General features: G+C 42.7%; 42 protein-coding genes, 5 tRNA genes and 2 pseudogenes. 13 read left to right on the top strand and 36 right to left on the bottom strand.

Annotation, left to right across the window (positions count from 1 at the left end; genetic code table 11):
• Nucleotides 1-41: 41 nt before the first annotated feature.
• From tuf to A3CS_RS0101085, 5 genes are all read right to left on the bottom strand, one after another.
• Nucleotides 42-1,226 carry an elongation factor Tu gene (gene tuf / locus A3CS_RS0101105; RefSeq protein ID WP_014167500.1) on the bottom strand — a complete coding sequence of 395 codons (1,185 nt, stop codon included), beginning with the start codon at nt 1,224-1,226 and terminating at the stop codon, nt 42-44.
• A gap of 93 nt (nt 1,227-1,319) precedes the next feature.
• Nucleotides 1,320-1,395 (bottom strand) — tRNA-Thr (locus A3CS_RS0101100).
• A gap of 3 nt (nt 1,396-1,398) precedes the next feature.
• Nucleotides 1,399-1,473: transfer RNA gene (locus A3CS_RS0101095), tRNA-Gly, on the bottom strand.
• A gap of 40 nt (nt 1,474-1,513) precedes the next feature.
• A tRNA-Tyr gene (locus A3CS_RS0101090) sits at nt 1,514-1,598 on the bottom strand.
• A 30-nt stretch (nt 1,599-1,628) separates the two neighbouring features.
• Nucleotides 1,629-1,704 (bottom strand) — tRNA-Thr (locus A3CS_RS0101085).
• 255 nt (nt 1,705-1,959) lie between these two features.
• Between A3CS_RS0101085 and coaA the strand changes: the two genes are divergently transcribed.
• Entirely contained in the window at nt 1,960-2,874 is a 915-nt protein-coding gene (gene coaA, locus A3CS_RS0101080) for a type I pantothenate kinase (protein ID WP_005546885.1), read from the top strand.
• Nucleotides 2,875-2,928: 54 nt separating this feature from the next.
• Here coaA and gyrB read toward each other — a convergent pair whose 3' ends face one another.
• From gyrB to cyaY, 3 genes are all read right to left on the bottom strand, one after another.
• The gene (gyrB, locus tag A3CS_RS0101075; RefSeq protein WP_005546883.1) at nt 2,929-5,349 is read right to left on the bottom strand and encodes a DNA topoisomerase (ATP-hydrolyzing) subunit B; all 2,421 of its coding nucleotides are present in this window, start codon (nt 5,347-5,349) and stop codon (nt 2,929-2,931) included.
• A 96-nt stretch (nt 5,350-5,445) separates the two neighbouring features.
• The gene (gene recQ, locus A3CS_RS0101070) at nt 5,446-7,335 is read right to left on the bottom strand and encodes a DNA helicase RecQ (protein ID WP_005566895.1); all 1,890 of its coding nucleotides are present in this window, start codon (nt 7,333-7,335) and stop codon (nt 5,446-5,448) included.
• Nucleotides 7,332-7,646: an iron donor protein CyaY gene (gene cyaY, locus A3CS_RS0101065; protein WP_005540693.1), complete on the bottom strand. Its 315-nt coding sequence runs from the start codon at nt 7,644-7,646 to the stop codon at nt 7,332-7,334. The genes recQ and cyaY overlap by 4 nt, the downstream gene beginning before the upstream one ends.
• A gap of 122 nt (nt 7,647-7,768) precedes the next feature.
• Between cyaY and lptM the strand changes: the two genes are divergently transcribed.
• Both lptM and lysA read left to right on the top strand, forming a co-directional pair.
• Entirely contained in the window at nt 7,769-7,888 is a 120-nt protein-coding gene (gene lptM, locus A3CS_RS1000000112155) for an LPS translocon maturation chaperone LptM (RefSeq protein ID WP_005540691.1), read from the top strand.
• 17 nt (nt 7,889-7,905) lie between these two features.
• Entirely contained in the window at nt 7,906-9,156 is a 1,251-nt protein-coding gene (gene lysA / locus A3CS_RS0101055; RefSeq protein WP_005546877.1) for a diaminopimelate decarboxylase, read from the top strand.
• A 52-nt stretch (nt 9,157-9,208) separates the two neighbouring features.
• Here lysA and A3CS_RS0101050 read toward each other — a convergent pair whose 3' ends face one another.
• Nucleotides 9,209-9,814, bottom strand: a complete 606-nt coding sequence (locus A3CS_RS0101050) for a YagU family protein (RefSeq protein ID WP_005546875.1) — start codon at nt 9,812-9,814, stop codon at nt 9,209-9,211.
• A 198-nt stretch (nt 9,815-10,012) separates the two neighbouring features.
• Here A3CS_RS0101050 and A3CS_RS0101045 point away from each other — a divergent pair, with 198 nt between their 5' ends.
• Together A3CS_RS0101045 and lptD are read left to right on the top strand one after the other, a co-directional pair.
• Nucleotides 10,013-10,573, top strand: a complete 561-nt coding sequence (locus A3CS_RS0101045) for a DNA-3-methyladenine glycosylase I (protein ID WP_005546873.1) — start codon at nt 10,013-10,015, stop codon at nt 10,571-10,573.
• 65 nt (nt 10,574-10,638) lie between these two features.
• Nucleotides 10,639-12,981, top strand: coding sequence for an LPS assembly protein LptD (lptD, locus tag A3CS_RS0101040; RefSeq protein WP_012820903.1), 2,343 nt, complete (start codon nt 10,639-10,641; stop codon nt 12,979-12,981).
• A gap of 88 nt (nt 12,982-13,069) precedes the next feature.
• Here lptD and gpt read toward each other — a convergent pair whose 3' ends face one another.
• Nucleotides 13,070-13,534, bottom strand: a complete 465-nt coding sequence (gpt, locus tag A3CS_RS0101035; protein WP_005546869.1) for a xanthine phosphoribosyltransferase — start codon at nt 13,532-13,534, stop codon at nt 13,070-13,072.
• A 114-nt stretch (nt 13,535-13,648) separates the two neighbouring features.
• Between gpt and A3CS_RS0101030 the strand changes: the two genes are divergently transcribed.
• Entirely contained in the window at nt 13,649-15,109 is a 1,461-nt protein-coding gene (locus A3CS_RS0101030) for an aminoacyl-histidine dipeptidase (protein ID WP_005546866.1), read from the top strand.
• A gap of 79 nt (nt 15,110-15,188) precedes the next feature.
• Here the strand turns inward: A3CS_RS0101030 and A3CS_RS0101025 are convergent, their stop codons facing one another.
• From A3CS_RS0101025 to proS, 9 genes and pseudogenes are all read right to left on the bottom strand, one after another.
• Nucleotides 15,189-15,944 carry an SDR family NAD(P)-dependent oxidoreductase gene (locus tag A3CS_RS0101025; RefSeq protein ID WP_005546863.1) on the bottom strand — a complete coding sequence of 252 codons (756 nt, stop codon included), beginning with the start codon at nt 15,942-15,944 and terminating at the stop codon, nt 15,189-15,191.
• A gap of 93 nt (nt 15,945-16,037) precedes the next feature.
• Nucleotides 16,038-16,550, bottom strand: a complete 513-nt coding sequence (gene mobB, locus A3CS_RS0101020) for a molybdopterin-guanine dinucleotide biosynthesis protein MobB (RefSeq protein WP_005546861.1) — start codon at nt 16,548-16,550, stop codon at nt 16,038-16,040.
• An 80-nt stretch (nt 16,551-16,630) separates the two neighbouring features.
• Nucleotides 16,631-17,068, bottom strand: a complete 438-nt coding sequence (locus tag A3CS_RS0101015; protein ID WP_005546859.1) for a SoxR reducing system RseC family protein — start codon at nt 17,066-17,068, stop codon at nt 16,631-16,633.
• 9 nt (nt 17,069-17,077) lie between these two features.
• A complete protein-coding gene (rseB, locus tag A3CS_RS0101010; protein WP_005546857.1) occupies nt 17,078-18,034 on the bottom strand; it encodes a sigma-E factor regulatory protein RseB in 957 nt (318 codons plus the stop codon).
• Between the two features lie 82 nt (nt 18,035-18,116).
• Nucleotides 18,117-18,701 (bottom strand): sigma-E factor negative regulatory protein, encoded by a 585-nt coding sequence (locus A3CS_RS0101005; protein WP_005546855.1) that lies wholly within the window; start codon nt 18,699-18,701, stop codon nt 18,117-18,119.
• Between the two features lie 38 nt (nt 18,702-18,739).
• On the bottom strand, nt 18,740-19,315 hold the full coding sequence (gene rpoE / locus A3CS_RS0101000) for an RNA polymerase sigma factor RpoE (RefSeq protein WP_005543553.1): 576 nt from the start codon (nt 19,313-19,315) through the stop codon (nt 18,740-18,742).
• A gap of 132 nt (nt 19,316-19,447) precedes the next feature.
• On the bottom strand, nt 19,448-19,702 hold the full coding sequence (locus A3CS_RS0100995) for an FAD assembly factor SdhE (protein ID WP_005546853.1): 255 nt from the start codon (nt 19,700-19,702) through the stop codon (nt 19,448-19,450).
• A gap of 54 nt (nt 19,703-19,756) precedes the next feature.
• A pseudogene (locus tag A3CS_RS0100990) lies at nt 19,757-19,936 on the bottom strand (DMT family transporter); the annotation flags it as partial.
• A gap of 78 nt (nt 19,937-20,014) precedes the next feature.
• Nucleotides 20,015-21,730, bottom strand: coding sequence for a proline--tRNA ligase (gene proS / locus A3CS_RS0100985; protein WP_005546849.1), 1,716 nt, complete (start codon nt 21,728-21,730; stop codon nt 20,015-20,017).
• A gap of 143 nt (nt 21,731-21,873) precedes the next feature.
• Between proS and selA the strand changes: the two genes are divergently transcribed.
• Genes selA through A3CS_RS0100970 form a run of 3 tightly spaced genes read left to right on the top strand, consistent with a single transcriptional unit; the run spans nt 21,874 to nt 26,063 of the window.
• On the top strand, nt 21,874-23,259 hold the full coding sequence (gene selA, locus A3CS_RS0100980; RefSeq protein WP_019518147.1) for an L-seryl-tRNA(Sec) selenium transferase: 1,386 nt from the start codon (nt 21,874-21,876) through the stop codon (nt 23,257-23,259).
• Nucleotides 23,256-25,115 (top strand): selenocysteine-specific translation elongation factor, encoded by a 1,860-nt coding sequence (selB, locus tag A3CS_RS0100975; RefSeq protein WP_005573866.1) that lies wholly within the window; start codon nt 23,256-23,258, stop codon nt 25,113-25,115. The genes selA and selB overlap by 4 nt, the downstream gene beginning before the upstream one ends.
• A gap of 45 nt (nt 25,116-25,160) precedes the next feature.
• Complete coding sequence (locus A3CS_RS0100970) at nt 25,161-26,063, top strand: DUF3298 and DUF4163 domain-containing protein (RefSeq protein ID WP_005546843.1); 903 nt, start codon at nt 25,161-25,163, stop codon at nt 26,061-26,063.
• Between the two features lie 38 nt (nt 26,064-26,101).
• Here the strand turns inward: A3CS_RS0100970 and A3CS_RS01000000110755 are convergent, their stop codons facing one another.
• Nucleotides 26,102-26,413: a hypothetical protein gene (locus tag A3CS_RS01000000110755; protein ID WP_005546842.1), complete on the bottom strand. Its 312-nt coding sequence runs from the start codon at nt 26,411-26,413 to the stop codon at nt 26,102-26,104.
• A 140-nt stretch (nt 26,414-26,553) separates the two neighbouring features.
• Nucleotides 26,554-26,835, bottom strand: a pseudogene (locus tag A3CS_RS0100960) (pseudouridine synthase family protein); the annotation flags it as partial.
• Between the two features lie 408 nt (nt 26,836-27,243).
• On the opposite strand from A3CS_RS0100960, the gene A3CS_RS0100955 reads away from it, so the two are divergent.
• The 3 genes from A3CS_RS0100955 (at nt 27,244) to A3CS_RS0100945 (ending at nt 29,966) form a co-directional block, all read left to right on the top strand.
• On the top strand, nt 27,244-28,746 hold the full coding sequence (locus tag A3CS_RS0100955) for a sodium-dependent transporter (RefSeq protein WP_005573853.1): 1,503 nt from the start codon (nt 27,244-27,246) through the stop codon (nt 28,744-28,746).
• Between the two features lies 1 nt (nt 28,747).
• Nucleotides 28,748-28,840, top strand: coding sequence for a methionine/alanine import family NSS transporter small subunit (locus A3CS_RS1000000111255; protein WP_005577959.1), 93 nt, complete (start codon nt 28,748-28,750; stop codon nt 28,838-28,840).
• Nucleotides 28,841-29,729: 889 nt separating this feature from the next.
• The gene (locus tag A3CS_RS0100945) at nt 29,730-29,966 is read left to right on the top strand and encodes a hypothetical protein (RefSeq protein ID WP_005566655.1); all 237 of its coding nucleotides are present in this window, start codon (nt 29,730-29,732) and stop codon (nt 29,964-29,966) included.
• Nucleotides 29,967-30,595: 629 nt separating this feature from the next.
• Here A3CS_RS0100945 and A3CS_RS0100935 read toward each other — a convergent pair.
• The 15 genes from A3CS_RS0100935 to A3CS_RS0100870 form a co-directional block, all read right to left on the bottom strand.
• Nucleotides 30,596-30,673 (bottom strand) — tRNA-Ile (locus A3CS_RS0100935).
• Between the two features lie 271 nt (nt 30,674-30,944).
• Nucleotides 30,945-32,582: a pilus assembly protein TadG-related protein gene (locus A3CS_RS0100930; protein ID WP_005588033.1), complete on the bottom strand. Its 1,638-nt coding sequence runs from the start codon at nt 32,580-32,582 to the stop codon at nt 30,945-30,947.
• A 15-nt stretch (nt 32,583-32,597) separates the two neighbouring features.
• Nucleotides 32,598-33,176 carry a tight adherence pilus pseudopilin TadF gene (gene tadF, locus A3CS_RS0100925; protein WP_005546830.1) on the bottom strand — a complete coding sequence of 193 codons (579 nt, stop codon included), beginning with the start codon at nt 33,174-33,176 and terminating at the stop codon, nt 32,598-32,600.
• A gap of 68 nt (nt 33,177-33,244) precedes the next feature.
• Entirely contained in the window at nt 33,245-33,820 is a 576-nt protein-coding gene (locus tag A3CS_RS0100920) for a TadE/TadG family type IV pilus assembly protein (protein WP_005573848.1), read from the bottom strand.
• 14 nt (nt 33,821-33,834) lie between these two features.
• The gene (locus A3CS_RS0100915; RefSeq protein WP_005546827.1) at nt 33,835-34,596 is read right to left on the bottom strand and encodes a tetratricopeptide repeat protein; all 762 of its coding nucleotides are present in this window, start codon (nt 34,594-34,596) and stop codon (nt 33,835-33,837) included.
• Nucleotides 34,586-35,452 carry a type II secretion system F family protein gene (locus tag A3CS_RS0100910; RefSeq protein WP_005546825.1) on the bottom strand — a complete coding sequence of 289 codons (867 nt, stop codon included), beginning with the start codon at nt 35,450-35,452 and terminating at the stop codon, nt 34,586-34,588. The genes A3CS_RS0100915 and A3CS_RS0100910 overlap by 11 nt, the downstream gene beginning before the upstream one ends.
• The gene (locus A3CS_RS0100905) at nt 35,449-36,336 is read right to left on the bottom strand and encodes a type II secretion system F family protein (protein ID WP_005546823.1); all 888 of its coding nucleotides are present in this window, start codon (nt 36,334-36,336) and stop codon (nt 35,449-35,451) included. The genes A3CS_RS0100910 and A3CS_RS0100905 overlap by 4 nt, the downstream gene beginning before the upstream one ends.
• Complete coding sequence (locus tag A3CS_RS0100900; RefSeq protein ID WP_005546820.1) at nt 36,336-37,616, bottom strand: CpaF family protein; 1,281 nt, start codon at nt 37,614-37,616, stop codon at nt 36,336-36,338. Before A3CS_RS0100900 ends, A3CS_RS0100905 begins: the two co-directional genes overlap by 1 nt.
• A gap of 13 nt (nt 37,617-37,629) precedes the next feature.
• Nucleotides 37,630-38,754 carry a flp operon protein D gene (locus A3CS_RS0100895; RefSeq protein ID WP_005538996.1) on the bottom strand — a complete coding sequence of 375 codons (1,125 nt, stop codon included), beginning with the start codon at nt 38,752-38,754 and terminating at the stop codon, nt 37,630-37,632.
• A gap of 15 nt (nt 38,755-38,769) precedes the next feature.
• Nucleotides 38,770-39,273 carry an RcpB gene (locus A3CS_RS0100890; protein ID WP_019518145.1) on the bottom strand — a complete coding sequence of 168 codons (504 nt, stop codon included), beginning with the start codon at nt 39,271-39,273 and terminating at the stop codon, nt 38,770-38,772.
• Nucleotides 39,270-40,652, bottom strand: a complete 1,383-nt coding sequence (locus A3CS_RS0100885) for a type II and III secretion system protein family protein (RefSeq protein WP_005538988.1) — start codon at nt 40,650-40,652, stop codon at nt 39,270-39,272. Before A3CS_RS0100885 ends, A3CS_RS0100890 begins: the two co-directional genes overlap by 4 nt.
• Before the next feature lies 1 nt (nt 40,653).
• On the bottom strand, nt 40,654-41,478 hold the full coding sequence (locus A3CS_RS0100880) for a hypothetical protein (RefSeq protein WP_005538986.1): 825 nt from the start codon (nt 41,476-41,478) through the stop codon (nt 40,654-40,656).
• A 50-nt stretch (nt 41,479-41,528) separates the two neighbouring features.
• Nucleotides 41,529-41,957 (bottom strand): A24 family peptidase, encoded by a 429-nt coding sequence (locus tag A3CS_RS0100875; protein ID WP_005538981.1) that lies wholly within the window; start codon nt 41,955-41,957, stop codon nt 41,529-41,531.
• 15 nt (nt 41,958-41,972) lie between these two features.
• Complete coding sequence (locus A3CS_RS1000000111245; RefSeq protein ID WP_080630338.1) at nt 41,973-42,203, bottom strand: Flp family type IVb pilin; 231 nt, start codon at nt 42,201-42,203, stop codon at nt 41,973-41,975.
• Nucleotides 42,204-42,297: 94 nt separating this feature from the next.
• Entirely contained in the window at nt 42,298-42,528 is a 231-nt protein-coding gene (locus A3CS_RS0100870) for a Flp family type IVb pilin (RefSeq protein ID WP_005588026.1), read from the bottom strand.
• 566 nt (nt 42,529-43,094) lie between these two features.
• On the opposite strand from A3CS_RS0100870, the gene ybeY reads away from it, so the two are divergent.
• Nucleotides 43,095-43,559, top strand: coding sequence for an rRNA maturation RNase YbeY (gene ybeY / locus A3CS_RS0100865; protein WP_005538960.1), 465 nt, complete (start codon nt 43,095-43,097; stop codon nt 43,557-43,559).
• Nucleotides 43,560-43,628: the final 69 nt, after the last annotated feature.

The raw sequence follows: 43,628 nt of genomic DNA, 5'->3' as shown, positions 1-43,628 counted from the left end.
TCGATACGCCTTTTCAGTTTTACTTTGGTTTGTCTTATCAATTATTTGATAATTTTAGCTACCACGCCGGCACCCACTGTACGGCCACCTTCACGGATAGCGAAACGTAAACCTTGGTCCATCGCAATTGGGTGAATTAAGGATACGGTCATTTTGATGTTATCGCCAGGCATAACCATTTCCACGCCTTCAGGTAACTCGATAGTACCGGTTACGTCAGTTGTACGGAAATAGAATTGTGGACGGTAACCTTTGAAGAATGGAGTATGACGACCACCTTCTTCTTTGGACAATACGTACACTTCAGATTCGAAGTCAGTGTGCGGGGTGATTGACCCCGGTTTCGCCAATACCTGACCACGTTCGATTTCTTCACGTTTAGTACCACGCAATAATGCACCGATGTTTTCACCCGCACGACCTTCGTCAAGTAATTTACGGAACATTTCAACACCGGTTACGGTGGTTTTTGCAGTCGGTTTGATACCCACGATTTCAACTTCATCACCGGTACGGATGATACCGCGCTCAACACGACCCGTTACTACGGTACCACGACCGGAGATAGAGAACACATCTTCAATTGGAAGAAGGAACGGTTGGTCGATAGCACGCTCAGGTTCCGGGATGTAAGTATCTAAATGGTTTGCTAATTCAAGGATTTTTTCTTCCCATGCGGCATCGCCTTCAAGCGCTTTTAATGCAGAACCGCGTACGATTGGGGTGTCATCGCCCGGGAAGTCATATTGAGAAAGAAGTTCACGAACTTCCATTTCAACTAATTCTAATAACTCTTCGTCATCTACCATGTCGCATTTGTTTAAGAATACGATGATGTAAGGAACACCTACTTGGCGACCTAATAAGATGTGCTCACGAGTTTGTGGCATAGGACCGTCGGTTGCTGCTACTACTAAGATAGCACCGTCCATTTGCGCCGCACCGGTAATCATGTTTTTCACATAGTCGGCGTGTCCCGGGCAGTCAACGTGTGCATAGTGACGGGTTGGGGTGTCATATTCAACGTGTGAAGTGTTGATGGTGATACCACGCGCTTTTTCTTCAGGTGCATTATCGATTTGGTCAAATGCACGTGCTGCACCGCCGTAGTGTTTTGCCAATACGGTAGTGATAGCTGCTGTTAAAGTGGTTTTACCATGGTCAACGTGGCCGATTGTACCCACGTTAACGTGCGGTTTTGTACGTTCAAATTTTTCTTTAGACATTGAGAGTCCCTCTAAACAAACACGGTTATCGATGGTTCAACTTACCAGATTAACCAAAGTATTAAAATTTGTAATGGAGAGATTATTAAGAAGTGGTGCTGATAGGCAGATTCGAACTGCCGACCTCACCCTTACCAAGGGTGCGCTCTACCAACTGAGCTATATCAGCGCTTGGAGCGGGCAGCGGGAATCGAACCCGCGTCATTAGCTTGGAAGGCTAAGGTAATAGCCATTATACGATGCCCGCCGTTCTTAATTCATCTGTCCCATCGGTTACTCTTAGATAATGGTGGAGGGAGAAGGATTCGAACCTTCGAAGGCTGAGCCGGCAGATTTACAGTCTGCTCCCTTTGGCCGCTCGGGAATCCCTCCACTCTAAGTTTGAACTTGTATTGCGAGAAATGGTGCCGACTATCGGAATCGAACTGATGACCTACTGATTACAAGTCAGTTGCTCTACCTACTGAGCTAAGTCGGCGTCGAAAACAAGTGACGCGTATTATAGGGATTTTTTCATGCCTGACAAGTTTTTTTTTAGTAAATAAAGTTTTTTTCAATTATTCGTTTAATTATCAAACAAAAACAATTTATCTTCGTCTAATTTACCTGATTATGCTAAATTTTTACTGCTCAATCTCTTATTTATAAGGTATATTTTGCAACCTATATTTGGCTAAAAAGAGTAATTCAACACGTGGAATTTCCGGTTTCTCATTCTATTTCGGAGCAGCTTATGCCGTTTTTGTCGTTTAATCGACAACGTTGGGCGGAATTGCGCAAATCCGTACCGTTAAAATTAACCGAGCAAGATCTCAAACCGTTGCTTGGTATTAACGAAGCACTTTCCCTTGATGAAGTCCGTACTATCTATTTACCGTTAACCCGTTTGATTAACTACTATATAGATGAAAACATTCGTCGTCAGGACGTGTTGCACCGTTTTCTTGGCGGTCAAAGCCCGAAAGTGCCTTACATTATTAGTATTGCAGGTAGCGTGGCGGTAGGAAAAAGTACTTCGGCGCGGATTTTGCAATCCTTATTAAGCCATTGGCCGCAGGAGCGAAAAGTTGATTTGATCACGACCGATGGTTTCCTGCATCCTTTATCCTATTTGCAACAACATAATTTGCTGCATAAAAAAGGTTTTCCGATTTCTTATAACACGCCGAAACTGATTCATTTTTTAGCCGACATAAAATCCGGCAAACCCAATGTCAGCGCGCCTATTTATTCACATTTAACCTATGACATTGTTCCCGATCAATTTAATGTTATCGATCAGCCCGACATTCTGATTCTGGAAGGATTGAATGTGTTACAACCGAACAAAAATCAGGCCAATGAGCTGTTCGTTTCGGATTTTGTGGATTTTTCCATTTATGTGGATGCGGAAGAAACATTACTGAAAGAATGGTATATCCGTCGTTTCCTGAAATTCCGCCAAAGTGCGTTTTCCAATCCGAGTTCTTATTTCAAACATTATGCCAACCTGTCCGAACAGGAAGCCACCGAAACGGCAGGAAAAATCTGGGATGAAATTAACGGATTGAATCTGAAAGAAAATATTTTACCGACTCGTGAGCGTGCGAACCTTATTTTGAAAAAAGGGGCGAACCATGAAGTGGAATTGGTGAAGCTAAGAAAATAACGAAAAAAACACCGCACTTTAAACCGAAAGTGCGGTGTTTTTTTAAAGTGGATTTTAAATATCCAGATTTGCTCTTAACGCATTGCTTTCGATGAAATCGCGACGCGGCTCCACTTCGTCACCCATTAAGGTGGTGAAAAGTTGATCTGCCGCCACGGCATCTTTAATCGATACTTTCAACATACGGCGGATATTCGGATCCATGGTGGTTTCCCAAAGTTGCTCAGGATTCATCTCGCCCAAGCCTTTATAACGTTGGATCATTAAGCCGCGACGGGATTCTCTCATCAGCCACTCAATTGCCTGTTCAAAAGAGCCCACCGCCACTTTGCGCTCACCACGCATCACATAGGCGCTGCCTTCCAACAAGTCAACTAATTTTTCGCCGAGGGCGATTAGGCGGGTATATTCGCTACCGGTGGCGAATTGGAAATTGAGGAAATAATCCGTATCAATACCGTGCGTTCTCACCGTTAATACCACTTCGTACAAATTCCGTTCGGCGTTAAATTGCAGACGATAGCTATAATGTCTGCCGTCGGTTTCTTTCATATTTAAGGTGGCAACCAGAGAATCGGCCCAGGAATTGACCGCACTTTCCTGCTGCATCAGTGCAGTGGTCAACGCCGGTTGATAAATCAATTCTTTTAACACGCTTTCCGGATAATAGCGGGTTAAGCGGGCAATCATTTTTTGTACGGCAAGATATTCGGACGCCAAGTTTTGCAACGCCACGCCTTGCATACCCGGTGCACTTTCATTCACATAAAGCGCGGCATTTTCCAACGCAATCGCCAGTTCAAATTCCGCCATCGCTTCGTCATCTTTAATGTATTGTTCCTGCTTACCTTTTTTCACTTTATAGAGCGGCGGCTGGGCAATATAAACGTAACCGCGCTCAATCAGTTCCGGCATTTGGCGATAGAAGAACGTTAACAATAAAGTACGAATGTGGGAACCGTCCACGTCCGCATCGGTCATGATGATGATGCTGTGATAGCGCAATTTGTCGGGATTATATTCGTCACGGCCGATACCGCAGCCCAATGCGGTAATTAATGTGCCCACTTCCGCAGAAGACAACATTTTGTCGAAACGGGCTTTTTCCACGTTCAGGATTTTCCCTTTTAACGGCAAAATCGCTTGGTTTTTACGGTTACGCCCTTGTTTTGCGGAACCGCCCGCAGAGTCCCCCTCCACGATGTAAAGCTCGGATAACGCCGGATCGCGTTCCTGACAATCCGCCAATTTGCCCGGCAAGCCGCCTAAATCCAACGCGCCTTTACGACGGGTCATTTCGCGGGCTTTGCGGGCGGCTTCACGGGCACGCGCGGCATCAATAATTTTGGTCACGATGATTTTTACATCGTTCGGGTTTTCTAACAAATAGGTTTGTAAATATTCGTTCATCAGGGATTCCACCGCACTTTTCACTTCGGAGGAAACCAGTTTGTCTTTTGTTTGAGAAGAGAATTTCGGATCCGGTACTTTCACGGAAATCACCGCCACCAAGCCTTCACGGGCATCATCACCGGAAGTCGCCACTTTGGATTTCTTGGTGTAGCCTTCGTTTTCCATGTAGTTGTTCAAGGTGCGGGTCATTGCGCCACGGAAACCGGCTAAGTGCGTACCGCCGTCCCGTTGCGGAATGTTGTTGGTGAAACAATAAATGTTTTCCGCGTAACCGTCGTTCCATTGCAACGCAATTTCTACACCAATGCCATCTTTTTCAGCGGAAAAATAGAAAGGTTTCGGATGAATCGGGGTTTTACCGCGGTTGATATATTCAACGAACGCCTGAATGCCACCTTTGTAATGGAAGTGGTCTTGTTTGTCGGTACGTTCGTCAATTAAACGAATGGACACGCCAGAGTTTAAGAAAGACAACTCTCTTAAACGCTTGGCTAAAATATCGTATTCAAATTCAATATTAGTGAAGATAGTCGGGCTTGGCCAGAAACGCACGGTGGTACCGGTTTGCGTGGTTTCGCCGATGACGGCTAACGGCGCTTGCGGATCGCCGAGGCTGTAAAATTGCTCGTGCACCTTGCCTTGACGGCGAATGGTGAGCTGTAACTTGTCGGACAGCGCGTTTACCACGGATACCCCCACGCCGTGCAAACCGCCGGATACTTTATAGGAGTTATCGTCAAATTTACCGCCGGCGTGTAACACGGTCATGATCACTTCGGCAGCGGAAACGCCTTCTTCCGGATGAATATCCACCGGAATACCGCGCCCATCGTCTTGCACGGAAACGGAATTGTCGGAATGAATAGTGACTACGATGTCGTCGCAATACCCTGCCAAGGCTTCGTCAATGGCGTTATCCACCACTTCAAAAACCATATGGTGTAAACCCGTTCCATCGTCTGTGTCACCGATATACATTCCGGGACGTTTACGCACCGCATCAAGCCCTTTCAGCACTTTAATACTGTTTGCACCATAAGTTTCAGGAGTATTTGTTGACATAATTCTTCTCTGTGTAATTCGTAAAAAATCGGGCGGGATTATAGCAAAATTTTGTGCAATTAGCTAAAAATAAGTGCGCCGAAGCGGTGGCGGGGATTATTCGCCGGCGCGGGCACTTTTATGTTCGCGGATCAAGGTGAGAAATGCCTGCCCGAAACGCTCCAGTTTAATGGCGCCAACGCCGTTGATTTGCAGCATTTCAATGTTACTGACAGGTTGATATTGCGCCATTTCTTGTAGCGTTGCGTCGTTAAACACAATATACGGCGGAATATTTTCCTTATCGGCAATTTGTTTACGCAGAAAGCGCAAGCGGGCAAACAGATCTTTGTCGTAAGAACCCACCGCACTTTTGGGCGTCATGGCGGTAGTGACAATGGAAGACAGGCGAGGAGTTGCCAATTCCAGCGGTTCTTCTCCGCGTAGAATCGGTTTGGCGTTTTCCGTTAATTGTAAGGTGTTGCCGTATTCGCCGATGATTTGGCGTACCAACCCCAAGTGAACCAACTGGCGCAATACCGACTGCCAATATTCCGTGCCATGTTCTTTGCCAATGCCGTACACGCTTAATTGATCATGGTGTTGGTCACGAATTTTCTGATTGTTCATGCCACGCAATACGGCGATGACATAATGCGCGCCATAACATTGACCGGTGCGATAAATCGCCGACATGATTTTTTGCGCATCCAACAAGCCGTTATATTTTTTCGGCGGATCGAGACAAATATCGCAATTTTGACAGGGCGTTTGGCGATGTTCGCCGAAATAATTCAATAAAACCAAACGACGGCAGGTTTGGCTTTCGGCAAATTCACCGATGGCTTGCAATTTGTGCTGTTCAATCTGCCGTTGCGGCGTTTCCGGCTTTTCCATCAGCATTTTGTTGAGCCACACATAATCTGCCGGGTCGTAAAACAATACCGCTTCCGCCGGCAAATCATCGCGCCCCGCACGACCGGTTTCCTGATAGTAGGATTCGATGCTGCGCGGCAGGTCAAAATGTGCCACAAAGCGCACGTTGGATTTATTAATGCCCATGCCGAACGCAATGGTCGCCACCACCACTTGAATGTTGTCACGCTGAAAATCCCGTTGTACTTTTTCGCGCAAGCCGTTTTCCATGCCGGCATGATACGCCGCCGCCCGCACGCCTTTGTTGTACAGGGTTTCCGCGATACGTTCCACTTTATTGCGGCTGTTGCAATACACAATGCCGCTCTTGCCCTTTTGCGCCAGCACGAAACGGCAAAGCTGTTCCATGGGTTTGAATTTTTCCACCAAGGTGTAACGAATGTTCGGGCGATCGAAGCTGCCCACATAAAAGTGCGGTCGATTTAGCCGGAGATTTTGCAGGATGTCTTGTTGTGTAGTCTGATCCGCTGTAGCAGTGAGCGCCATGATCGGCACGTTCGGAAAGCTGCCTTTTAAGCCGCCGAGTTGGGTATATTCGGGACGGAAATCGTGTCCCCATTGGGAAATGCAGTGCGCTTCATCAATGGCGATAAAACTCACTTGGCATAAAGAAATAAATTGGAAAAAGCTGCTGGTCATGACTTTTTCCGGCGATAAATACAATAATTTTAATTGCCCGGAAATTGCCCGATTCTGCACCTGTTGCTGTTCTTCGAAGGTTTGTGTGGAATTTAAATAATCCGCTTCCACGCCGTTGGCGCGCAGCTGATCCACTTGGTCTTTCATCAGGGAAATCAACGGTGAAACCACCAGCGTCGTGCCGTCAAAACAAAGGGCGGGAATTTGATAACACAACGATTTGCCCGTGCCCGTCGCCATAATCACCAAACAATCCTGCCCGTTAAGTACCGCATTGATGATTTCCTGCTGCCCTTTGCGGAAGGATTGATAGCCGAAAACCGAATGCAAAACGTGCAATGCGGAAGCATGAAGTGCGGTGGAATTTACCGACGATTCATCGGCAAAATCTACCGCACTTTTTGTTGGTTTGGACGGGTTAAGGTCGCTCATTGATTAAATTGAACCTGTTCGCCGTGTTTAGCAAGGGCTTCGGTGAGCGCCTGCCAGAAATCCAAACCGTCGTTACTGACCCAACGTCCGTCTTCTTTATAGGCAAAATGAAAGCCGCCGTTGTGGCTCGCCAGCCATAATTCCAATAACGATTCCTGTTTGTTGATCACGATTTGGCTGCGATCGCCAAGGGTGATGGTGAACACGGAACCCTGACGTTCGCAATCCACATCGCAATCCTGCGCTTCCAGTTGTTCTTCAATTTCATCCCAAACTTGCTCGATTTTCTGATGAAACTCGATGATATTCATAAAAACCACTCCCCTAAATGTTGGTAAAGAGGGAATTATAAAGATTTTCTGCGCGTTGTGATAGCACAAAGCCCGATTTAATGGTAAAAAGAGCAGTCAAATTTGAGAACAAGGAGCAACCGATGAAAAAACTCATTTCCTTATTTTTACTCGTCACCTTATGTGTCTTAAGCAGTGGCTGTGGCGTGAAAGGTCCGTTGTATTTTCCTGCGCAAGATTCAGCCGATCAGGCGACCAAATAATTTTTACAGGCGATGTTATGGACTTTTTCCAATATCAATATGATCGACTTATGGTGGAAAATCTGCCGGTCAAACAACTTGCCGAGGAGTTCGGCACGCCCTTATATGTTTATTCCAAAGCCGCTCTTGAGCACCACTGGTATGCTTTTGAGAACGCCTTTGGAAACCATCCGCACTTAGTGTGTTTCGCCGTGAAATCCAATCCGAATATTGCTATTTTGAACATCATGGCAAGACTGGGTTCCGGCTTTGACATTGTGTCCCAAGGGGAATTGGAACGGGTGCTTGCCGCCGGCGGTGAGGCGCATAAAGTGGTGTTTTCCGGCGTGGCGAAATCCCGCCGGGAAATCGCCCGCGCGCTGGAAGTGGGCATTCGTTGCTTTAACATAGAATCGGAAGCAGAATTGTTACGCATTAATCAAGTCGCCGGCGACATAGGCAAAATCGCACCCATATCTTTACGCGTCAATCCTGATGTGGACGCCCACACCCACCCTTACATTTCCACCGGTTTAAAAGAAAATAAGTTCGGTGTGAGTGTGGAACAGGCACGTGAGGTGTATAAATTAGCCACAACGCTGCCGAATATTGAAATTGTCGGTATGGATTGTCACATCGGTTCGCAACTCACGGAATTACAACCATTTTTAGATGCCGCCGATCGGTTAATCATGCTCATGGAACAGTTAAAACAGGACAGCATTCAGTTGAAACATTTGGATTTGGGCGGCGGTTTAGGCGTCACTTACACCGACGAAACGCCACCACACCCGACGGAATACGCCAAAGCCCTGTGGGAAAAATTAAGTGCGTTCAACGAGTTGGAAATTATCGTTGAGCCTGGTCGCGCCATCACCGCCAATGCGGGGATTTTGGTGACCAAAGTGGAATATTTAAAATCCAACGAAAGCCGTAATTTCGCCATTGTAGATGCGGGCATGAACGACATGATTCGCCCGGCGTTATATCAGGCTTATATGAACATTCTGGAAATCGACCGCACTTTAGCGCGCGAAGAGAAAATTTATGACGTGGTGGGGCCGATTTGCGAAACCTCGGATTTCCTCGGCAAACAACGTAAACTTGCCATTGCGGAAGGGGATTATTTAGCCCAACGCTCTGCGGGAGCTTATGGCGCCAGTATGTCTTCCAACTACAATTCCCGCCCGAGAACGGCGGAGGTTATGGTGGACGGCGACAACGCCTATTTAATCCGCCGCCGTGAAGCGTTAAATGAATTGTGGCGACTGGAAAGTTTGTTGCCATAGTCAAACTGATATAAAAAATCCCACAAATACATTTGCAGGATTTTTGTTTCGATTAACGATATGGCTGATTTAACGGCACTTCCGGATCCGGCTCGTGCGTAATGCGGTTACGTAAATCACGACGAATTAACTCAATGCTCCAGAACCAAAAAACATGGCCGACAAATTCGGAAACATGTTCATACCAAGGTAACTCAGATATTTGTGGTGTTAAATTAAGTAATGGAAAAGCGATATAGTGAACACCAATATTACAAATAATACTGAACAGAATACCTTGCCATAATTTAATTTTCGGGAAACGTTCTGCGACGATACAATAGAACAGTGCGAATACAACCGAGAAAGTAATGTGGGTCACGCCAATCCAGTTAAATCCGTAATCGGCGAAAGTAAACACCGCTTCCGTCGGATTAATACCGATATAATCACGTAAGAAAACATGCGGCGGGTTTAAAAATGCACGGGAACAAACCTCAAGGGCTTGGCTGGGATCTTTACAGGCAGCGGTGAATAAATCCAACGGACTACGTGGTGGGAATGGGTGCTCGGCGCCCCATTTTACGAATGAAGAAACCACACCGGCGATAATCGCCACGAACGCCGCGACACTATAACGACGACGGGACGGATCAGTTTGAACAAATAATCCAGACATAATATATCCCTCTAAATTTAATTAAACGCTATTCACTTTTATCTTTAGATGAAATAAAAGTGCGGCTAATATTCTCAGTATTTTTTTATTTTAGTCAAGTTTTATTCATTTTAATTAACTATTAGCCGAAGAAATATTTTTATAATAAAGTCATTATTTTTCTGTCAAACCAAAAAATATTCATATAAAGGAAGTCCTATGAAAAAACGTTGCACATGGGCGGAAAACTCACAAATTTATCAGGATTACCACGACAACGAATGGGGTAAACCACAATTTGATGATCGCAAATTATTTGAAAAACTGTGTCTGGAAGGGCAGCAAGCGGGCCTGTCGTGGATTACGGTATTAAAAAAACGGGAAGCTTATCGGCAGGCGTTTTTCCATTTTGATCCGCACAAAGTCGCAGCAATGACTGATGCCGATATCGATCACTGTATGCAAAATACAGGCTTAATTCGCCATCGCGCTAAATTACAGGCAATCGTCACCAATGCGCGGGCGTTTCTTGCCATGCAAAAGTGCGGTGAAAATTTCAGTCATTTTATTTGGTCTTTCGTGAATCATCAGCCGCAAATTCATGACGTGCCCGAGTTAAGCCATGTGCCGGCGCAAACGGCAACCTCAATCGCGTTATCCAAAGCCCTGAAAAAACGCGGCTTCGTGTTTGTCGGTCCGACAACCTGTTATGCGTTTATGCAATCCATGGGGTTGGTGGATGATCACTGGAATGCGTGCGCGTACAAAACGCCACATTAAACAATGCGATCCCCTACGTTTTACAGTATAATCCCATTAAATTTGGCTCAAATAATGGTTGTCCGATGAAGAAAAATTATTACACGTTAATTTCACTGTCAATTTTGACCGCACTTTATACTGCCGACAGCGCAGCAGACTTGAATCAGCAATGTTTATTAGGCGTACCGCATTTTACCGGAGAAGTGGTGACCGGCGATCCGAATGATCAGCCGGTGTACATTGAAGCGGATAAAGTAGAAATCAATCAGCCGAGCAGCGCCCTTTATCAAGGCAATGTGGACATCAAACAAGGTAACCGCCATTTGAAATCCGCGGCGGTGGAAATGCAACAATCGGGCGAAGGCGGCAATGTGCAGCGTTATGCCTTTGCGCGCGGCGGATTTGATTATCGCGACAACCAAATCAACTTACTCGGCAGCGATGCCAAAATCCATCTCAACAGCAAAGATACCGACATTCAACACGCCGATTATCAATTTGTTGATCGCCAAGGGCGCGGTTCGGCGAAAAGCGTGGAATTGCGCGAAGATTACCGCTTAATGAAAAACGCCACTTTTACCTCCTGTTTGCCGAATGATAATGCCTGGTCTATTTACGCCAGCGAAATGCGCCAACATGTGAAAGAAGAATATGCGGAAATGTGGCACGCCCGTTTTCGCGTGCATGGTGTACCGGTGTTCTACACACCGTATTTCCAACTGCCTATCGGCGATCGCCGTCGTTCCGGTTTGTTGGTACCTACCGCCGGACATTCCAGCCGCGACGGTTATTTCTATGCACAACCGGTGTATTGGAACATCGCGCCGAATTACGACGCTACCATTGCGCCGAAATATATGTCAAAACGGGGTTGGCAGTTCAACGGCGAATTTCGTTATTTAACACCACTCGGTGAAGGGAAAATTGCCGGTGAATATTTAGGCAATGATCGATTAACGGATTACACGGCAGAAAATCGCAAACGCCATTTATTGCACTGGTTACACAGTTCCAGCTTTTTGGAAAATTGGCGCTTGAATGTGGATTATACACGGGTCAGCGACAAGCGTTATTTCACCGATTTTGATTCCGAATACGGCAGCAGTACGGATGGTTATGCCGATCAAAAAGCGCGTATTGCCTACTATCAACCGAATTACAACCTTGCCATTTCGGCAAAACAATTCCAGATTTTCGATGAAGTGGCCATTGGTCCATATCGTACTTTGCCGCAAATTGATTTCAATTATTACAAAAATAATTTATGGAATAACCTGGATTTCAAACTTTTTTCGCAAGCGGCACGCTTTGATAACGACAGCATTCAGATGCCAAAAGCCTGGCGTTTCCATTTGGAACCCGGCTTAAACAAAACCTTATCCAATCGTTATGGCAGCATTAACTTTGAAACCAAACTTTACGCAACCCATTATCAGCAAAAGAACGGAAGGATTGTTTCTGAAGATGAAAAGGTGGAACGCAGCGTAACCCGTGTATTACCGCAGTTTAAAGTAGAATTGCAAACGGTATTGGCATCCAATAAAATCTTGTTCAACGGTTATACCCAAACCCTCGAACCGCGCGTTCAATATTTATATCGCCCTTATAAGAATCAAGGCAATATCGGACCTAAAAATCCGCAATATCTTGGTTTCGGTTACGATTCTACTTTATTGCAACAGGATTATTTCTCCTTATTCCGTGACGGTCGTTACAGCGGTTTGGACCGAATAGCCTCTGCCAATCAGGTAACATTGGGAGGGACTACACGTTTCTTTGATGTGGAAAAAGAAGAACGCTTCAATTTTTCCATCGGGCAAACCTTTTATTTAAAGCCGTCCCGCATTGATGATAACCCGAATAATAAAACCTCCGGCGCATCTTCGTCATGGGCATTGGAATCCAACTGGAAAATAAGCGACCAATGGCGTTGGCGCGCAAGTTATCAATATGATCCGCAGTTAAAACAGGTTTCATTGGCAAATACCGGATTAGAATGGAATCCGCAAAAAGAGAATTTAATTCAGTTAACTTACCGTTACGCAAGCCAAAGATATATCGATCAAAACCTGGATGTCGGCGCTAATCGTTATAATCAGGATATTAAACAATTGGGCGTGCAGGCAGCGTGGGAAATCACCGACAATTGGGCGGTGGTCGGGCGTTATTATCAGGATTTGGCGCTGAAGAAACCGGTGGAACAATACCTTGGCGTACAATACAACTCCTGCTGTTGGAGCATCGGTGTAGGCGCCAGACGTTATGTCACCAGCCGCCAAAATCAAAAATATGATGAAATTTTCTATGATAACAGTATTGGCGTCACCTTCCAGTTGCGGGGATTTGGTAACGATCACAAAAATGGTATCGAAGAGTTATTAAAACGCGGAAAATTGCCGTATTTACAAGCCTTCAGTCTTTACTAGAAAGGGAAAAAATAAAAAAACCGTGAGTTATTCTGCTCATGGTTTTTATTAGGTGCAAAAAAAGTGCGGTAGATTTTCTGATTGTTTTTTATTTTCTGGCAAGCGGAGGAACGAAACAAATGCCCATATCCCAAGGTTGTTCAATCCAGGTATTTTGCGGAATATCTACCACATAATTATCTACCAATTCCGCGCCGGCCGGTTTCGCGAAAACCGTCACAAGGCGGGCGTTCGGGTACATTTCACGAATAGCGCGCGCGGTGTTGCCGGTATCCACCAAATCGTCAATGATGATAAATCCTTCACCACCGTTCGCCAGTTGTGCGGCGTGTAACACCTGCAATTCGCCTTGTGTGTCGTGGTTATAACTGGCGATACAAATAGTTTCCACATGACGAATGCTTAATTCGCGGGCAAGTACCGCCGCCGGAAATAAACCGCCACGGCTCACGGCAACAATGCCTTTCCACTGTGAAGCCGGAAGCAAACGTTCGGATAATTTGCGTGCGTGCATATGGAACATATCCCACGTCACAACATATTTTTCACTCATAAACACACCTTGTCTGAAACTTTGCGGGCGCTGCCCGGGAAATAAAAATGGCGTTAGGATAACCCGAAATGGCATTTTATGCTATTATTTTCCTTAATTTTTTAAGGAGGAAATATGTCAGAAATACAAAAATTAACCCCGAATTTACTCTGGAAATGGTTCGATCAAATTTGTGCCATTCCCCATCCGTCTTATCAAGAAAATGCCCTGGCGGAATTCATCGTTAATTGGGCAAAAGGCAAAGCTTTTTACGCCGAACGCGATGAAGCGGGCAACGTGTTAATTCGCAAACCGGCAACAAAAGGCATGGAAAATCGCCGAAAAGTCGCCCTTCAGGCGCATTTGGATATGGTGCCGCAAGCCAACGAAGGCAGCTTGCATAATTTTGCCACCGATCCGATTCAACCTTATATCGACGGCGAATGGGTGCGTGCCACCAACACCACATTAGGCGCCGATAACGGCATCGGTATGGCGGCGACCTTAGCGGTGCTGGACAGCGACGACTTACCGCATCCTGATCTCGAAGTGTTACTCACTATGACAGAAGAACGCGGCATGGAAGGCGCCATTGGGTTACGCCCAAACTGGTTGCAAAGCGACATCATGATCAACACCGACACGGAAGAAAACGCGGAAATTTATGTGGGCTGTGCCGGCGGTGAAAACGCCAACATTTCGTTGCCCGTTGAATATGAAAACAACCGTTTCGCGCATAGTACGCAAATCGTGTTAAAAGGCTTACGCGGCGGGCATTCCGGCTGTGATATCCACACCGGACGCGCCAATGCCATCAAATTGCTGGCTCGCTTCCTGGCAAAACTCGCTCAAAATCAACCGCACTTTGATTTCGCGTTAAGCGATATTCGCGGTGGTTCCATCCGCAACGCCATTCCGCGCGAAGCTTTTGCCACCTTAAACTTCAACGGTGATGTTGACAGGCTGAAAAGTGCGGTGGAAAATTTCGGCGTTTTATTGAAGACCGAATTGGCATTAATTGAACCGAATCTTTCTTTCGAATTGCAACCGATTGATAAACCGACAAAGATTTTCACACCATTAACCACAGAACACATTATCCATTTATTAAATGTATTGCCGAATGGCGTAATTCGCAACAGCGATGTGTTGGAAAATATTGTGGAAACTTCGCTTAGCGTCAGCGTGTTAGAAACCGAAGAAAATTGGATTAAAGCCACCATTTTAGTGCGCTCGCTGATTGACAGCGGCAAAGAATATGTTGCCGAAATGTTGAAATCCTTGGCACAATTGAGCGATGCAAAAGCCGAATTCTCCGGCTCTTATCCTGGCTGGGAACCGCAAGCGCATTCACCGATTGTGGACTTAACCTACAAAATTTATGCGCAAGTGCTGGGCTACGAACCGGCTATTAAAGTGATTCACGCCGGCTTGGAATGTGGTTTGCTGAAGAAAATTTACCCAAATATGGACATGGTTTCCATCGGCCCGACCATCAAAAATGCCCACTCCCCGGACGAAAAAGTCCACATCCCGGCAGTGCAAATTTTCTGGTCGTTAATCACCAAATTATTAGCCGAAATTCCGGTTAAATAAATTGATGTTAAGTAAAATAAAAAACCACTCAATTGAGTGGTTTTTTACTATGTTGCTCCAAAAGTGCGGTCATTTCCCATCATTTATAATTAAACAGCGTTCTTGCCAGGAAATCGGCGGTTTTGGGGAATAACACATAAAATTTACGGGCAAAGGCAAGGGTGCGGGGTAAATTGATTTCACGTACATTTTTTCCCAACGCCATGACGATTTTTTGTGCTACCAAATCCACCGGAATTAAAAAGGGCTTGATAGATTTTAGATAAGTCCCCTCGGGATCCGCCTGTTTGAAGAACTTAGTGGCGATCGGACCGGGGTTGACGGTGGTGACGAATACACCTTTATCCGCCAGTTCCAAACGGATGGCGTCGGAGTAGCCGATCATGGCAAATTTACTGGCGGAGTACAGACTGGATTTGGCAGATGCCAAAAATCCCGACATAGAAACGATATTGACGATATGCCCACGCCCAAGCGCTTTCATGTTGTGTCCGACAAGTTGGCAAAAGGTCATGCCGGCAAACACGTTCACTTCAAACATCTTACGCGCCTCTTCCGTCGTCAGGCAATCAAAATCATCATACACCGCATAGCCTGCGTTATTGATCAACACATCTATCGCGCCATAACGCTGCTCAACCTCATGCAAGCAGGCAGCGACAGCGTGCTCATCGCAAATATCCAGCTGAAAACAGGCTTTATGCGGATGAAACGCATACAGGTTTTCCAACAACGCCGCTTCTCTGCCAATTAAAATCAAACGGGCATCAGGCAGTTGTTTTACGATTGCCTGCGCCAAATCCCCACCGGCACCGGTGATAATGATGTTTCTCATAAAAATGTCCTCGTTCCTATTCCAAGTTTATAAACTCCAAAAATAACCGCACGTTAGCAAGAGCAAGCACTTGAAGTGCGGTAAGAAAAAACATTATTTTTTTCCGCCGCACTTTTGTTCGTACCACATCACAATAAACTGGGCGATTTGTTTAATATCGTTAATATCCAAGTGAGGCTTGTGGGCGGTTAAGGGGTAATCCGTGGCGACAGCCAGAACATATTCATCCATTTCCGGAAGCGGTCTGGTCATGTCTTTGCGATGTAACAGTATCTTTTCTATGGGTTCTTGTTTGAAGCCCTCTACTAAAATTAAATCCGCTAACGCCTCGTCAAATTGCGTGCACAAATACGGCAGGGAAATATGTTGTTGCGGGGTTTCGGTCATCAGCGCCCAGCGTTGGTCACACGCCATAATTACTTGACTGGCACCGGCATCTTTCATGCGCCAGCTGTCTTTGCCCGGCTTGTCAATTTGTACATCGTGATGGCTGTGTTTAATCACGGCGGGACGTAAACCGCACTGTTTTAATTGCGGAAGCAATTTTTCCAATAACGTGGTTTTGCCGCTGCCGCTGTAACCGGTAATGCCGAGCATAGGGAGCATAATGTTTCCTTGAAGAAAATTGAACGAACGGGCTGAATTATATAACAGCCCGGAAAAGAAAACGAACGGTGTGTGGGGATTTATAACACGCGCAATAACACCGGTTGGTAGGCGGATTGGCGATTGAGTTTTTGCGCATACCAACGCACACCAAGGAAAGAAAGTGCAGTGGAAATGAAGATAAAAAAGACGCTGACGAGCTCATGGGCAAACAGCGAATCAAATAATAACGTGCTGAATAATAAAGTAAATAGCGGCACGCAATACATGAGCAAGGCGGATTTGATTAAGGAACGTTCGGACAAACCGATTTCCACCCGTTGCCCGATTTTCAGTGGCGTAATGGTCTCGATGGTGAAAATATGTTCGCCGCGCGCGCCGCTGCCGGCTAATTCCGACAAGGCAGAATTACCGCACGCCGGTTTTGCCGCGCAAGCGCCGCATGCGCTTTGTGATTGGCATTTCACTTTGGCTCTGCCGGATTCGTACTCAATAACGACCGCACTTTCCGTTAACATAATCGCCTGCTATTTTCTGAATTCAATGTCTTGCACAATGCGTTTTGCCGTGGAAATCGGCAGTTGCCCGATAATGGTCATCTCTTTGTTTTCCATGCTTTCGGTATAAATCGTGTAAGCGCCCTGCCGCCACGTGTTATCCTGCTGCGTGGATTCGGCGATTTTATCGGAAACATATAATGTGAAAGAAAATAAACCGTCGCTGTAAAGTTGCGATTCAATTTTCTCTTCACCGTCCAATTCAATGCTATGATTCACTAATTTAAACCCTTGTGGAAGCCAGCCGGGCTGCCATTTAAACGCGGGGGGATTATTGGCTTTTTGATCCATTAACAACGGCGGGAAAACGACGCGGTTCAAATACGCCGGCAAGCCGGATAATTCATTGCCGATATATAAATTCACCACACGGAACTGATCTAATAAATTGCCTTCGCGATCAAGCATATCGGTGCGTAATAACAGGTGATTTTCTTCGTCAATAAACGCCAGATACTGATAGCGGAAATCGTCTTTCGGCAGAATTCGGATGGTTTGCACCACATGATCCGCCACACGGTTGCGCCCGATATTCACGAAATCATAATATTTTTCCAAAGCATCAAAATTAGCACGCGACAACGGCGGTAAATTATCAATAATGCCGGAGCCGTTAATGGTAAACGCCTGATAGTTCGGCTGGAAATAACTGATTAAATTCTCCCGTTGCACAATTTCTTGTTGCGGACCGTCTAGCGTAACCAGCTGAGCATAAGTTTTGCCGTCGGCGACAAAATGGCGATAGCGCAGAGAATCCATATTTGACGGTGTGGTTTGCACGAAAGAAAATTCGTAATTTAACTGCTGCGCGGCTTTTTTCATTTCGCCTAAAAGTTGCTTCGGCGAAAGATTCTCTTGCGCCACGGAGGAAAGTGAACAGCTCAACAATAGGAAAAGTGCGGTGGTTTTCAGAAGCGTTTTTAACATTTTCAAATTCCTAATAAACAAATTCACCACCAAAATTGGTGGTGAATGTTCAGCAAACAGTTATACCGGAAAACATATTATTTTACTTGGCGCTGGTTTGTTCCAAACTCAAGGAATCGCCGTAAACCCGACGTTGTAACTCGTAACTTTGTAACATCGCACCGATACGTTTATTTTTTTGTTCCAACTGCTCGGTGGTAATCACATCTTTACTTGGCGCATTATAACTCACTTCCTGCACCCCGTTATTAAACGGTAATGTTTGCAACACCGGGGTATCCGGCGCATTTTGCACCGCAGACTTGCTGTTCAAAGATTGCACGCCTAACACAGCCACTAAGCAGACGCCCGCCGCCACCGCAACCTGTGTCATCGGCACAAACCATGATTTGAGTTTTTGCATGAACGGAGAAGATTCGACTTCTTGCGGTAACGGTTGAGAAACGGTCGGTTGTGCGACAACAATTTCTTCTTCCGCAATCAGACTTTCCATTTTCGCAGTGAAATCAGCACTTAAGAAAACATTTGTCTCCTGACGCATCACCGCGCGAATTGTATGAAAATTCGCCCAGCTTTCTTGCAATTCCGCATCTTGGCATAATTGTTCGGTGAGTTCACTGCTGACTTGCTCACCGTCAATGTATGCTGAAAGTAATTCTTTTTGCATTTTCGTACTCCGACCAACCGTGGTTGTGTTGCTGTTTATTAACGTTGTAAAAGCGGTTTGACCTTGCTTTCAATGATTTCACGCGCTCTGAAAATCCGCGATCTGACGGTTCCCACAGGGCAATCCATGATTTCCGCAATTTCTTCATAACTCAATCCTTCGATTTCGCGTAAAGTAATTGCCGTGCGTAAATCTTCCTGCAAGCTTTTGATCGTATCAAACACAATCTTTTTCAATTCATTGGATAACATCTCATTTTCGGGCGTATCCACATCCCGTAAATTTGTCCCCACATCGTAGGATTCCGCATCTTCAGCCAAAATATCTTCATTTGGGGGACGACGACCCTGGGCAGTTAAGTAATTTTTTGCCGTATTTACTGCAATTCTATATAGCCAAGTGTAGAAGGCGCTATCACCACGAAAAGAATCAATGGAACGATACGCTTTTATAAATGATTCTTGTACAACATCAGGAATATCATTCGGTGAAATATACCGAGTCAGTAATCCAGCCACTTTATTTTGATAACGCGATACCAATAAGTTGAAAGCTTTCTTATCGCCCTGCTGCACCCTCTCTACCAAAGCTTGATCTGTTAGCTGTTCAGCCATATAACCTCATAATCACGTCTAACAAGCTTTAATTTCAAAGCCAGCAAGCCCTTGTAATGCGTTAGACGAAGTGAAAGAAAAAAAGTTCAGTCTCTTTATAAAAAACAAAATTGAGAACTAATTCATTATAAATCAATTTGTTAAATTTAATTTTTGTTGAATTTCCGCCACCATTTTGCACAATTCCGGGTCGTCGATCGTGCCGTTATTAAAAAACCACGAAAACAATTGCAAGTCGGAACACGCCAGCAAGCGCACAAAAACAGCCTTTTGGTGTTCGCTTAATTGGGCAAAATGTTGCTGATAAAAAGGCATAATCACTTTATCCAACTCCAACATACCGCGTCGGCAATCCCACTCAATGCGAAACGGATCATAATCTTTCATTTTGCTCTCCTCACTCACCACAACGGGCGAATTATATAATCAGTGCGAGGTTTGCGAAAATAAATTAATCACCAGGCCCACCGACAGCGTACGAAAAATAATGGAAACAAAATAAAATGAACAACCATAAAAAGCCAGCGCACCAAGGGTCGGTACCAATTTGGTGAAACCATCGCTCACTTTCAGCAGGTTGGTCGCGACAATTTCCAAACAAATGGAAATCGCCAATAAAATCTAAGGATTGATGTCTTCCTCACACAAAAGTGCGGTCAGAAATTCAATTAAAAATTCGACCGCACTTTTTTCCGTTTGCTATACGTTAATTTGGCTTTTCAGGAAATCCAACAACTGCGCTTTGGCGATCATCTGCTTCTCTCCGGTGCGACGATTTTTATATTCGATTTCACCGTTTGCCAGATTCTTCTCGCCGATGACGACCATATGCGGCACGCCGATCAGTTCCATGTCGGCGAACATCACGCCCGGGCGTTCTTTGCGGTCATCGAAAATCACTTCCACGCCCTGCGCCTGTAAAGTGCGGTATAAATCTTCGGCAAATTGTTGCACGCTTTCCGATTTGTACATATTCATCGGCACAATCGCCACGCTGAACGGCGCAATGGCGTCGGACGGCCAAATAATGCCACGTTCATCGTGATGTTGTTCGATGGCAGCGGCAACCACGCGGGTCACACCGATACCGTAACAGCCCATGGTAACCACCATTGGGCGACCGTCTTCGCCTTGCACGGTAGCGTTCATGGTTTGGGAATATTTGTCGCCTAATTGGAAAATATGGCCCACTTCAATGCCGCGTTTAATCAACAGCGTGCCCTTGCCGTCCGGGCTCGGATCGCCTTCCACCACATTACGAATGTCGGCGATTTTCGGCAACGCCACATCACGTTCCCAGTTAATGTTGAAATAATGCTTGCCGTCAATATTGGCGCCGGCGCCGAAATCACTCATTAACGCCACGCTGCGGTCAATAATCACCGGAATGTTTAAGTTGACCGGACCGAGTGAACCCACGCCGGCGCCGATTTTCGCTTTAATGGCGGCTTCATCGGCAAATTCAAGGGGAGAAGCCACTTCCGCCAGTTTTTCCGCTTTCACTTCATTTAATTCATGGTCGCCACGAAGGATTAACGCCACCAACGGCTGTTCTTCGTTTGCGCCTTTCACAATCAAAGTTTTCACGGTTTTTTCAATCGGCAGATTGAACTGTTCCACCAATTCCGCAATGGTTTTTGCCTTCGGCGTATCCACTAATTCCATGGCTTTGGTCGGTTGCGCACGTTCGCCGACGGCAACGGCTTCGGCAAGTTCAATATTTGCCGCGTAATCGGATTCGGTGGAGAAAATCACATCATCTTCGCCGCTGTTGGCAAGCACTTGGAACTCATGGGACGCACTGCCGCCGATGGAACCGGTGTCCGCCTGCACGGCGCGGAAATCCAAGCCTAAGCGGGTGAAAATGTTGCTGTAGGTTTGGTACATCACATCGTAGGTTTCCTGCAAACTTTCTTTTGACGTGTGGAAGGAATAGGCATCTTTCATTAAAAATTCACGCCCGCGCATCACGCCGAAACGCGGACGCACTTCATCGCGGAATTTGGTTTGAATTTGATACAAATTGAGGGGAAGTTGACGATAAGAACTCACTTCACGACGCACTAAATCGGTGATCACTTCTTCGTGAGTCGGACCTAACACAAAATTACGGTTGCCACGATCCTCAAAACGCAGCAATTCCGGACCGTATTGCTCCCAGCGACCGGATTCCTGCCACAACTCCGCCGGTTGCACCACCGGCATTTCCACTTCAATGGCGCCGCTTTTATTCATTTCGTCACGAATAATATTTTCAACTTTCTTTAATACGCGAAGCCCGGTCGGCAACCAATTATATAAACCGGACGCGAGAGGACGAATCATGCCCGCACGCAACATTAATTGGTGGCTCACCACCGCCGCTTCTGCCGGGGTTTCTTTTAAGGTGGATAATAAATATTTACTTGTACGCATTGAATTACCTATAATTCTGAGAAAATGAGAAAAAAATTGGCGATAGTGTATCTAATGCGTAAGCAAAAGCAAGCAGGAAATCAGGTTTCGCGCCTTTTCGCCGCGATTTCATCCGCCAATTTCAGCGCATAAAAGGAATAATCATGTCAGCCCTTTACCAGGCCCTTCCCGCCGTCGATAAATTACTCAAAACCCCGCAGGGTGAGCAGCTGGTGGCAGAATTCGGTCACAGCGCCACCGTTAATATGTGCCGAGACCTGTTACAGCAGGCACGCGAACACATAAAACGCCACGAAAACCTACCGCACTTTTTGCAGAATACCGACGCCACTTTTCAGCACCTCAAGGAACAACTTCTGTTACAACAACAGGTGAACATCAAAACCGTCCACAATTTAACCGGCACGGTGCTGCACACCAATCTCGGACGCGCTTTGTGGTCGCCGGCGGCGCAACAGGCGGCGCTGGACGCCATGCAGGGCAATGTGGCGTTGGAATATGATTTAAGCGCGGGCGAGCGCAGCCATAGGGATAATTACATCAGTGCTTTAATGCAGCAACTGACGGGCGCGGAAGCCGCCTGCGTGGTGAATAACAATGCGGCAGCGGTCTTGCTGATGCTGGCGACCTTCGCCCAGGGTAAAGAAGTGATTATTTCCCGTGGCGAGCTGATTGAAATCGGCGGCGCGTTCCGCATTCCCGACATCATGGCGCAGGCGGGCTGCAAGCTGGTGGAAGTGGGCACGACCAACCGCACCCATTTAAAAGATTATCGTAACGCAATTAACGAAAATACTGCCTTTTTAATGAAAGTTCACAGCAGTAACTATCAAATTTGCGGTTTTACCCACAGCGTTGACGAGCAGGAATTGGCGGATTTGGGCAAAGAATTCGGCATTCCGGTCATCACCGATTTAGGCAGCGGCGCGCTCATGGATTTAAAACAATTCGGCTTGCCGGAAGAGCCCACCGTGCAGGAAAAATTGCAGCACGGCGTGGATTTGATTTCCTTCTCCGGCGACAAATTGCTGGGCGGCCCGCAAGCGGGCATTATTGTGGGCAAAAAAGCACTCATTCAACAGCTGCAGGCCCACCCGCTCAAACGCGTGCTGCGTTGCGATAAAGTCACTCTTGCCGGGCTGGAAGCCACCTTGCGCCTCTATTTACAGCCGGAAAAAATCACCGAAAAACTGACCGCACTTTTGTTGCTTACGCAACCCATGGAACGCTTACAGGCGCAGGCGGAGCTGCGGTTGGAAAATCGCTTAAATACCAATTATGTGATTGCCATTGAACCGAGCGAGGCACAAATCGGCAGCGGTTCGCAACCGTTGGCGCGAATTCCGTCGGTGGCGGTGACTATTGCGCCGGCAAGCGAAAAAACGCCGGCAAAAACCACCGCACTTTTCGCCCGTTTATTAGCCTTGCCGCAGCCGGTTATCGGGCGCATTGAGCGGGATAAAATTTGGTTGGATTTACACAGTTTGGCGAGCCTTGATCGCCTTCTAAACAGCTTGGAGACATTATGATTATCGTTACCTCCGGACACGTTGACCACGGCAAAACCGCCCTTTTGCAAGCCCTCACCGGCACCCATACGGCGCACTTGCCGGAAGAAAAGAAACGCGGCATGACCATTGATTTGGGCTACGCGTATTTGCCGTTCAACGATCAGATTCTCGGCTTTATTGATGTACCGGGACACGAGCATTTCCTCGCCAATATGCTGGCGGGGCTGGGCGGCATTCACTACGCCATGCTTATCGTTGCCGCCGACGAAGGCGTGCAGGCGCAAACCATCGAGCATTTAAGCATTTTAAGCCTGTTACAGTTACAGGAAATCATGGTGGTAATCACCAAAGCCGACCGCGCCGACGCGGTACAAATCGACGCGTTGGAAAATCAACTGCGCCAACAATATGCCGTATTGGCGAACAGCAAATTCTTCGTTACCTCTGCCATCACCGGTCAGGGCATTGACGCCTTGCGCGATTATTTGGCGCAGTTGGCGGAATTGTCGGAAGTGGATAAACCTTTCCGTTACGCCATCGACCGTATTTTCACCATTAAAGGCGCCGGCACGGTCGTCACCGGCACGGCATTCGCGGGCAAAGTCAGCCTGGATGACGAACTGTATTTGAGCAACGGGCAAAAAGTGCGAGTGAAAAATATCCACGCACAAAACGAACAAAACTGCGTAGGCTTGGCAGGACAACGCTTGGCGTTAAATATTAACCTGGATTTCGACCGCACTTCCATTGAACGCGGCGATTGGCTGTTCTCCCAAACACCCGGCGAACCGACGGATCGCATCACCGTTTGGCTGGAAAGCCAAATGGCATTAAACGAAAGCCAGCCGGTGCATATTTATCACGCCGCATCGCACACCACGGGCAAACTCACCTTGTTACAACAACAAAAGCTCGCCCCGCAACAGTTGGCATTGGCGGAACTGATTTTGGAACAACCGCTGTTTTTGGCGTACGGCGACAAAATCATTCTGCGCAACAGCAATTCCACCGCCGTGCTTGGCGGTGCCAAAGTGATTGAAATCGATTCGCCGAAACGGCACAAACGCACGGAAGCGCGTTTCGATTATTTACGCCGCTTGATTCAGGCGGAAACGGCGCAAAAACGCACCGCACTTTATTTGCAAAATCACGCGGTGGAAGTGCAAAAGATCATGTGGATTGAGCAGCTGACGGGCGTGCAACTGGACGCCATTCTGCAACAAAACGGCGATATTCGCTTCCAAAGCTGGTGTTTTAACGCCGATTATCGCGCCCAACAAACGGCAAAATTATTGACCGCACTTGCCCAATATCATGAACAACATCCTGATCAACTCGGCTTGGGCAAAGCCCGTTTGTATCGCATTGCAGCGCTGAATCAGCCGGAAAAATTGATTTACCATTTTATCGACGAATTATTGGCAGAAAATCAATTACAACACACCCGTGGCTGGCTACACACCGCCGATCATAAAATCCAATTTAGCGAACAAGAACGTGCATTATGGCAACAAGTTCTCGCCCAATTCGAGCAACATAACGGACAAGCCCTGTGGGTGCGCGATCTTGCCAATGCGTTAGGACAGGAAGAAAGCGCCATGCGCAATTTTCTCTATAAAGCCGGCAAACTGGGCTATTTAACCGCCGTGGTGAAAGACCGTTTCTTCCTCACGGAGAACATTTACACCTTCGCCCGTTTAATTAAACAACTGACCGCCGGAAAAGAAGGCTTTTCGGTGAACGAACTACGCGACGCCTTACAATTCGGACGCAAAATGACTGTGCAACTGGTGGAATATTTCGACCGTTGCGGCTTCCTGCGCCGCAAAGGCAATATTCACGTTTTACGCGATGCGGACGTGTTTGATTTATAAAAGTGCGGTCATTATTTTTAACGTTTTTCAACAACAGGAGTTTCTATGAAAAAATTACTCATTGCCACCCTCATCGCCGGCAGCCTGATGCTGACCGCCTGCGACGATAAAGAAAAAACTGCGCTCAGCGAGCAAATGCAAAAACAGGCACAAACCATTGAACAACTCAATGAGCAGGTGAAGACATTAGAGAAACAAGTGCTGGATTTAGCCGAAAATCAAACGATTCGGGTTGAGCCGGAGGTGCTGTTTGAAAAATCGGAAACCATCAAATTTGATAAAAAATCCGCCGACAGTTATACGCCGGAAAGCGGCGAAGTGAAAGTCAACGTAAAAACTTTAAAAACCGGCGAAGATTGGTTAACGGATTTATTATTAAATGAATTAATCCGACAATTCACCGCAAGCGGTCAAGTCAAAATCGAGAATAAACAACAATTTGTGGAATGGCTGCAAACCCTTTACACGGACAGCGTTAAAGAAGTTAAAGATAACGAAATGATTGGCAGCAGCACCGAATTCAGTGTGAAATATCTCGGACAACGGGAAAACATCGCCACCTTCACCATCAGTTATTCCGGCTATTCCGGCGGTGCGCACGGTATGTATTCCACCCAATTCCTTAACATTGATTTGGCGAAAAAAGCCTTGCTGGATATTGATGATGTCATCAATCCGGAACAGCATCAAAAACTAAAAGACCTCTTATGGGATGCTTACCGCGACAGTAATAATGAAGCGGAACCTTTTACCCAGAAAGACGGGGGATTTTACGTGCCAAAAGATTTTTACTTCTCCCGCAATGGCGTTACTTTCGTTTACCCGCCTTATGCCATCGGCAGTTTTTCGGAAGGGGAAAAAGAGCTGACGATTTATTGGTGGCAGTTGAAAGAAAACGACTTGATCAACCCGCAATTTAGCGCTTTAGCAAAATCGGTTATCGAATAACCTAACAAAAATCCCCAAGCGCGAACTTGGGGATTTTTTTAATTTTCCAGTTCCAAACTCACCACGTTCGGGTCGTTTTTCAGCAATAAATACAACTCCTGAATGGTGGCTTTATCGTTGATAGAACAGCGAATGGTCAGTTTGGTTTCGCCGTTGGGCTGATCTTTCACGTTGATGTTTTCGATGGAATGATTGTTGTTATGCAACAACTGCACGAATTGCGCAATGGCATTGGGTGAAAGCAATGTGGCGTTGATTCGTGTTTTTTTCTTTTTATCGCGATGGCGCACCCAATTATGCACATACGGGCTTAAACGAATGGCGATTAAAATCATGATGGTGGCGACCATGGCGTCGAAATAAAACCCCGCGCCGGAAGCAATGCCGATACCTGCCGCCGCCCAGAATCATCGCAAACGCCATTTTGGCGAAAATAAAAAAGTGGCTGTCGCGCGCCGACGCTTCAATAAAATTTAATAAATTATTCATGTTAAATCGTTAATTTAAGTAATTGATACAGTTCTCTTAGTTCGTTTTGAGTTAAAGTGCGGTAGGTTTTCGGCATCAAATTTTGCAGGTTGAATCCCGCTAATTGATAACGAATCAGACGTAACGTCGGAAACCCGATATGCGCCGTCATTCTGCGCACCTGCCGATTGCGCCCTTCATCAATCTTCACTTCCAGCCACGCGGTGGGAATATGTTTGCGTTCGCGAATAGGCGAAATGCGTTGCCATAAAAAATCCGGTTCGGAAATCAACCGCACTTTTGCAGATTTTCGCCTCGTTTTTTTGTCGCTGAAGAGATGTCGGTTGCATAAGATTTAAGTAAGTTAAAGCTTAAACATACTCTACACCAAATTCACAGAAAGTTTAAATTTCCCTCATTTTAATTGAACTGATTGCAAATTTTTCTTTTTAGCGTTTTATTCGGTATTGTATGGACTTTTCCGCTGGTTTAAATCGCTTTTTATTAAAATTTATTTTTTTATTCTAAAAGCAAATAAATCAAACAGAATAAAAATCTAAAAATAAAAATTATTCATCAAAAAATAACGTAAATTTTATAAAATTAGTGATTTATCTCTATTGACTCCTGTTTTTATTAGTCTATATTGAGCGCCTAACCTTTTTTAACCTTTCCATTTTTAACTTCATTTATAACTTTCATAGGTGTTCGTATGACACACACAACACAAAAACGCGAAACCTTCTCCGGACGACGGGCATTTATTTTTGCCGCTATCGGTTCGGCAGTCGGTCTGGGCAATATCTGGCGTTTTCCCTATGTAACCTACGAAAACGGCGGCGGTGCCTTTATCATTCCTTACATCGTGGCATTATTAACCGCAGGGATCCCGTTATTGTTTTTAGATTATGCCATCGGGCATAAATTCCGTGCCTCTCCACCATTGGCATACCGCAAACTCAAAACCGGTTTTGAAACATTCGGTTGGTGGCAAGTGATGATTAACGTGATCATCGGGCTTTATTACGCCGTCATCCTCGGCTGGGCGGCAAGTTATACCTATTATTCCGTTACTTCCGCCTGGGGCAGCAACCCTGTCGATTTCTTCCTGCACGAACACATTAAAATGGCAGATGAAGTGGCGTTAAATCTGGATTTCGTCGGCACGGTTGTTGGTCCGTTACTTGCCGTTTGGCTAATTACTTTATTGATTTTATCCCTCGGTGTACAAAAAGGTGTTGCGCGCACTTCTGTGATTTTTATGCCAATTTTAGTCATCATGTTTGTCACTTTAATGGTTTATTCCTTATTTTTACCGGGCGCAGAAAAAGGGTTGGATGCCCTGTTCTCGCCGGATTGGGATAAATTAAAAGACCCGAGCGTCTGGATTGCCGCTTACGGACAAATATTCTTCTCCCTTTCCATTTGTTTCGGTATTATGGTGACCTATGCTTCCTATTTGAAAAAACAATCGGACTTAACCGGCGCCGGTTTGGTGGTAGGCTTTGCCAACAGCAGTTTTGAAGTGTTGGCCGGTATCGGCGTATTCTCCGCCTTAGGTTTCATTGCCGCTGCCAACGGACACGATGTGAGCGAAGTAGCAAAAGGCGGTATAGGTCTCGCCTTCTTTGCCTTCCCAACCATCATTAACCAAGCGCCATTAGGGCAATTATTAGGCGTGCTATTCTTCGGTTCTTTGGTTTTCGCAGGCTTAACCTCCTTTATTTCCGTATTGGAAGTGATTATTTCCGCCGTCCAGGACAAATTACGTCTACGCCGCGTCCATGCCACGTTTTTAGTGGGTTTACCAATGATGGTGGCTTCTACGCTCTTATTTGGCACCACCGCCGGTTTACCGATGCTCGATACCATGGATAACTTTGTGAACATGTTTGGTATCGTCGCTGTAGCATTCTTCTCCTTATTTTCCATTATCATGAGCGGCAGATTAAAAGAATTGGGCGAACACTTAAACGAAACCGGCTCTTTCAAAGTGGGCATGATTTGGAAAGCTTTTATCGTCATCACCACCGGTGTACTGGCTTTCATGCTATACAAAGAAGCCGGCAAAGTGCTCACCAAAGGCTACGAAGGCTATCCGGACCGGTTCGTCAACACCTTCGGCTGGGGCATGGCAATCGCTTTGGTGATCATCGCATTCCTGCTTTCCCGCCTGCCGTGGAAACACTTAACGCAAACACAAGGAGAAAAATAAGATGTCAACCAACGCAATTATCATGATGGCTGTTGCACTTATCATCATTTGGGGCGGGTTATTAGTGTCTGTTATCAGATTACCGAAAGAATAACTGTACGAATCCATTCCGGTGTCTTTGGCAACGTATCCGCAACATTTGTCCTATTAATAGTGTGAGCGTGTTTTGTTTATGTTCATATAACAGTCTAACTTTCAGAAACACCTCAAAAAAACAGTCTGATAAACCAATTAAAACTTGCGGAAGGAAAACCTCATGATCACCCAACATTCAAACAACAATGTGTTGATTTAATGCTTAAACAAAATCATATCATATTCCAGGTCAGCAAAATGAATTAGTCAGCACGTCGGCATTGTAACGCTGAATAATAAAGCGACAAGGTATAACGTCAGACAAATTGGATGTTATTTTGAGATTCATCGTTCCACTCTGTTTAGTTGTAAGAAAGCCAAATCGAATTAGAGCGTATCAGGACATTCAAACGAAAATTATCTGTCTGCTTCCAGAGAATAGGGAAATTTACGGTTCACGTCGGTTAACTTGGACATTATGGCAAATGGGGTAGAAAATAGGGCGTGATAAAACCCGTAAACTGATGATGGATTTACGATTGAGGTCCCATTATACGCGTCAGAAGTTTTATTGGCATAGTAGACAAAATAGTTGGTAAAAAGTGGGTTAAGACTTTATAGCACGAGGCTTTAACCCACTTTTTTGAATTTATGAACAAAAAAATGCATTTTTTGCCAACATAGCCCGCTTCAAAAGTATGGCACACAAAATCATCTTTAGCGCTATAAATGCCCGCACTGCAATAAAGTGTTTTCTTTCAAAAGTAAACTTAATCCAATCCAAATTTGGGAAGATTATGAGAAGGGAAAACAAACCTACAAAAAATTAGCCGAAAAATATCACTGTCATCCAACGTTATCTTGATAAAGCGCTTAAAACCACGCTAAATCCTCCTCAACAACGTCAATTGAATATCCTTGCCGACGTCACCTTCTTTGGTCGGGATTTCGGTGTGCTTGTGCTGTTAGATTCGTTGTCGGGAAAAGTGATTTATCACCAAATCGTGAAAACCGAAAAAGACATTTATTATAAAATGGCATTTAATCGGCTAAGAGAAAAAGGTTATGTTATTCAATTGATTACCTGCGACGGTAGACGGGGAGTATTAAAGGATTTGTTCAACACACCGATACAAATGTGCTAATTTCATATGGTAGCAATCGCCATGAGGGCATTGCGTAATAAGCATCAATCTGAGGCGGGGAAAGCCTTAAAGGTACTCGTCAGGACACTTAAAAAATAGCCATAAAAATGACTTTTATGTCCGGCTCTATTTGTGGTATCGGAATCATCAAACGTTTTTGACGGAACGCTCGGACAAGCCGAATGAAAAGGGTTATTTCCCTTATAAACACCATAATGTCAGAAGTGCGTATAGGAGCTCAAAAGCGATATATGAATTACTTATTTACGTTTGAACAATATGCTGATTTAAACATTGAAAAAACCACTAATCGGCTTGAGGGATTATTTAAAGAATTAAAACAAAAATTAACTGTGCATAATGGTTTAACAAGGAGGCGTAAAATAGTGTTTATTAAGGATTTTCTAAATAGAAAGAGTTGGTAAAACCAACTCTTTTATCTACTATGCCTATTTTTAGTACCTAGAAAATCACTAAATTCCCCTGATAGGGTACTATATCAGGTACTAAAGGTAAAACTAAAATGAATCAAAAAAAGCATAATACACTATGGAAATGATTAAATATGTTAATTTATAAGTGGTTTTGGTTTGACTTGAATCAGAGTGAAGTAGTATGGATTAATATGTTGGTGCCCCCAACAGGACTTGAACCTGTGACCAATCGATTATGAGTCGACTGCTCTTGACCGACTGAGCTATGGGGGCGGTGTGAGCGTAGAATTAAGGCGCGATTATAGGGAAATATCGGGGTAAAGTCCAGAATATTATGTGTTATTTAAAGTGCGGTTGCTTTTACCGGCGTTTTTAATGTTCAAAAACGTGGAAAAATTATTTGCCCTTTGAAAAGTCAGGTTGTTCCTTGTGATTTTAGCTGATTAGCTTTTGTGATGAGGTCATTTTTTTAATCGTATGTAAGGGTAAAAGAAAACCGTCTTTTTTGAGTAAAAGACGGTTTTAATTTTATTATTTACATACTTTATTGGAACAATTTCGGTTTTTGTGAAGATGAACGACCTACTTCTTCTTCAAAACTGATGATTTGTTTGAAAGCATCAAACAGTGCCTGTTTACTGGAGACTGAGTAATATTGATCACCAACACACTTTTTCCAGACTTCTTGCTGCTTTTGAGGCGGGTTGAAACCAAATGCTACAAAGGCAATTCGGGTTTCTACTTTAGGGTAGTTAGAATCTTGTAAACCATCAATTTTTTCTTTAACTCTAGTACATAACCCTGCCTCCATTAACTTAACTAATGTATCTTTAGATGGTATATTATCTTCCCCGTCGGATAATATCATAAGTATACGTCGGGTATTTGTACCAATTTTATTTGGCATAGCTTCAAAATCCTTGTTTTTCTCCATCATAAGATTTGTGCCAATAAAAATACCTGATGTAACTGCTGTTCCACCTCGAGGTATGATTTGTTTTAACGCACTAGCCACTGCTCGGTTATTCTTATCAAACCATGCCTGGGTTGTTTTTTTATTAACGTTATCTTCTAAGCAATAATTCCGGCTTGTTTTACTGTCTAGAGTGAAATCATAAGTTCTTTTTTGCCCATCAAATTGGCTAATCTGATCAATAGTTTTCGGTATATCTAGATCCCTATCAAGCAGTTCAAATCCCTTAGCAATATGGTTACCACCATTATAACCCTTCTTAAATTTAGCAGATATCTCCCTTTTTTTGTCTTCAGATTTAACATAGTATGGAAGAACACAGTTAGTAAGTTCATCTCTTTGGCGGGTACCAGCAGCAAAGGAGACGAAACCCATTCGATTATAAGGACTTACATCGCCTTTGTTTTGTGCTGGTAACAAAATCTTTTCAATCCCTTCAACGGCTTCCCTTAGTGCATCAATCCTTCTATTTGGATAGTTGACTTCAGGAGGGTTGTTCCCAGTGGCGTTAATAGCCCACATCATTGAACGGGACAAATCGGTAACCATCATTAAATCAATTGGGATCGTTATTTGTTTCTCTTTAACAGCGTAAGTTTTACCCGAATTAATTCCTACTCTTCCGTCATATAGCTGACTACTACTCACCAAAGTTTGACCCCAGGGTAACCAGAATTTTCGTTGCACAGAACCTTGTACCACACAGGCAATGGATTTTGCTGTGCCATTTTTATTTTTCGGCTGAGTTTTTTCTTCTAAACACTCTGCCAGGAATGGTTCTTTAATCGTTACCGGGGAACTGTTTTTTTGACCCTTGCTATCATCAGAACGCAAATAAAGTTTAACTAACCCTTGTACTAACTCTTGGTTACGCTTTTTCCACTGAGCTTGGACTTTTGCGCTTGAAAAATCTCTACCTTCACGTTCAATTTCTTGTTGAGAGACATTTTGTCTTTTTACATCGGAGTGGTCTTTATTTTTCCGGTATTGGTTATCTTCAGCAATTAAAAGTAATGCCGCTTGATCCGTTGCTTGTGCCAAGCGGGCCTTATCTAACAATATCCCCGTGCCATCAACGGTAAAAGCAACGAACAGTAGCAATGGGAAAGCAAGCAGGGCTGTTATTATGGTGTATACACCATGTTCATTTTGCAAAAATTGTTTAACAGTGCTAAACAATTTAGCAGTTAGATTAAAATTTCTTTTCATAAAGCTCTCCTTAGATTATCGAGCAACTGCCAGTGAAGAGGAACTTAGCATACCAAATGACTGGTTTTCTTTGCGTGTTATTAAATTTTTAAAAAAGCTACCTGCTTCAACACAAAGTGTTACCTGATATAGTGGAATTTTTCTTTGGTTGTCAGGGTTCGCTGCTTCTGAGCGTGGCGACAAATAAGATAGATTATTATCCAACTTACGATAAGGCTGGCAGGTGTTTAGGTTTGTTAACGTTTCAGTACTTTTTTTCTCTGTCCAGTGTTCAATGGTAACACCGACTGTGTTTGGACTATTTTTGTCTCCAAATAAAATAAGTTTTGCCATTTGTTGATACTCAGTTAAATCAGTATTTTTTAGTGGTTCGCTTCCGTTATCATTGTATAGCTGATTACGTTCACGAAGAACATTGACTAGTGAATATGAGGCATTGTCCAGTTTCCCTTGGGTCGTACGAACAATAACTAAGTCTGTTAAAAAAGCGAAAATAAATACTAAAAGTATAAGCATAAAAAGGAATTCAAGACTAACTGCGCCCCTTTTATTATGAAAAAATTTTTTAGTATTAGTGAGAATGTTTTTTTTCATGTTTTATACCAGTGATTAACCATCTGTGATTATATTACTCGTGCTTTAAATGATCATAAACTGCCAGATTATTTATTTGACCTGCTGGGATACTGGAATTTAGATCTATTAAATTCTTGCACAGCTACAAATTTGCGCGATAACAAACCGCCAACACTATCTTTAGGTAAAAATGGCAGTGAAACCAGAAATTCATAATTGTAGGTCAATGAATATACAGCCAATGTTGCTAACCGACCATTGGGAGGTATAATCTTTCCTTCTTTATCTTTCTTAGGTTCTCTAAATTTACTATCCAATAAAGACTGGATACAAGACCTTCCGCTATCGCAGTCGACATATTTAACATCAATCTTGTAACCACCATTTTTGTCTAAACGAGCGAGATAACCTATAGTTGAAGATTCTTGATAAACAAGCTGTTGTTTTAGAGCTTTCTCAAATTCTACCGCATAATCATTACCCTCTGCAGTTCTATTTTTAGCAATTCTTGCACTTTCAGTGATAGCCAAGTCCCAGTACGCAGTTGTAATAGATATACGACAGAATTCTAGAATTAGGAATACGACAAAGAAATAAAATACAACCGTCAAGGCAAACTCAACGGTCGATGCTCCCTTCTTATTTGATAGGAATTTTTCCATTATAGAACCTTTTTTTATCTGGCGATATTATTAGATACGCGTTCAGTTTTTTTGAGCGCATTAATCAAATCATCGGGAGATGTATTAATGTTTTCCTTCACAATAATATCTTTTGCGTAATCAATGTCATTATTTTTGATTAAAGCAAAGATTAGATTGTGTACTAAACGCTGTTCCCTAACCCCATTTAAATACTGAGGTAATAATAAGGAAACGGCATTACGATAATCTCCGTTGACGATACTTAGCATAGCAAGATTGTTTACCGCCACAGCATCGTTTAAAAAATACTCGCGAGCTTTATTTATATCTTCGTTGGCTTTATTAGGATTTCCCATTAAGGCATAAGTCACTCCACGAAGATTATAAACTTCACCGTTTTTGGGAGATGTTGTTAATAAGCTGTTTTCGACTTCCAACGCTTCTTGATAACGCTTAAGTTGATTTAAATTTCGTGCTTGTAGAATTTTGGCCCTTTCACTTAACTGCCCGCTGTTTGTTAGCAACGGCTGTAAGTAGAGTAGAGATGAATTACTGTCCCCTTTCTTGTAATAAATTTCAGATAATTTATAACGCGTGAGAGGATCTTCTTTATTTTTAAGTCCATCACGATACATAGTGATTAACGCATCGTTGTTGTTAGTGCTCTGATAAAGTGCTTCTTTAGCAGCTAATTTATCAGCACTTAATGGTTTTTTATTTAGTACAGCAGAACATGCAGTAACAGATAAGATCATGCCGCATAATAGAACATTTTTAAGAGATTTAGAATACATGTGGAAATACCCTCATTACGCCTGGAGCTAGAATTAAAATAATAATTGGAAACATAATAAATAGAATCAAAGGGATACTCATTTTTGCTGACAGCGTACCAAGCTTTTCTTCTATAGCTAATAATTGAATTTCTCTAATATCAGTCGATAGTTGAATTAATTGATGATAAATAGAGGAACCAAAATTCAGACTTTGCTGCATTACAGTGCAAAACATCCTGATTTCTGTTGTTGGTAAAGACACAGAGAGATCCTGTAATGCTTGTGACATACCAGTAATTTCGGATTTACGAATAATACGTAACATAACATAAGTCAGATCAGGATTTAATGTTTTAAAGTCAGTTGCAACCTGTTTTAGTGCGGCCTCAATACTTATCCCGGTCTGTACATTAACAGCCACTAAATCAATGAATCCGGCTAAATCATTCATGATTTTTTTAATTTTAGCTTTTAAAATAGAACCAATTAAAACCCCAGGAATAACAATAGTTATTATTAATATAGTTAGAAAGCCAAGTAACAGAGATGAACTGTCGGTAGTTTCATCAGTAAGTGAATAAAGATAGTAAACTCCAAAAAGCAAAAGCATGATCAACAATTTTACTTTTATATTTTTATCAATAATTCCGAGTACTTTTAAGATAGGATTATTATTAATTAGTAATAGTTCAAGTTCAATTTGCTGTTTGCTCTTATTTTTGGCTACTTCGTCACTATCTTGATCCTTAGGTCTTTCTCCAGTAATAACTTCCTTTCTATATTGGAATTTTTTTCTGGCTGAAAGTGCGGCAAACAATACAATAATACCAAAAATCGTTAATAGCGCATAAGATAATAATAGTTTAATCATCATGTTGACTTCCTCATCAACCACCAAATGATTCCCATACCGAAAAGTTCACTGCCAAAAACATAATAAAGCACGTATCTACCGGTAGGGTCATTAATTAAGAAATCAAAGTTTTCCGGCATAGCAAACTGCATAAAGAAAAAGAAACCGACAGGAAAACACGCTACAATTATAGCTGACATTCTAGCCTCTGATGTCATTGCTTTCTTTTTCTTCTCCATTTTATTGCTATCGGCAATTACACGACCTAAACGGGAAATAACCTCGCGTATCTGTCCGCCTTTACTTAAGTTGGTGCGTACAATAGTTATGAAGAAATAGAATTCCTTATATGGGTAACGATCATAGCTGTCTTCAAAAACTGAAACAGGATCCTCGCCTATTGCAATACGCTTATGGATACTCTTAAACTCCTCACCTAATTGACCGGTAAGATCCTTACCGCAACGTTCTAATGCTTGTAATAAACCAGCACCTGAAGTCGCCGCTGCATTGAGAATCTGAATTACCTCCGGAAACATTGCGTTGAATGTTTTTTTATTACGGTACTGACCAAGTTTCCAAATAAACAAAACAAATCCAACAAGAAAAATTAAGCAAAATACTAATCGGTCAATATGAATATAAGCAACATTAATTACAAAAAAAGCAAAGAAAATAAAACAACTTATAGCAATATTACGAATCAAGTTTTTTTTATCACCTTTAGTAAAGTGATAATACCATAAACTAACTTTCGATTTGAGGCTCTTAAAAAAACTTGTTGTTCTACTTACAGAGGTATCATACTCATTAATTTTTCTTTTAGTAGAAAACCAACTACTTAAAGTATATATAAATAACAGCCCACCTATTGTCAGGACGGCATAATACAAATAATAATTCATTACTCAGTTTCTCCGAAGATACTTTGTAGTTCAGCACTCAGATTGAATACTTGAGCATTTTGGAATACAGCAGAACGGGTTAGTAGTCCGTGATTAATAAACTCGCCAAGAATTTTACCCTCTTTATCACGATATTTACTTGCCTTATAGGAAAATATATCTTGCAAAACGATTTGACCGTTTTCCATTCCCATAACTTCAGTGATATTCATAATTTTTCTTGAACCATCGTTTAAGCGGGACGCCTGCACTATTATGTTTACTGCTGAAGAAATATTACGGCGAATTGCCTCCAACGGTAGGGATGCATTCGACATCATAACCATACTTTCCAAGCGAGATGTTGCATCGCGAGGACTATTCGCGTGCAACGTTGACATAGAACCATCGTGACCGGTATTCATTGCTTGTAACATTTGGAATGCTTCTCCACCACGGCACTCACCCACAATAATACGCTCAGGACGCATACGCAATGCATTTATTACTAAGTCTTGCATAGTAACCTCGCCTGTATGCTCAACGCCGGCTAAACGCGTTTCCAGGCGTACAACATGAGGCTGTTCCAAACGCAGTTCGGCAGTATCTTCTAGTGTGATGACACGTTCGGTATGGGAAATATAGTTAGATAGCGCGTTAAGTAAGGTTGTTTTACCGGATCCTGTACCACCTGACACAATTATATTTACCCGAGATCTGGCAGCAATAATTAAGAAATTCGCCATTTCGCGAGTCATAGAACCAAAATTTACAAGCTCTTGCAATGTTTTTTTATTCTTACTGAATTTACGAATAGAAATTGATGTGCCATCTAATGCAATCGGTGCAATAACAACATTTAAACGGCTGCCATCAGGTAGTCGGGAGTCCACTAGTGGACTACCATCATCAATACGGCGACCAACCCGAGCAACTAACCTTTTTGCAATATCAGTTAATTGTTCATTACTAACGAATTCTTTATCAGTTTTTTCCAGAATACCAGCACGTTCAACCCAGATGTCATTAGGACCATTAACTAAAATATCATTTATAGTATCGTCAGCCATGAGATCTCGTAATGGTCCATAACCCTCAATCTCATCAGCAACAATTTCAGCCATAACTAGAGTATCGGCTGAGGTCAAATAAGCACCGCTTTTATTGGCAACACGATTAACAATCTGAACCAGTTCGTTTACCAGTGAGCTTCTTTCACTTTGAAGTTCATCAATCTTTTCAATATCAAGATTGCTTAGTACTTCACTTCTAAGTAAGATTTTTTGTTGTTTGGTCAGCATGTTTAGCCACTATTTACTGTTTAATGAGTTTTGAAAAAAATGAAGAAAATAAACTCTGTTTTTCTTTCGGCTTACTACTGCGAGATATTGCACCAATAACCTTTAACATTAATGAATTAATTTCCTTTTTACCATCACGACCTAAGTTAATACCTAATACGGTTTTTGTATTAGTGTTTTTAATATACGGTATTACGGCATCTATTGAAGAACCAATTAAAGTTTCTATATCATTTTTGGCCATTAACTTAGCTGATTCCATTCGATTATCAGAAATACAGACAAAAGTACGAATTGGTTTTCTTGAAGTGCTACGGATGCGCTCGCATTCATCTAGGAACTGCTTAGCTAAACGTAATGAACCAATTCTTCTTTCTACAACTAATACGAAACTATTATAGTTTTCTAAAAAACCGATGAAATTATCCTTCTTAACATTATAGATAGGTTGATCGTAGATAATAAAATTGTATTTTTCAGTCGCCGCAGGTGTTAGCTCAAATAGACTCCCGTTAAATATGTCTAAATTCGGAGTATATTCAATAACATTACCTGATAGCTTTTTATCAAATAATAAATCTAAATCTTGAGAACCATTAGGGCCTTGGGCTAATAGCACTGGAATTTTTTTACTTGACACAATCTCATTAGCAATATGTGAACTAATTAAACTTGCGCCAATACCACCTTTACAACTTAATACAGCAATTTTAACAGTATCTCTTAAGCGAGGGATATCAACACCTAAAATGATTTTCTCAACCATCTGACTTAACTGAGTATGCGAATTAAAGTAAAGGATGCCCTCATCTAGTAGTTTTTGTGATAAAGAGATGGAGTCACTATCACCGATAACACAACACCATACATTTTGTGGTACTATACTAAAAACTCGTTCGACAATAGTCTTTATGTTAGTCTCATGTGTGATATCAATAATAACCCCTACAGTGTCTTCTGCTGAAAATGAAATTTCATCAGATGAGGTGAAAAAATCCTTTTTAACAATCTCAATATTTTCAAGACCGCGAGTACGTAGAATTTGTGCAACTTCACCTTGGATATCATCACGGCTTGACACTATAGTAATAGTGCGAGCACTGTCTGCCGTGATTGTTTCTTGATCTAGTAATAACATAAAAAATACCTTCTATTAATACTTCAATTGAACACGCTGATTACTTTTAAGTGCACAAGAAGTCTCATTAGAATTCCAAAAAACTACTTCTCCGGTACGATATGCACAAGGTGCCGGTTTGGGCGCAATTTGAGCTACTTCAATATAGATTGGATATGTTTTTGCTTTATGTGCTTTTTTCTCTAAGTAAATAGATTTAGAGGCAATACCATTTTTAATCAATTTTGTACGAATTGTCATTGCGGCTTTCTTTGCCGTAGCATCACGCCAAATTATATTGATTTGCTTTTGGTTGTTACTACCTATATCACGAATAACGGAATTAAATAAATTACTATAACTGACATTAGAGTAATCTGGTAATACATAACGATCGACTAACTGTGTACGATTAAATTCACTATTTTGTACCGGTTGTGCAACAGTCGTATCGTTAACAAATTCACTGATTGCAAATGTTGTTACCGGGGCGGTAATTGAGGCCAATGCAATGGAGGCCGTAATAACTAATTTTCTCATTGTATGAACCCACTATTTTTTAAGAAGTTAGATGTTAATGTTTTGTAATAAACATTCTTTAACGGAGTCGTATGGAAGAATCTTTCCATTGTTCCGGTTTTTTCAAAATCAGGGTAAACAACATCTTTTTCATTTACCGGTTTTACTACATTTACTGTTGCCACGATAACTAACTCTTTTTTATCGCGCTCAGTTGTTGCACTACGGAAGAAAGAACCTAAAATTGGGATGTCTCCTAAAAGAGGAACTTTGTTTATACCTTCAAGGTCATTTGAGCTGAATAAGCCACCGATAATAAAACTTTCTCCGTTAGCTACTTCAAATAAAGATTTTGCTTTACGGGTATTAAAGAACGGAATATTCCCGATTCCATCAAAGTTATAGTTACCTGCAATAGTGCTCACTGTTTGATCTAAGGCTAAACGAATACGATTATTTTTTTGCAATTTAGCCGCAACAGCGAGTTTTATCCCAAACTCCTTATAGATAATTGTTGGTGAACCATCTCTATCCCGCTGTGCAAATGGGATTTCACCCCCCACTAAGATATCGGCAGTTTCACCGGATAACATAGAAATGTTCGGTTCGGCCAGAACTTTACCATTACTTTGGTTATCTAAAGCATTAATAAAGGCAGAAATACCTTTCGCATCTAAACGTAATACACCTTGATTTCCATTGAATCCACCTCCGAAACCGAAGTTACCTCCGACTAATGGACCACTACCGGCAACGTGGCTCCAGTTAATGCCCATTGCCTCAGAAAGTTTTTTATTTACCTCTACAACAGAAAGCTTCACATTAATTTGGGTTGTATCGGCAATATTTGCGTTATCAACGACACCATCGTAATGATATTTGTCTAAGAATGGTAAAGAGTCTTCTCCTAATTTTGTTTCAGTAACCTTTCTACCACTTCCTAAAGCTTCTCCTACAATTCTGCGAACCTCATCGCTTTCTTCTTGAGAACGGGCTTTTCCCTCAATTACATAAGCCTTGCCTACTTTTTTTACAGATAGATTAGTATTTGGGAAACGGCTTTTAAGTTGTTTATTCGTGTCTGCAATACTGGTCACAACAGAATCAACATTAACAGTATCGGATGTTAAGGGACGACCATCTGCTCCGAAAGCAGTAACTTCTGTTCTACCTTCCTCCTTTGCGTAGATAATAAAGGTGTTGTCGTCTAAAATTTCATAGTCGGCAATATTTGGTGAAGAGACGAAAATAGTGTCGATCTTTTCTTTTGTTTGAACCAACTGGGTTGCACCTTTATCTAGAGAGAAATTTTGTGCGTACGCATTTAATGAGAACACTGCCCCGAGAACTGCACAGCATATTAATTGTTTTTTGCCAAAAGTATGATTCCAATTTTGCATCTTATTGACCTCTTAATTTTCTGATGAATACACCGCGTGAATCAACTTCTTGAGTATTATTTTCGGCAGGTAATATGACTAACTTTGATTCTCTATCCAGTGAATAGAATTTTTTTGCTTGTTCAGCAGTTATCTTTAGTGCTACATAACCAGCATATTCTTGATTGTTTGGAATCCCGTCTGCTGCCTTTTCAGCTTCAGGAGCACCTTGTTCTGTTGATTGAGTAAAGTTTCTTGCTTGTAAAACCAATACTTTACCTAAAATTTTAACTAAATCTTTACGATCATAAGTGTTGCGCGAATCTGAAGCAATTTGTTGGCTATAGATAGCAACATAGTCTCCACTTAAAATAGTATTTAGAATGTAATCATCACCAGATTTAACATAGATGCGATATGCAACTTCTTGATTCGGATCTAGGCTGGATGTAAAGAATCTAGGATCATTCGGAGAGATAATAGATTTGTTGGATAGAAAAGAACCAGCTCTGACATTTTCTGCCATTAAATAGCCTTGTAATCCCTGAATACCATTTTTAGTCGTAGCCTCTCTTAGGTCATTGTCGACTAGTGCACTGTCTTCAGGGACAGAAATCTCATTTAAAATGTAATCATCTGCCTGTAATAAATGACCTTTGCTTACGTCATTCTTTAACTCGGCTGTTAAAATTAGCTTTTCCGGTTTTTTCTCAGCTTCCGGAACCGGCTGATTATTTATTATTGTTTGTTGATTTTCAGTGTTGTCAAATGTTGGCATAAACATAATGCCACCAATGCCAACCGCTAGCGTAAGCACTGAAATGATCAAGAGCGTTCTGTAATTCATTTTTTACCCTTAATTAAATTTTAACAAAGTAAAGTTTTTGCTTATCAAGATTAGTTTGATAGAGCTAGGTTTATCATAAAGCCAAGGCTTATTGCTACGCCATAAGGCAATCCGTTTTCTTTAATTGATTTACGGAAAAATAACCAACCGATAATAATTAGTCCCAATCCGGCAAATGTTGTAAAGAAGAAAAAAGAAAAAACTTCGTCGCTTGGAACGGCTAACATTAGCACTGAAGCAAGCTTAATATCTCCTGCACCTATGAAGCGCAAAGAAAATAGTAAAAATCCGATAATAAGTGTACATAAGGCGGGAATAACAAAGATAGTCTGATATTTTAATAAACTGAACGGAATAATGACGAGTAACAGAAATAAAACGACTCGGTTACTAATAAGCCGAGAACGAATATCAGTTATAGATAAAGTAATCAGCAGCAAGAGCATTATGATTACTAAAGCATTAATAAACCAGTTCATTTTTTATCATTTTTCTTAGCTACTTTTGCTAACTATGGCGCCAGAGACAGTGGTCGCTAAATCCGAGAACTTGCCTGACAATGCGCTAATAAAGCTGTTATCCCCGACCAGGATGGCGACTACAAAAACGGCAATAGCCACAGCAATCAGCCCATACTCAACAGAAGTAATCCCTTGTCGATTTCTGTAAAACTTATACGAAAAAAAGACTACTTGACGATAAAAGTAATCCAGTAAATCCATCATAATTAATTTCAAAATAAAGCAGCGAATAGCCCTACCAATAAGGGCTATTCTATTTTGCTAGTTTTAAGCTTGTATTTAATATTTAAGTTGTTACTTATGACTTAGTGACATTTGCACTGTTAACTGTATTAGCTAAACTATTAAACTTACTTTGCAAGTTAGCGATAAAACCATTGTTGCTGTAGAATACTGCAACGATTAATACAGCAACAGCAATAGCGATCAAACCGTACTCAATTGCAGTCACACCTGCTTGATTTTCTCTGAAAGAACGGATTGCTTCAGCTGCTTTGATGTATGCTTTAGTAGTTAAAGTATTTAACATTGTCTTAATGCTCCTATTGTTGTTTATAGAAAATAAAATTCAAGAATCCTTGAGTTTGGATTTAATGTCATTTATTTAATAAGCCTGTGGAATTAAATAAACGAGTGGTGTTATAGTCCTGAAAAATTAAAATGCAAGTTTTTTAGAATAATAAGTTCGCTATATATGGATATGTATTTTGATTATTGAAATTCTTTTAATCACAATGCCTTAGGTATTATTGTAAATGAGCATTCTCTGCTTTTTCTATTGATTTTACAGTAAATTTACAACTTTTAACTTTAATTACAAAAAACACTTAAATATGTGTGGATTTAGAGATGTCGCGATTTATTTCTTTTTTCCTTGTAGGAAAGTCGTATTTTTTACGCTTTTTTAACTTAACTAAATCAAATTTTATTGTTTTTCTAAAAAAGTATATTTATGGAAAATCAATTTTATTGCGTCTAGTCTCTTTCGATACAAATTGTGCTATATTGTCTGCTACTTTTTTATCCACTTTCTATATATTGCTGTAAAGTCATGCAAAGTGCGGTCGGAAATGGCAATGAATTTAGGGTAACAACATGGGTAAGATGATTATTGATTTACAAATCGCCAGCGCAGATGAAAGTGGCTTGCCGACGGCGGCGCAAATTGAACAATGGGCAACAGCGGCAGTGCAACCGCAAAGCGGGGAAGTTGAGATGACCGTACGCATTGTGGACGAAACGGAAAGCCACGCATTAAATTTCAATTATCGTGGCAAAGATCACCCCACCAATGTGCTGTCTTTCCCTTTTGAATGCCCTGATGAAGTGGAGCTGCCGCTATTGGGCGATTTGGTGATTTGCCGTCAAGTGGTGGAACGCGAAGCCCAAGAGCAAGAGAAACCGCTAATTGCGCATTGGGCACACATGGTGGTGCACGGTAGTTTGCATTTACTCGGTTATGATCATATTGAAGATGACGAAGCGGAGGAAATGGAAAGCCTGGAAACGCAAATTATGATGGGGCTTGGCTTTGTCGATCCGTATCTGAGCGAGAAGTAAGAAAAAGTCGGAATGCGTAAAACTATTTCGGAAAATCAGGGTCAAACGGGCATTCTTGCTTCAGTTGCC

It is taken from the genome of Aggregatibacter actinomycetemcomitans DSM 8324, assembly GCF_000372365.1.
Classification (GTDB): Bacteria; Pseudomonadota; Gammaproteobacteria; order Enterobacterales; family Pasteurellaceae; genus Aggregatibacter; species Aggregatibacter actinomycetemcomitans.
Note: the sequence above shows the minus strand (reverse complement) of the source record. Positions and strands in the feature narration are given on the sequence as shown.

What these genes read in the sequence shown, in the direction of transcription:
- tuf (WP_014167500.1), bottom strand. Translation starts at nt 1,226, where the DNA reads ATGTCTAAAGAAAAATTTGAACGTACAAAACCGCACGTTAACGTGGGT.
- coaA (WP_005546885.1), top strand. Translation starts at nt 1,960, where the DNA reads ATGCCGTTTTTGTCGTTTAATCGACAACGTTGGGCGGAATTGCGCAAA.
- gyrB (WP_005546883.1), bottom strand. Translation starts at nt 5,349, where the DNA reads ATGTCAACAAATACTCCTGAAACTTATGGTGCAAACAGTATTAAAGTG.
- recQ (WP_005566895.1), bottom strand. Translation starts at nt 7,335, where the DNA reads ATGAGCGACCTTAACCCGTCCAAACCAACAAAAAGTGCGGTAGATTTT.
- cyaY (WP_005540693.1), bottom strand. Translation starts at nt 7,646, where the DNA reads ATGAATATCATCGAGTTTCATCAGAAAATCGAGCAAGTTTGGGATGAA.
- lptM (WP_005540691.1), top strand. Translation starts at nt 7,769, where the DNA reads ATGAAAAAACTCATTTCCTTATTTTTACTCGTCACCTTATGTGTCTTA.
- lysA (WP_005546877.1), top strand. Translation starts at nt 7,906, where the DNA reads ATGGACTTTTTCCAATATCAATATGATCGACTTATGGTGGAAAATCTG.
- A3CS_RS0101050 (WP_005546875.1), bottom strand. Translation starts at nt 9,814, where the DNA reads ATGTCTGGATTATTTGTTCAAACTGATCCGTCCCGTCGTCGTTATAGT.
- A3CS_RS0101045 (WP_005546873.1), top strand. Translation starts at nt 10,013, where the DNA reads ATGAAAAAACGTTGCACATGGGCGGAAAACTCACAAATTTATCAGGAT.
- lptD (WP_012820903.1), top strand. Translation starts at nt 10,639, where the DNA reads ATGAAGAAAAATTATTACACGTTAATTTCACTGTCAATTTTGACCGCA.
- gpt (WP_005546869.1), bottom strand. Translation starts at nt 13,534, where the DNA reads ATGAGTGAAAAATATGTTGTGACGTGGGATATGTTCCATATGCACGCA.
- A3CS_RS0101030 (WP_005546866.1), top strand. Translation starts at nt 13,649, where the DNA reads ATGTCAGAAATACAAAAATTAACCCCGAATTTACTCTGGAAATGGTTC.
- A3CS_RS0101025 (WP_005546863.1), bottom strand. Translation starts at nt 15,944, where the DNA reads ATGAGAAACATCATTATCACCGGTGCCGGTGGGGATTTGGCGCAGGCA.
- mobB (WP_005546861.1), bottom strand. Translation starts at nt 16,550, where the DNA reads ATGCTCCCTATGCTCGGCATTACCGGTTACAGCGGCAGCGGCAAAACC.
- A3CS_RS0101015 (WP_005546859.1), bottom strand. Translation starts at nt 17,068, where the DNA reads ATGTTAACGGAAAGTGCGGTCGTTATTGAGTACGAATCCGGCAGAGCC.
- rseB (WP_005546857.1), bottom strand. Translation starts at nt 18,034, where the DNA reads ATGTTAAAAACGCTTCTGAAAACCACCGCACTTTTCCTATTGTTGAGC.
- A3CS_RS0101005 (WP_005546855.1), bottom strand. Translation starts at nt 18,701, where the DNA reads ATGCAAAAAGAATTACTTTCAGCATACATTGACGGTGAGCAAGTCAGC.
- rpoE (WP_005543553.1), bottom strand. Translation starts at nt 19,315, where the DNA reads ATGGCTGAACAGCTAACAGATCAAGCTTTGGTAGAGAGGGTGCAGCAG.
- A3CS_RS0100995 (WP_005546853.1), bottom strand. Translation starts at nt 19,702, where the DNA reads ATGAAAGATTATGATCCGTTTCGCATTGAGTGGGATTGCCGACGCGGT.
- proS (WP_005546849.1), bottom strand. Translation starts at nt 21,730, where the DNA reads ATGCGTACAAGTAAATATTTATTATCCACCTTAAAAGAAACCCCGGCA.
- selA (WP_019518147.1), top strand. Translation starts at nt 21,874, where the DNA reads ATGTCAGCCCTTTACCAGGCCCTTCCCGCCGTCGATAAATTACTCAAA.
- selB (WP_005573866.1), top strand. Translation starts at nt 23,256, where the DNA reads ATGATTATCGTTACCTCCGGACACGTTGACCACGGCAAAACCGCCCTT.
- A3CS_RS0100970 (WP_005546843.1), top strand. Translation starts at nt 25,161, where the DNA reads ATGAAAAAATTACTCATTGCCACCCTCATCGCCGGCAGCCTGATGCTG.
- A3CS_RS01000000110755 (WP_005546842.1), bottom strand. Translation starts at nt 26,413, where the DNA reads ATGGTCGCCACCATCATGATTTTAATCGCCATTCGTTTAAGCCCGTAT.
- A3CS_RS0100955 (WP_005573853.1), top strand. Translation starts at nt 27,244, where the DNA reads ATGACACACACAACACAAAAACGCGAAACCTTCTCCGGACGACGGGCA.
- A3CS_RS1000000111255 (WP_005577959.1), top strand. Translation starts at nt 28,748, where the DNA reads ATGTCAACCAACGCAATTATCATGATGGCTGTTGCACTTATCATCATT.
- A3CS_RS0100930 (WP_005588033.1), bottom strand. Translation starts at nt 32,582, where the DNA reads ATGAAAAGAAATTTTAATCTAACTGCTAAATTGTTTAGCACTGTTAAA.
- tadF (WP_005546830.1), bottom strand. Translation starts at nt 33,176, where the DNA reads ATGAAAAAAAACATTCTCACTAATACTAAAAAATTTTTTCATAATAAA.
- A3CS_RS0100920 (WP_005573848.1), bottom strand. Translation starts at nt 33,820, where the DNA reads ATGGAAAAATTCCTATCAAATAAGAAGGGAGCATCGACCGTTGAGTTT.
- A3CS_RS0100915 (WP_005546827.1), bottom strand. Translation starts at nt 34,596, where the DNA reads ATGTATTCTAAATCTCTTAAAAATGTTCTATTATGCGGCATGATCTTA.
- A3CS_RS0100910 (WP_005546825.1), bottom strand. Translation starts at nt 35,452, where the DNA reads ATGATGATTAAACTATTATTATCTTATGCGCTATTAACGATTTTTGGT.
- A3CS_RS0100905 (WP_005546823.1), bottom strand. Translation starts at nt 36,336, where the DNA reads ATGAATTATTATTTGTATTATGCCGTCCTGACAATAGGTGGGCTGTTA.
- A3CS_RS0100900 (WP_005546820.1), bottom strand. Translation starts at nt 37,616, where the DNA reads ATGCTGACCAAACAACAAAAAATCTTACTTAGAAGTGAAGTACTAAGC.
- A3CS_RS0100895 (WP_005538996.1), bottom strand. Translation starts at nt 38,754, where the DNA reads ATGTTATTACTAGATCAAGAAACAATCACGGCAGACAGTGCTCGCACT.
- A3CS_RS0100890 (WP_019518145.1), bottom strand. Translation starts at nt 39,273, where the DNA reads ATGAGAAAATTAGTTATTACGGCCTCCATTGCATTGGCCTCAATTACC.
- A3CS_RS0100885 (WP_005538988.1), bottom strand. Translation starts at nt 40,652, where the DNA reads ATGCAAAATTGGAATCATACTTTTGGCAAAAAACAATTAATATGCTGT.
- A3CS_RS0100880 (WP_005538986.1), bottom strand. Translation starts at nt 41,478, where the DNA reads ATGAATTACAGAACGCTCTTGATCATTTCAGTGCTTACGCTAGCGGTT.
- A3CS_RS0100875 (WP_005538981.1), bottom strand. Translation starts at nt 41,957, where the DNA reads ATGAACTGGTTTATTAATGCTTTAGTAATCATAATGCTCTTGCTGCTG.
- A3CS_RS1000000111245 (WP_080630338.1), bottom strand. Translation starts at nt 42,203, where the DNA reads ATGATGGATTTACTGGATTACTTTTATCGTCAAGTAGTCTTTTTTTCG.
- A3CS_RS0100870 (WP_005588026.1), bottom strand. Translation starts at nt 42,528, where the DNA reads ATGTTAAATACTTTAACTACTAAAGCATACATCAAAGCAGCTGAAGCA.
- ybeY (WP_005538960.1), top strand. Translation starts at nt 43,095, where the DNA reads ATGGGTAAGATGATTATTGATTTACAAATCGCCAGCGCAGATGAAAGT.